This is a genomic window from Streptomyces sp. NPDC041814 (assembly GCF_055590565.1).
This window is the reverse complement of the sequence record NZ_JBVJAM010000006.1, coordinates 165798-220474: the sequence shown is the minus strand read 5'-3', so window position 1 is coordinate 220474 and position 54677 is coordinate 165798. Positions and strand designations below refer to the sequence as shown.

58 protein-coding genes (2 of these 58 cut by a window edge) are annotated in these 54677 nt (G+C 72.3%); 26 read left to right on the top strand and 32 right to left on the bottom strand.

The window, feature by feature from the left end; all coding sequences use genetic code 11:
* Together ACZ6C6_RS17760 and ACZ6C6_RS17755 are read left to right on the top strand one after the other, a co-directional pair.
* Positions 1-329 carry the final stretch of a nucleotide sugar dehydrogenase gene (locus tag ACZ6C6_RS17760; protein ID WP_469203693.1) on the top strand. The gene continues 934 nt to the left of window position 1, outside the view, so the window shows 329 of its 1263 coding nt (coding positions 935-1263); its start codon lies off the left edge, out of view; its stop codon occupies positions 327-329.
* A gap of 122 nt (positions 330-451) precedes the next feature.
* Positions 452-982, top strand: coding sequence for a hypothetical protein (locus tag ACZ6C6_RS17755; protein ID WP_469203691.1), 531 nt, complete (start codon positions 452-454; stop codon positions 980-982).
* Between the two features lie 64 nt (positions 983-1046).
* Here ACZ6C6_RS17755 and ACZ6C6_RS17750 read toward each other — a convergent pair whose 3' ends face one another.
* From ACZ6C6_RS17750 to ACZ6C6_RS17735, 4 genes are all read right to left on the bottom strand, one after another.
* Positions 1047-2171, bottom strand: coding sequence for a GuaB3 family IMP dehydrogenase-related protein (locus tag ACZ6C6_RS17750; RefSeq protein ID WP_328719853.1), 1125 nt, complete (start codon positions 2169-2171; stop codon positions 1047-1049).
* Between the two features lie 104 nt (positions 2172-2275).
* Complete coding sequence (gene guaB, locus ACZ6C6_RS17745; RefSeq protein WP_469203689.1) at positions 2276-3778, bottom strand: IMP dehydrogenase; 1503 nt, start codon at positions 3776-3778, stop codon at positions 2276-2278.
* 150 nt (positions 3779-3928) lie between these two features.
* On the bottom strand, positions 3929-4504 hold the full coding sequence (locus ACZ6C6_RS17740) for a sigma-70 family RNA polymerase sigma factor (RefSeq protein ID WP_018101160.1): 576 nt from the start codon (positions 4502-4504) through the stop codon (positions 3929-3931).
* Between the two features lie 265 nt (positions 4505-4769).
* Complete coding sequence (locus ACZ6C6_RS17735; RefSeq protein WP_003948568.1) at positions 4770-5381, bottom strand: response regulator transcription factor; 612 nt, start codon at positions 5379-5381, stop codon at positions 4770-4772.
* Positions 5382-5806: 425 nt separating this feature from the next.
* Between ACZ6C6_RS17735 and ACZ6C6_RS17730 the strand changes: the two genes are divergently transcribed.
* Positions 5807-6127, top strand: coding sequence for a WhiB family transcriptional regulator (locus tag ACZ6C6_RS17730; RefSeq protein WP_469203686.1), 321 nt, complete (start codon positions 5807-5809; stop codon positions 6125-6127).
* Between the two features lie 140 nt (positions 6128-6267).
* Here ACZ6C6_RS17730 and ACZ6C6_RS17725 read toward each other — a convergent pair whose 3' ends face one another.
* Positions 6268-7188, bottom strand: a complete 921-nt coding sequence (locus ACZ6C6_RS17725; RefSeq protein ID WP_469203684.1) for a LysR family transcriptional regulator — start codon at positions 7186-7188, stop codon at positions 6268-6270.
* Between the two features lie 89 nt (positions 7189-7277).
* On the opposite strand from ACZ6C6_RS17725, the gene ACZ6C6_RS17720 reads away from it, so the two are divergent.
* The gene (locus tag ACZ6C6_RS17720) at positions 7278-7949 is read left to right on the top strand and encodes an MOSC domain-containing protein (protein ID WP_469204020.1); all 672 of its coding nucleotides are present in this window, start codon (positions 7278-7280) and stop codon (positions 7947-7949) included.
* A 52-nt stretch (positions 7950-8001) separates the two neighbouring features.
* Entirely contained in the window at positions 8002-8775 is a 774-nt protein-coding gene (locus ACZ6C6_RS17715; protein WP_469203682.1) for an SDR family NAD(P)-dependent oxidoreductase, read from the top strand.
* Positions 8776-8836: 61 nt separating this feature from the next.
* On the opposite strand, the gene ACZ6C6_RS17710 is transcribed toward ACZ6C6_RS17715, so the two are convergent.
* On the bottom strand, positions 8837-10600 hold the full coding sequence (locus ACZ6C6_RS17710; RefSeq protein ID WP_469203680.1) for a DUF2264 domain-containing protein: 1764 nt from the start codon (positions 10598-10600) through the stop codon (positions 8837-8839).
* A 171-nt stretch (positions 10601-10771) separates the two neighbouring features.
* Here ACZ6C6_RS17710 and ACZ6C6_RS17705 point away from each other — a divergent pair, with 171 nt between their 5' ends.
* The 5 genes from ACZ6C6_RS17705 to ACZ6C6_RS17685 all read left to right on the top strand — a co-directional run bounded on the left by ACZ6C6_RS17705 (position 10772) and on the right by ACZ6C6_RS17685 (position 16103).
* Positions 10772-11869 (top strand): substrate-binding domain-containing protein, encoded by a 1098-nt coding sequence (locus ACZ6C6_RS17705; protein WP_469203678.1) that lies wholly within the window; start codon positions 10772-10774, stop codon positions 11867-11869.
* 107 nt (positions 11870-11976) lie between these two features.
* Entirely contained in the window at positions 11977-13305 is a 1329-nt protein-coding gene (locus ACZ6C6_RS17700) for an ABC transporter substrate-binding protein (protein ID WP_469203676.1), read from the top strand.
* A gap of 4 nt (positions 13306-13309) precedes the next feature.
* The gene (locus ACZ6C6_RS17695) at positions 13310-14197 is read left to right on the top strand and encodes a carbohydrate ABC transporter permease (protein WP_073964391.1); all 888 of its coding nucleotides are present in this window, start codon (positions 13310-13312) and stop codon (positions 14195-14197) included.
* On the top strand, positions 14194-15048 hold the full coding sequence (locus ACZ6C6_RS17690) for a carbohydrate ABC transporter permease (protein ID WP_469203674.1): 855 nt from the start codon (positions 14194-14196) through the stop codon (positions 15046-15048). Before ACZ6C6_RS17695 ends, ACZ6C6_RS17690 begins: the two co-directional genes overlap by 4 nt.
* Positions 15049-15074: 26 nt before the next feature.
* Entirely contained in the window at positions 15075-16103 is a 1029-nt protein-coding gene (locus tag ACZ6C6_RS17685; protein ID WP_469203672.1) for a hydroxyacid dehydrogenase, read from the top strand.
* 104 nt (positions 16104-16207) lie between these two features.
* Here the strand turns inward: ACZ6C6_RS17685 and groL are convergent, their stop codons facing one another.
* The gene (groL, locus tag ACZ6C6_RS17680) at positions 16208-17830 is read right to left on the bottom strand and encodes a chaperonin GroEL (RefSeq protein ID WP_469203670.1); all 1623 of its coding nucleotides are present in this window, start codon (positions 17828-17830) and stop codon (positions 16208-16210) included.
* 103 nt (positions 17831-17933) lie between these two features.
* The gene (gene groES, locus ACZ6C6_RS17675) at positions 17934-18242 is read right to left on the bottom strand and encodes a co-chaperone GroES (RefSeq protein ID WP_018101172.1); all 309 of its coding nucleotides are present in this window, start codon (positions 18240-18242) and stop codon (positions 17934-17936) included.
* Positions 18243-18536: 294 nt separating this feature from the next.
* Here groES and ACZ6C6_RS17670 point away from each other — a divergent pair, with 294 nt between their 5' ends.
* The gene (locus tag ACZ6C6_RS17670; protein ID WP_469203668.1) at positions 18537-18947 is read left to right on the top strand and encodes a DUF6234 family protein; all 411 of its coding nucleotides are present in this window, start codon (positions 18537-18539) and stop codon (positions 18945-18947) included.
* Here ACZ6C6_RS17670 and ACZ6C6_RS17665 read toward each other — a convergent pair.
* The 7 genes from ACZ6C6_RS17665 to tsaB all read right to left on the bottom strand — a co-directional run bounded on the left by ACZ6C6_RS17665 (position 18938) and on the right by tsaB (position 23828).
* Positions 18938-19921, bottom strand: a complete 984-nt coding sequence (locus tag ACZ6C6_RS17665) for a polysaccharide deacetylase family protein (protein ID WP_469203665.1) — start codon at positions 19919-19921, stop codon at positions 18938-18940. The two genes, ACZ6C6_RS17670 and ACZ6C6_RS17665, sit on opposite strands and share 10 nt — an antisense overlap.
* A 135-nt stretch (positions 19922-20056) precedes the next feature.
* Positions 20057-20722 carry a hypothetical protein gene (locus ACZ6C6_RS17660; protein WP_469203664.1) on the bottom strand — a complete coding sequence of 222 codons (666 nt, stop codon included), beginning with the start codon at positions 20720-20722 and terminating at the stop codon, positions 20057-20059.
* Positions 20723-20769: 47 nt separating this feature from the next.
* Positions 20770-21240: a VOC family protein gene (locus ACZ6C6_RS17655; protein WP_469203662.1), complete on the bottom strand. Its 471-nt coding sequence runs from the start codon at positions 21238-21240 to the stop codon at positions 20770-20772.
* An 80-nt stretch (positions 21241-21320) separates the two neighbouring features.
* On the bottom strand, positions 21321-21593 hold the full coding sequence (locus ACZ6C6_RS17650; RefSeq protein ID WP_469203660.1) for a hypothetical protein: 273 nt from the start codon (positions 21591-21593) through the stop codon (positions 21321-21323).
* Positions 21590-22690: a tRNA (adenosine(37)-N6)-threonylcarbamoyltransferase complex transferase subunit TsaD gene (gene tsaD / locus ACZ6C6_RS17645; protein ID WP_365678503.1), complete on the bottom strand. Its 1101-nt coding sequence runs from the start codon at positions 22688-22690 to the stop codon at positions 21590-21592. Before tsaD ends, ACZ6C6_RS17650 begins: the two co-directional genes overlap by 4 nt.
* Complete coding sequence (gene rimI / locus ACZ6C6_RS17640; protein ID WP_365678505.1) at positions 22690-23193, bottom strand: ribosomal protein S18-alanine N-acetyltransferase; 504 nt, start codon at positions 23191-23193, stop codon at positions 22690-22692. Before rimI ends, tsaD begins: the two co-directional genes overlap by 1 nt.
* The gene (gene tsaB, locus ACZ6C6_RS17635; RefSeq protein WP_469204018.1) at positions 23190-23828 is read right to left on the bottom strand and encodes a tRNA (adenosine(37)-N6)-threonylcarbamoyltransferase complex dimerization subunit type 1 TsaB; all 639 of its coding nucleotides are present in this window, start codon (positions 23826-23828) and stop codon (positions 23190-23192) included. The genes rimI and tsaB overlap by 4 nt, the downstream gene beginning before the upstream one ends.
* A 224-nt stretch (positions 23829-24052) precedes the next feature.
* Here tsaB and ACZ6C6_RS17630 point away from each other — a divergent pair, with 224 nt between their 5' ends.
* Positions 24053-24598 (top strand): hypothetical protein, encoded by a 546-nt coding sequence (locus tag ACZ6C6_RS17630; RefSeq protein WP_469204016.1) that lies wholly within the window; start codon positions 24053-24055, stop codon positions 24596-24598.
* Positions 24599-24644: 46 nt separating this feature from the next.
* Here ACZ6C6_RS17630 and ACZ6C6_RS17625 read toward each other — a convergent pair whose 3' ends face one another.
* The 9 genes from ACZ6C6_RS17625 to ACZ6C6_RS17585 all read right to left on the bottom strand — a co-directional run bounded on the left by ACZ6C6_RS17625 (position 24645) and on the right by ACZ6C6_RS17585 (position 33891).
* A complete protein-coding gene (locus ACZ6C6_RS17625; RefSeq protein WP_469203658.1) occupies positions 24645-24869 on the bottom strand; it encodes a hypothetical protein in 225 nt (74 codons plus the stop codon).
* Between the two features lie 136 nt (positions 24870-25005).
* A complete protein-coding gene (gene tsaE / locus ACZ6C6_RS17620) occupies positions 25006-25557 on the bottom strand; it encodes a tRNA (adenosine(37)-N6)-threonylcarbamoyltransferase complex ATPase subunit type 1 TsaE (protein WP_469203656.1) in 552 nt (183 codons plus the stop codon).
* Positions 25526-26737 (bottom strand): alpha/beta fold hydrolase, encoded by a 1212-nt coding sequence (locus tag ACZ6C6_RS17615; protein WP_469204014.1) that lies wholly within the window; start codon positions 26735-26737, stop codon positions 25526-25528. Before ACZ6C6_RS17615 ends, tsaE begins: the two co-directional genes overlap by 32 nt.
* A 53-nt stretch (positions 26738-26790) precedes the next feature.
* The gene (gene alr / locus ACZ6C6_RS17610; RefSeq protein ID WP_469203654.1) at positions 26791-27939 is read right to left on the bottom strand and encodes an alanine racemase; all 1149 of its coding nucleotides are present in this window, start codon (positions 27937-27939) and stop codon (positions 26791-26793) included.
* 50 nt (positions 27940-27989) lie between these two features.
* Positions 27990-28376, bottom strand: a complete 387-nt coding sequence (locus ACZ6C6_RS17605; RefSeq protein ID WP_469203652.1) for a DUF488 domain-containing protein — start codon at positions 28374-28376, stop codon at positions 27990-27992.
* A gap of 42 nt (positions 28377-28418) precedes the next feature.
* Entirely contained in the window at positions 28419-29885 is a 1467-nt protein-coding gene (locus ACZ6C6_RS17600) for an NAD(P)H-hydrate dehydratase (protein ID WP_469203650.1), read from the bottom strand.
* A 186-nt stretch (positions 29886-30071) separates the two neighbouring features.
* The gene (locus ACZ6C6_RS17595) at positions 30072-30440 is read right to left on the bottom strand and encodes a holo-ACP synthase (RefSeq protein WP_469203648.1); all 369 of its coding nucleotides are present in this window, start codon (positions 30438-30440) and stop codon (positions 30072-30074) included.
* A 22-nt stretch (positions 30441-30462) separates the two neighbouring features.
* Complete coding sequence (gene glmS / locus ACZ6C6_RS17590; RefSeq protein ID WP_469203646.1) at positions 30463-32310, bottom strand: glutamine--fructose-6-phosphate transaminase (isomerizing); 1848 nt, start codon at positions 32308-32310, stop codon at positions 30463-30465.
* 93 nt (positions 32311-32403) lie between these two features.
* Positions 32404-33891 (bottom strand): MFS transporter, encoded by a 1488-nt coding sequence (locus ACZ6C6_RS17585; protein ID WP_469204012.1) that lies wholly within the window; start codon positions 33889-33891, stop codon positions 32404-32406.
* Between the two features lie 129 nt (positions 33892-34020).
* Between ACZ6C6_RS17585 and ACZ6C6_RS17580 the strand changes: the two genes are divergently transcribed.
* The 8 genes from ACZ6C6_RS17580 (at position 34021) to ACZ6C6_RS17545 (ending at position 42128) form a co-directional block, all read left to right on the top strand.
* Positions 34021-35004, top strand: coding sequence for an Lrp/AsnC family transcriptional regulator (locus ACZ6C6_RS17580; RefSeq protein WP_469203644.1), 984 nt, complete (start codon positions 34021-34023; stop codon positions 35002-35004).
* Between the two features lie 306 nt (positions 35005-35310).
* Entirely contained in the window at positions 35311-36105 is a 795-nt protein-coding gene (locus tag ACZ6C6_RS17575) for a cupin domain-containing protein (RefSeq protein WP_469203642.1), read from the top strand.
* 53 nt (positions 36106-36158) lie between these two features.
* Positions 36159-36713 carry a DJ-1/PfpI family protein gene (locus ACZ6C6_RS17570; protein ID WP_469203640.1) on the top strand — a complete coding sequence of 185 codons (555 nt, stop codon included), beginning with the start codon at positions 36159-36161 and terminating at the stop codon, positions 36711-36713.
* The gene (locus tag ACZ6C6_RS17565) at positions 36713-37459 is read left to right on the top strand and encodes an HAD family hydrolase (RefSeq protein ID WP_469203638.1); all 747 of its coding nucleotides are present in this window, start codon (positions 36713-36715) and stop codon (positions 37457-37459) included. The genes ACZ6C6_RS17570 and ACZ6C6_RS17565 overlap by 1 nt, the downstream gene beginning before the upstream one ends.
* 144 nt (positions 37460-37603) lie before the next feature.
* Complete coding sequence (locus ACZ6C6_RS17560; RefSeq protein WP_469203636.1) at positions 37604-38821, top strand: MFS transporter; 1218 nt, start codon at positions 37604-37606, stop codon at positions 38819-38821.
* 40 nt (positions 38822-38861) lie between these two features.
* Positions 38862-39842, top strand: coding sequence for an SMP-30/gluconolactonase/LRE family protein (locus tag ACZ6C6_RS17555; RefSeq protein WP_469203634.1), 981 nt, complete (start codon positions 38862-38864; stop codon positions 39840-39842).
* Positions 39843-39846: 4 nt separating this feature from the next.
* Positions 39847-41367 carry a glucose-6-phosphate dehydrogenase gene (gene zwf, locus ACZ6C6_RS17550; protein WP_469203632.1) on the top strand — a complete coding sequence of 507 codons (1521 nt, stop codon included), beginning with the start codon at positions 39847-39849 and terminating at the stop codon, positions 41365-41367.
* Positions 41368-41441: 74 nt separating this feature from the next.
* The gene (locus tag ACZ6C6_RS17545) at positions 41442-42128 is read left to right on the top strand and encodes a type 1 glutamine amidotransferase domain-containing protein (RefSeq protein ID WP_469203630.1); all 687 of its coding nucleotides are present in this window, start codon (positions 41442-41444) and stop codon (positions 42126-42128) included.
* Between the two features lie 74 nt (positions 42129-42202).
* On the opposite strand, the gene ACZ6C6_RS17540 is transcribed toward ACZ6C6_RS17545, so the two are convergent.
* Both ACZ6C6_RS17540 and ACZ6C6_RS17535 read right to left on the bottom strand, forming a co-directional pair.
* A complete protein-coding gene (locus tag ACZ6C6_RS17540) occupies positions 42203-42499 on the bottom strand; it encodes a putative quinol monooxygenase (RefSeq protein ID WP_469203628.1) in 297 nt (98 codons plus the stop codon).
* Positions 42500-42702: 203 nt separating this feature from the next.
* Complete coding sequence (locus ACZ6C6_RS17535) at positions 42703-43407, bottom strand: type 1 glutamine amidotransferase domain-containing protein (RefSeq protein WP_469203626.1); 705 nt, start codon at positions 43405-43407, stop codon at positions 42703-42705.
* A 357-nt stretch (positions 43408-43764) separates the two neighbouring features.
* Between ACZ6C6_RS17535 and ACZ6C6_RS17530 the strand changes: the two genes are divergently transcribed.
* From ACZ6C6_RS17530 to ACZ6C6_RS17520, 3 genes are all read left to right on the top strand, one after another.
* Entirely contained in the window at positions 43765-44442 is a 678-nt protein-coding gene (locus tag ACZ6C6_RS17530) for a type 1 glutamine amidotransferase domain-containing protein (RefSeq protein ID WP_469203624.1), read from the top strand.
* 129 nt (positions 44443-44571) lie between these two features.
* Positions 44572-45474: a LysR family transcriptional regulator gene (locus ACZ6C6_RS17525; RefSeq protein WP_469203622.1), complete on the top strand. Its 903-nt coding sequence runs from the start codon at positions 44572-44574 to the stop codon at positions 45472-45474.
* Between the two features lie 129 nt (positions 45475-45603).
* On the top strand, positions 45604-46248 hold the full coding sequence (locus ACZ6C6_RS17520) for a dihydrofolate reductase family protein (protein ID WP_469203620.1): 645 nt from the start codon (positions 45604-45606) through the stop codon (positions 46246-46248).
* 12 nt (positions 46249-46260) lie between these two features.
* On the opposite strand, the gene ACZ6C6_RS17515 is transcribed toward ACZ6C6_RS17520, so the two are convergent.
* Positions 46261-46719, bottom strand: coding sequence for a DUF4396 domain-containing protein (locus ACZ6C6_RS17515; RefSeq protein WP_469203618.1), 459 nt, complete (start codon positions 46717-46719; stop codon positions 46261-46263).
* A 136-nt stretch (positions 46720-46855) separates the two neighbouring features.
* Here ACZ6C6_RS17515 and argG point away from each other — a divergent pair, with 136 nt between their 5' ends.
* Entirely contained in the window at positions 46856-48301 is a 1446-nt protein-coding gene (gene argG, locus ACZ6C6_RS17510; protein ID WP_073964420.1) for an argininosuccinate synthase, read from the top strand.
* A gap of 86 nt (positions 48302-48387) precedes the next feature.
* On the opposite strand, the gene ACZ6C6_RS17505 is transcribed toward argG, so the two are convergent.
* Positions 48388-49140, bottom strand: a complete 753-nt coding sequence (locus ACZ6C6_RS17505; RefSeq protein ID WP_469204010.1) for a DUF6008 family protein — start codon at positions 49138-49140, stop codon at positions 48388-48390.
* A gap of 175 nt (positions 49141-49315) precedes the next feature.
* Positions 49316-50164 carry a hypothetical protein gene (locus ACZ6C6_RS17500; RefSeq protein WP_469203616.1) on the bottom strand — a complete coding sequence of 283 codons (849 nt, stop codon included), beginning with the start codon at positions 50162-50164 and terminating at the stop codon, positions 49316-49318.
* A gap of 140 nt (positions 50165-50304) precedes the next feature.
* Between ACZ6C6_RS17500 and coaA the strand changes: the two genes are divergently transcribed.
* Both coaA and ACZ6C6_RS17490 read left to right on the top strand, forming a co-directional pair.
* Positions 50305-51297 carry a type I pantothenate kinase gene (gene coaA, locus ACZ6C6_RS17495; protein ID WP_469203614.1) on the top strand — a complete coding sequence of 331 codons (993 nt, stop codon included), beginning with the start codon at positions 50305-50307 and terminating at the stop codon, positions 51295-51297.
* Positions 51298-51316: 19 nt separating this feature from the next.
* Positions 51317-52291: a DUF389 domain-containing protein gene (locus ACZ6C6_RS17490; RefSeq protein ID WP_469203612.1), complete on the top strand. Its 975-nt coding sequence runs from the start codon at positions 51317-51319 to the stop codon at positions 52289-52291.
* A 35-nt stretch (positions 52292-52326) separates the two neighbouring features.
* Here the strand turns inward: ACZ6C6_RS17490 and glmM are convergent, their stop codons facing one another.
* The 3 genes from glmM to rplM form a co-directional block, all read right to left on the bottom strand.
* Positions 52327-53685: a phosphoglucosamine mutase gene (gene glmM / locus ACZ6C6_RS17485; RefSeq protein WP_469203610.1), complete on the bottom strand. Its 1359-nt coding sequence runs from the start codon at positions 53683-53685 to the stop codon at positions 52327-52329.
* 164 nt (positions 53686-53849) lie between these two features.
* Positions 53850-54374, bottom strand: coding sequence for a 30S ribosomal protein S9 (gene rpsI, locus ACZ6C6_RS17480; protein WP_018101205.1), 525 nt, complete (start codon positions 54372-54374; stop codon positions 53850-53852).
* A 45-nt stretch (positions 54375-54419) separates the two neighbouring features.
* Positions 54420-54677: the 3' portion of a 50S ribosomal protein L13 gene (gene rplM / locus ACZ6C6_RS17475; protein ID WP_469203608.1), read on the bottom strand. 186 nt of this gene lie beyond the right edge of the window; 258 of the gene's 444 nt are visible here — the last part of the coding sequence; the start codon falls outside the window, past its right edge — the gene reads right to left on this strand; the stop codon is at positions 54420-54422.

The following is a 54677-nucleotide window of genomic DNA, read 5'->3' as shown; positions in this document are numbered from 1 at the left end:
CGGTGCGCGGCGCCAGAATTCTTCTGCTGGGCGTCACCTACAAGCCCGACCTCGCCGACCAGGAGGCATCGCCCGCCCGCGAGATCGCCACCCGGCTGATGGACATGGGCGCCCAGATCGGCTTCCACGACCCGCACGTCCTGGACTGGCGCGTCCGCCAACTCCCCGTCCCCCGCGCCGATTCGCTCTACGAGGCGGCCGCCGGCGCGGACCTCACGGTGCTGCTCCAGCACCACCGCACGTACGACCTCCAGGGCCTCGCCGTGAAGGCGCAACTTCTCCTGGACACCCGTGGCGCGACCCCCGCCGGAGCCGCCCACCGGCTCTGATGACGGGCCCTCAGCCCAGTTCCCCCAAGGATTTCGGTGGGCCGATGTCGGAACCGGCTGCTAGCCTGCGGCGTCATTCCTCGCACAGCAGTGCGCAGACGTCCCCAGGGGGAGAACCCAGCATGAGCCAGTCCGTACCACCGCCGAACCAGCCCTACGGTGGTCAGCCCCAGGGCGGCAACCCGTTCGGCGGCCAGCAGCCCGGCGCCCCGTTCGGCGGCGGCCCCGCCCCGTTCACCCCGGCCCCGCCGGCCCGTAACAACATCGCGCTCGGCCTCGGCGCGGGCGTGGTCGCGGCGATCGTCGGCGCGCTCGTCTACGGCCTCATCCTCGGCAACTTCGAGCACGAGATCGGCTACCTCGCCGTCGGTGTCGGCTTCCTCGTCGGCTTCGCCGCGAGCAAGCTCGGCGGCGGCAACCCCGCCGTGACCGTCGTCAGCGTCCTGCTCTCGATCGGCGCCGTGTACATCGGCCAGCTCGCGGGCATCTCGATCGCGCTCTCGGACCTGGCGCACGAGTCCGCCACCAGCATCTTCTTCGACCACTTCGGCGCCCTCACGGACGCGTACAGCGAGGCGGCCGACTTCAAGACGTACCTCTTCCTGGCCCTCGGCGCCGTCGGCGCCGTCGCCGGTGCGAGGAAGGGCGCGTAACGAAACCCGGAGGGCCCGGACCGCGAATCGCGGTCCGGGCCCTCCGGCGTACGTACGGGGAGACTCAGCGGCGGTGCTGGGAGTCCGCGACCGTCACCTCGACGCGCTGGAACTCCTTGAGGTCGCTGTAGCCCGTGGTGGCCATCGCGCGGCGCAGCGCGCCGAAGATGTTCATCGAGCCGTCCGGGGTGTGCGAGGGGCCGGTCAGGACCTCCTCGGTCGTCCCGACCGAGCCCAGGTCCACCAGCTTCCCGCGCGGCACGTCCTCGTGGACGGCCTCCATGCCCCAGTGCCGGCCGCGGCCCGGCGCGTCCGTCGCGCGGGCCAGCGGGGAGCCCATCATCACGGCGTCCGCGCCGCAGGCGATGGCCTTCGGCAGGTCGCCGGACCAGCCGACGCCGCCATCCGCGATGACGTGCACGTAACGGCCGCCGGACTCGTCCATGTAGTCGCGGCGGGCCCCGGCCACGTCGGCGACGGCGGTCGCCATCGGGACCTGGATGCCGAACACGTTGCGCGTGGTGTGCGCGGCGCCGCCGCCGAAGCCGACGAGGACGCCGGCCGCGCCGGTCCGCATGAGGTGCAGGGCGGCGGTGTACGTGGCGCAGCCGCCGACGATCACCGGGACGTCCAGCTCGTAGATGAACTGCTTCAGGTTCAGCGGCTCGGCCGCGCCCGAGACGTGCTCGGCGGAGACCGTGGTGCCGCGGATGACGAAGATGTCCACGCCCGCGTCGACGACGGCCTTGGAGAACTGGGCGGTGCGCTGCGGGGAGAGCGCGGCGGCGGTGACGACGCCGGAGTCGCGCACCTCCTTGATGCGCTGCCCGATCAGCTCCTCCTGGATGGGGGCGGAGTAGATCTCCTGGAGCCGGCGGGTCGCGCTCTCGACGGGCATCTCGGCGATCTCGTCCAGCAGCGGCTGCGGGTCCTCGTGCCGGGTCCACAGCCCTTCCAGGTTGAGGACGCCGAGGCCGCCGAGCTCGCCGATGCGGATGGCGTGCTGCGGGGACACCACGGAGTCCATGGGGGCGGCCAGGAACGGCAGCTCGAAGCGGTAGGCGTCGATCTGCCAGGCGATCGAGACCTCCTTCGGGTCGCGGGTCCGGCGGCTCGGGACGACGGCGATGTCGTCGAATGCGTATGCCCGGCGGCCGCGCTTGCCGCGCCCGATCTCGATCTCAGTCACGATGTGTGGCCTTTCCCTCTGCGTCTGCGCTGTCCAGTATCCCCGACACATGGGTGAGGGGCGGTCCCGGGAACCCCGGTCCGCCCCTCACCTGCGCTGTCGCGTTACTTCTTGCTGTAGTTCGGTGCTTCGACCGTCATCTGGATGTCGTGCGGGTGGCTCTCCTTGAGGCCCGCCGAGGTGATCCGCACGAAGCGGCCCTTGCTCTCCATCTCGTCCACGGTCGCGGCGCCCACGTAGCCCATGGTCTGGCGGAGGCCGCCGACCAGCTGGTGCAGCACGTTGGCGAGGGGGCCGCGGTAGGGCACCTGGCCCTCGATGCCCTCGGGGACGAGCTTGTCGTCCGAGGCGACCTCGGCCTGGAAGTACCGGTCCTTGGAGTAGGAGCGGCCCTGGCCGCGGGACTGCATCGCGCCCAGCGAGCCCATGCCCCGGTACGACTTGAACTGCTTGCCGTTGATGAACATCAGCTCGCCCGGGGACTCCTCGCAGCCCGCGAGGAGCGAGCCCAGCATCACGCTGTCGGCGCCGGCGGCGAGCGCCTTGCCGATGTCGCCCGAGTACTGCAGGCCGCCGTCGCCGATGACCGGGACGCCCGCGGCGCGGGCGGCCAGCGCGGCCTCGTAGATCGCGGTGACCTGCGGGACGCCAATGCCGGCGACGACGCGGGTCGTACAGATGGAGCCGGGGCCGACACCGACCTTGACGCCGTCCACACCGGCGTCGATCAGGGCCTGGGCGCCGTCGCGGGTCGCCACGTTGCCGCCGATGACGTCGACGCTCACGGCCGACTTGATCTTGGCCATCCAGTTGAGCGCGTTGCTGTTGTGGCCGTGCGAGGTGTCCACGATGAGGAAGTCGGCGCCCGCCTCGGCCAGCGCCTGGGCGCGGTCCAGCGCCTCGGGGCTGGCGCCCACGGCGGCGCCGACGAGCAGCCGGCCGTCGGCGTCCTTGGCCGCGTTCGGGTACTGCTCGGCCTTCTTGAAGTCCTTGACCGTGATGAGGCCCTTGAGGAGCCCCGCCTCGTCCACCAGCGGCAGCTTCTCGATCTTGTGGCGGCGCAGCAGCTCCATGGCGTCCACGCCGGAGATGCCGACCTTGCCGGTGACGAGCGGCATCGGCGTCATGACCTCGCGCACCTGGCGGGAGCGGTCCGACTCGAAGGCCATGTCGCGGTTGGTGACGATGCCGAGCAGCTTGCCCGCCTGGTCGGTGACCGGGACGCCGCTGATGCGGAACTTGGCGCAGAGCGCGTCCGCCTCGCCGAGCGTGGCGTCCGGGCCGACCGTGATCGGGTCGGTGACCATGCCGGACTCGGACCGCTTGACCAGGTCGACCTGGTTGACCTGGTCCTCGACCGAGAGGTTGCGGTGCAGCACGCCGACGCCGCCCTGCCGGGCCATCGCGATGGCCATGCGGGCCTCGGTGACCTTGTCCATGGCGGCGGACAGCAGCGGGATGTTGACGCGGACGTTGCGCGAGATGAGCGTCGAGGTGTCGACCGCGTTGGGCAGCACTTCGGATGCGCCCGGCAGCAGCAGCACGTCGTCGTATGTCAGCCCGAGCGTCGCGAATTTCTCGGGCACTCCGTCGACGTTTGCAGTCATGACACCTTCCCCAAATGGCCTTGATCGGTGCGGATGTCCATGCTAACGGCCTCGGGAGGCGTCTCATTCCACGAGCAAGATCACCCGCAGGTTCTGTAGCTTTCTACGGCTGTGGCGTACGTCTCCGAGGGGCCTGGCCCACCGCTCGGCTCACTGTTCCGCGAGCGCTCGGAGGCGGCTCAACGCCCGGTGCTGGGCGACCCGGACGGCGCCCGGAGACATGCCGAGCATCTGGCCGGTCTCCTCGGCGGTCAGCCCGACGGCGACGCGCAGCACGAGCAGTTCGCGCTGGTTCTCCGGGAGGTTGGCCAGGAGCTTCTTGGCCCAGGCGGCGTCGCTACTGAGGAGCGCCCGCTCCTCGGGCCCGAGCGAGTCGTCGGGGCGCTCCGGCATCTCGTCGGAGGGCACGGCGGTCGAGCCGGGGTGCCGCATCGCGGCGCGCTGGAGGTCGGCCACCTTGTGACCGGCGATGGCGAAGACGAAGGCTTCGAAGGGTCTGCCCGTGTCCTTGTAGCGCGGCAGCGCCATCAGGACGGCGACGCAGACCTCCTGCGCCAGGTCCTCCACGAAGTGGCGGGCGTCACCGGGCAGCCGGTTCAGCCGGGACCGGCAGTAGCGCAGGGCGAGCGGGTGGACGTGGGCCAGCAGGTCGTGTGTGGCCTGCGCGTCGCCCTCGACGGCGCGGTGCACCAGGGCACCGATCACCGTCGTCCCGTCGTCGCGCATCGAACCATGGTGCCCCGGCCCCGCTTCATCCGCGGCACCGCGTCCGTAGTTGTGCACCGAAGCGTTATGAGCGGGTGCGCCGGAAGTCATGTCCTGCGCCCTCCCCTTCCGCTCGACCGAATCGTTCCCGAGGAACTCCACGTCTCAAGGATGCGGCATCGGCCGGGAAGCGTCACATACCGCCGGATCGGCGGGGTACGGCGGCGTGCGCCGCACCCCCTTGCCCGGGTCCTGGGCGACAGCGCCTAGGGGCCCGGGCCGACTGTCAGCGCACCAGGCCCCACCGGAAGCCCAGGGCCACCGCGTGGGCGCGGTCCGAGGCGCCGAGCTTCTTGAAGAGCCGCCGGGCGTGCGTCTTCACCGTGTCCTCGGAGAGGAACAGCTCGCGGCCGATCTCCGCGTTGGAGCGGCCGTGGCTCATCCCCTCCAGCACCTGGATCTCGCGCGCCGTGAGCGTGGGCGCCGCACCCATCTCGGCCGACCGCAGCCGACGCGGGGCGAGCCGCCACGTCGGGTCGGCCAGCGCCTGGGTGACGGTCGCCCGGAGCTCGGCCCGGGAGGCGTCCTTGTGCAGATAGCCGCGGGCACCGGCGGCGACCGCGAGCGCGACGCCGTCCAGGTCCTCGGCGACGGTCAGCATGATGATCCGGGCGCCGGGGTCGGCGGAGAGCAGCCGGCGGACCGTCTCCACCCCCCCGAGCCCGGGCATGCGTACGTCCATGAGAATCAGATCCGAACGGTCGGCACCCCAGCGGCGGAGGACTTCCTCGCCGTTGGCGGCCGTCGTCACCCGCTCGACGCCGGGCACGGTCGCGACCGCGCGACGGAGCGCTTCTCGGGCAAGCGGGGAGTCGTCGCAGACGAGGACGGAAGTCATGACCGCCCTCCGCAGCTGATGCGCGTCACCTTGAGCCTCCAGGCTGTTACAAGTCGTCACCTGTGCGGTTGACGCTCTCGGACATCTGCCCGATCGCTCTTTCTGCCAACCGCCTCCGCACTCTCAACGATGGTCACTCGAAAGAGTTACGGGTCGGAAGACCGAGTTCGGCACTCTACGTGAGTAAGCGCTCACGGAGCAGAGCGCCACGGGTCGTTCAGTCGTCAACCGAAACTTTTGGCGGCTCCGTGCCCCATTTAGCGGGATTTCTTCCCTTTTGGTGGTGTCTGTGGCTAGATTCGCAATCAGTCATATTTACATCTACTAACACCGTAGATGTACGGTCTTGTACACGGTCATCGACGAGCACCCACCCACGACGCACACGACGTTTCCGACTCAGCACGGTTTCGAGGGGACAAGCAATGGCCGATTTCTCCCGACTTCCCGGACCCAACGCCGATCTGTGGGACTGGCAGCTGCTGGCGGCCTGCCGCGGGGTCGACAGCTCGCTCTTCTTCCATCCGGAGGGGGAACGCGGGGCGGCTCGGAGCGCGCGTGAGACCTCCGCGAAGGAGGTCTGCATGCGGTGCCCCGTACGCGCGGAGTGCGCGGCGCACGCCTTGGCCGTCCGTGAGCCCTACGGGGTGTGGGGCGGGCTCACCGAGGACGAGCGCGAGGAGTTGATGGGGCGTGCGCGCAATCGGCTGATCACGGCGCCGGCGTCGCCGCCGGGGCAGGGGTGACGGGTGCTGCGCCTGTCGGGGGAGAAACGTTCCTTCACCCCGCCCCGCCCCTTCCCGAAACCTGGGGCTCCGCCCCCGGGCCCCCGCTCCTCAAGCGCCGGAGGGGCTGAGTTTCGGGGCGCCGCCCCGGACCCCGCGCCTCAAACGCCGGCGGGGCTGGATGATGCGACGGGGCTGGATGATGCCAGTGCCAGGTGGTCCAGGGTGGCTGCCACCGCCGGGACCCTTGCCAGGTCGGGCAGGGTCAGGGCGACGATCTCGCGTTCGATGGCCGGTGCCACCGCGACGGTCCTGGCTCCCCGGGGGCGCACCGACTCGATGGCCAGGGCCGGCAGTACGGCGACCCCCAGGCCCGCCCCGACCAGGCCGATCACCGCGGGATAGTCGTCGGTGGCGAAGTCGATGCGCGGGGTGAATCCGGACTCCTCGCACACCTCCACGAGCTGCCTGCGGCACCGGGGGCACCCCGCGATCCAGGACTCCCCGGCCAGCTCCGCGATGCCGACCTCGTCCCGGCCCGCCAGCGCGTGCCCCTCGGGGACCAGGCCCGTGAGCCGGTCGGTGAGCAGCGGGCGGACCACCAGGTCGTCCCATTCGGCGCCCGGCTCCCCGTAGCGGAAGGCGAGCGCGATGTCGCAGTCGCCGTCGCGCAGCATCTCCACCGACCGGGGCGGCTCGGCCTCCACGAGGGACACCCGGGTCCCGGGGTGGGCCGCGCGCAGGGCGGCGAGGGCGCCCGGGACCAGCGACGAGCTGCCGCTCGGGAACGAGACGAGCCGGACCCGCCCGGCCCGCAGTCCGGCGATCGCGGCGACCTCCTCCTCGGCCGCGGTGAGCCCGGCGAGGATGCCCGACGCGTGCCGCACCAGCGCCTCGCCCGCCTGGGTCAACCGCATCTCGCGGCCGGTCCGGATGAGCAGCGTGGTCCCGGCGGAGGACTCCAGGGCCTTCATCTGCTGGCTGACGGCGGGCTGGGTGCAGCCCAGCTCCCGGGCGGCGGCGGAGAAGGAGCCGGTGGAGGCGACGGCGCGCAGGACGCGGAGGTGGCGGGCTTCGATCACCTCTCCAGCATAAGCAACCCTTGGGTCGGGTGCGAGATATTCGCCTACGACTTTGGTTCGGTCTTCGATACCGTTCCGGTATGACCGCGATGACAGTGCTGACCGTGAACGCGGGGCGGCCCACGGCGTCGTCCTTCACCGACGCCCCGGGCGGCAGGACCGGGATCGACAAGCGGCCCGTGGACGGACCGGTGCGGGTCTCGGACCCCGGGCCCAGGGGCGAGGGCGGCAGCGGGGTGGCCGGGGACGCGGTGTGCGACCTGCGCCACCACGGCGGCTCCGACCAGGCGGTGTACGCGTTCGCCCGCGAGGACCTGGACGCCTGGGAGCGGGAGCTGGGCCGCGCGCTGCCCAACGGCTCGTTCGGCGAGAACCTGACCACGGCGGGGCTGCGGGTCGGCGAGGCGCTGATCGGCGAGCGCTGGCGGATCGGCGGGGAGCTGGTGCTGGAGGTCGCCTCGGGCCGCATCCCGTGCCGGACCTTCCAGGGCCACCTCGGCGAAGCCCGCTGGGTGAAGCGGTTCACGCATGCGGCGGCCCCGGGGGCGTATCTGCGGGTGATCACGCCGGGGTCCGTCCGGGCGGGCGACCCGGTCGAGATCGTGCACCGGCCGGACCACGAGGTGACGGTGGAGCTGCAGTTCCGGGCCGTCACGACCCGGCGCGACCTGCTGCCGCGGCTCCTCCCGGCCGGGGAGGCGCTGTGCCCTTCGACGCTGCGCAAGGCGCGGGCGTACGCGGCGGAGCTCACCGCCTCCTGAGCCCGCGGGAGCGCCGGGAGGCGCCGTTTCCGGATGCTCTACCGTGCCGCCTATGACGACTGCACTGATCACGGGCGCGACGGCGGGTATCGGTGCCGCCTTCGCCCGGCGGCTCGCCGCCGACGGGTACGACCTGGTCCTGGTGGCCCGGGACGCGGAGCGGCTGCGCGAGCAGGCGACCGAGCTGCACGACCGGCACGGCATCGAGGCGGAGGTGCTGCGGGCCGACCTGTCCGACGACAAGGGCATCCGCGCGGTCGAGGAGCGCCTCGGGGACGCCCGGCGCCCGGTCGACCTGCTGGTGAACAACGCGGGCTTCGGCAACAAGGGACGCTATCTGGAGGTCCCGATGGCCGACGAGCTGTCGATGCTGAAGGTGCACTGCGAGGCGGTGCTGCGGCTGACCTCGGCCGCGGCGGCCGCGATGCGGGAGCGCGGCCGGGGCGGCATCGTCAACGTGGCCTCGGTCGCGGCGTTCGTGCCGCGCGGCACGTACGGCGCTTCGAAGGCGTGGGTCGTTCAGTTCAGCCAGGGCGCGGCGAAGGACCTGGCCGGGTCCGGGGTGCGGCTGATGGCGCTGTGCCCGGGCTTCGTGCGTACGGAGTTCCACCAGCGGGCCGGGATGGGCACGGGCAACATCCCGGGCTGGATGTGGCTCGACGCGGACAAGCTGGTGACGGCGGCGCTCGCGGACCTGGCGCGTGGGAAGTCGGTGTCGATCCCGGACCCGCGCTACAAGGTGCTGATGGGCGCGGTGAAGCTGGCGCCGCGCGGCCTGCTCGGCGGGCTGACCTCGCGTACGGGCCGCAAGTACGGGCCGCAGTAGGCGCGGCGGGCACGGGTGCCGCCGTACGGCTCCCCCACCGCTCCGCCGTCGCTCCCTCCGGTCATTCCTCCGGGAGACGGAGGACCGCCGTACCGCCGTCGTGCCAGGTCACCCGGATCTCGTGGGGGCCCTGTACGCGGATCTCGGCGAGGGTGTGGACGGGGGCCGGGTCCGGCTCACCGGTGAGCGAGGCGAGCGCGACGAACAGGGAGCGGTCCCCGGCGGTGACGCCGTCCACGGCGAGGAGCCCGGAGGTCTCGGCGAACATGGTGGACCCGCCCGGGAGCCGGTGCGCGCCGCCGGTGTAGCCGTGGACCGGGTGGAGCTGGGCGGTGAGCTCTCCGTCGTCCCCGGTCGCCCACCCCGTCTGGCGGACGGGTGTGCCCTCGGGCGCGCCCGTGACCAGATGCGCGCGGACCTCGGCGCGGCCGTGGGCGAGGGTGGCGGAGACGACGCGGACGCCGGGGAGCGGGGTGTGCGCGGAGGCGGCGGGGCCGGCCGGGTCGGCGGTGGGGCGGACGGTCGGCTTCCCGTCGGGGAGCAGCGCGAAGTGGTTGTCGCGTGCGGCGTCCCCGTGTGTGGGGCCGGTCCGGGTGGAGTACGCGAAGCGGGCGTAGCCGGGGTCCTCGCCGTCGCCCACGTGGTTCGAGCCGTGGTTGTGGAGCCGGACGAGGCCGTCCGCCGCGGTGGACTGGAGGAGCATCCCGGTCGGGCCGAGAACGGTCACGGCGTCCGCGGTCTCGGCGGGCAGCGGCTCCTCGGTGGCCGTCCAGACGGGGTGGGCCGGGGGCAGCAGGAGGCCGAGGAAGCCCTTGGACGCCCAGTACGGGGACGCGGGGCCCGAGTAGGACTGGAGCATGGGTGCGTACGGGCGGTGCCAGCCGAGGGTGAGGAGGCCGTCCCGGTCGACGGCGCCGTGGTCCAGGAAGTGGCGGAGGGTGCCGGAGGCGAGGCGTCGGGTCGCGCCCGGGGTGAGCGGGGTGTGGCCGGTCATCGCGCCGAGCCAGGGGGCGGCCGCGGCGGCGAAGCGGTAGATGAGGGAGCGGCCGAACGGCATGGGTGCGCCGTCCGCGCCGAACATGCGGCTGTAGTCGTCCAGGTGGCGGTGCAGGCGGGGGCCGTAGCGGTCCAGCAGGTCCCGGTCGCCCGCCAGGTGGGCGTGCAGGACGGGGTAGAAATGCATGGCCCAGGCGTTGTAGTGGTCGAAGGAGCGGTTCGGGCCGTCGCTGTACCAGCCGTCGCCCAGGTACCAGTCCTCGACGTGTTCCAGCGCGCGGTCGATGGTCCGACGGGCACGGTCGGTCTCGATGCCGGCGTCCTGGAGGAAGCCGGCGACGGTGAGTCCGAAGAACCACCAGTTGTTGTTCACCGGGGGCGCGCCGAGGGCGGGGAGGAGCCAGTCGACGGCACGCTGCCGGGTGGCGTCGTCCAGGGTGTCCCAGAGCCAGGGGCGGGTGAGGCGCAGGCCCAGGGCGATGGACGCGGATTCCACGATGGCCTGCGGGACCTCCGCGATGCGGGGCCAGGCGTCGGGGCTGCCCGCCGGGTCCGACGTGCCGGCGGCGAGCCCTTCGGCGTACCGGCCGAGGAAGCCGTGCGGGTCCTCGCCGCCCGCTCCGGCGGTCCGCAGCGCGGCGAGCAGCCAGGTGCGGGCGTAGCCTTCGAGGCCGTCGGAGACGGGCCCCGACCAGCTCGGCCGGGGGCCGGGGAGGTCGATGCGGCCGTGGCAGGGCGAGGCGTAGGGGCGTACGGCGAGCAGGAGTTGGTCGGCCGCGCGCTCCCAATCGGCACGGGTGCGTCCCGTGTACGGACTCGTCGTGGGCATGATGCTCCCAGGGGAGGCGGGCTTCGGCGTCGCCGGGAATCCTGAACCGCGGATTGATCGAACGTCAAGAGTCGGCGTAGCGAATGATCGAAATTTCCATCGATCGATCACAGTGGATTAGGGTCTGGCGAGCCGAGCCACCACATCGCGATTTACAAGGGGACTGCCGCCGTGCGCGAGAGTGCAGCTGAACGTCACGACCGACTTCTGGCCCTGGTACGGGAGCGCGGCTCGGCCCGTGTCTCCGATCTGGCCGGCCTGCTGGGGGTCTCCCCCGTCACGGCGCGCCGTGACGCCGAGGCGCTGGCCGAACGCGGGCTGCTGGACCGGGTCCACGGCTCGGTCTCCTGGCCCCGGGACGCCGCGTCCCCCGCCGGGCCCGGGCCCGGCGACGGCCCGGTGCTCGGGCTGATCGCGCCCTCGGCGACGTACTACTTCGCGGAGGTCATCCGGGGCGCGCACGAGGCGGCCGCGCGTGCCGGGGGCCGTCTGGTGCTGCGGATCTCCGACTACCGGCCGGAGGGGGACCGGGCGCGCGCCGAGGGGCTGCTCGCCGCCGGGGCGGAGGGGCTGCTCATCGCCCCGGCCTGGCGGGGCGCCGAGGACCAGGCGGCGTACGGCGACTGGATGGCCGGACTGCCGGTGCCCGCCGTGCTCCTGGAGCGCACCCCGGCGCCCGGGTCGCCGCTGGACGGCATGGACCGGGTCTGCTCCGACCACCGGCATGGGGTGCTGCTCGCGGTGCGCCATCTGATCGGCCTCGGCCACGGCACCCCGCTCCTGGTCGCCCGCGCCGACAGCCCGACCGCGCTCGCGGTGCGCTCCGGCTACGAGGACGCGCTCGCGGTGCTGGGGCTCGCCGAGGGCGCGCCCGCGATGATCGGGACGTCCGGGCCCGAGGTGGACCCGGCCCGCTTCGAGGAGGCGGTGCGCGAGGTGCGCGACGCGGTGGGTTCCGGCCGGGCCACGGCGGTGCTCGTGCACAACGACGTGGACGCGATCCACCTGGTGCAGCGCCTGTCGGAGCTGGGCGTGCGGGTGCCGGAGGACCTGGCGGTGATCGCGTACGACGACGAGGTGGCGGCGCTGGGCGACATCCCGCTGACCGCGGTCAGCCCGCCCAAGCGGCACGTCGGGCGGTACGCGACGGAGCTGCTGGCCGGGCGGCTCGGGGCCGGGCGGGACGGTGCGGGGCCGGACGGCGACGAGCCGGGACGGCATCTGGCGCTGCTGCCTCGGCTGCGGGTGCGGGCGTCGACCACTCGATAACTTTCTGATCTTTTCTCGATCAATCAATCTTTCGCTCTTGACTTCGGTCATCGGTGGACCAAGGATCACGCCCAACGTCCCTGTCACCGTCGACTCAGGAGCCCGCCGTGAACCGCAGTTGGAGCAGAACGACTCTTTCCATAGCCGGAGCCGTCACCGCCCTCGCCGTCGTCACGGCCTGCGGAGGGAGCGGGGACGACTCCGGGGACGGCGGCACCGGCACCGCCGCCAAGCCCGTGACCATCACCTTCTGGGGCTGGGCCAAGGGCACCAAGGAGGTCGTGGACGCGTTCAACGCCTCGCACAAGAACATCCACGTGAAGTTCGAGGAGACCCCCTCCGGGAACGCCGGCGGCTACGCGAAGATCTCCAACGCCATCAAGGCGGGCAACGCCCCCGACCTGGTCTCCGTCGAGTACCCGCAGCTCCCCGAGTACGTCAGCCAGGGCGGGTTCCAGGACATCGGCGAGTACCTCACCGACGATGTGAAGAAGAAGTTCCTCCCGCAGGCGGTCGAGCAGACCACCCTCGGCGGCAAGAGCTGGGCGGTGCCCTTCGACGCCGCGCCGCAGGCGTTCTTCTACCGCAAGGACCTCTGCACCAAGTACGGCATCGACGTCCCCAAGACCTGGGACGAGTTCAGGTCGGCGGCCGAGAAGGTGAAGAAGGCCGACTCCAAGGCCCGCATCGGCACCTTCTTCCCGGACGACCCGACCACCTTCGAGGCGATGGTCTGGCAGGCCGGTGCCCAGTGGTTCAAGGCCGAGGGCGACACCTGGAAGGTCGACACCACCGACGCCGCCACCACCAAGGTCGCCGACTACTGGCAGGGCCTGGTGAAGGACGGCCTGGTCCGCACCGACGCCTCCTTCTCGCCCGCCTGGACCAACTCCCTGAAGACCGGCGGCACCATCGGCTACCTCGGCGCCTCCTGGGGCGGCGGCGTCCTCGGCGGCACGCTGCCCGAGCAGAGCGGCAAGTGGGCCGTCGCCCCGATCCCGACCTGGGACGGCGAGCCCGCGGGCGGCATGCTCGGCGGGACCACCTTCGCCGTGCCGAAGAACAGCGGGAAGGCCGCGGCCGCCGTCGAGTTCGCGACCTGGATGACCACCACGGAGGAGGGCATCGAGGCCCGTATCTCCTCCGGCACCTCCAGCGCCTTCCCGGCCGCCCTCGCCCTGCGCCCGGCGGCCAAGAAGGCGTTCGACACCAAGTTCTACGGCGGCCAGGACATCTACCAGGTCTTCGAGGACGGCGGCGCCGCGATCAAGCAGGGCTGGACCTGGGGCCCCGCGATGGGCACCACCAACACCACGCTCAAGGACCGCTTCGGCAAGCTCGCCGGGGGCGGCACCACCATCCCCGACGCCGTGAAGGCCGCACACGACGCGACCGTCACGGAGCTGTCCAAGCGCGGCCTGAAGGTCGAGGGCTGACCGGATGAAAGCCCGCACCCGCGCCGCCGCGATCCTGCTGACCCCGTTCTTCGTCCTGTTCACCGCCGTGATGCTGATCCCGATCGGTTACGCGGTCTGGCTCAGCCTCTTCACCGAACAGCAGTCGGGGCTCGGCTTCGGCGGCTCCGAGACGGTCTTCACCGGGCTCGGCAACTACACGGCGGCGCTGGGTGACCGGGTCTTCCGCGACGGCTTCCTCGTCCTCCTCGGCTACTGCGCCGTCTACATCCCGCTGATGGTCGGCGGCGCCCTCGGGCTCGCCCTGCTGCTCGACTCGGCGCTCGCCCGCGCCCGGCGCTTCTTCCAGCTCGCGCTGTTCCTGCCGCACGCCGTGCCCGGCATCATCGCCGCGATGATCTGGCTGTACCTCTACACGCCGGGCCTCAGCCCCGTCGTCTCCGCGATGCACTCCGGCGGCATCGGCTTCGACTTCTTCTCGCCGGGCGGCGCGCTGCCCTCCGTCGTGAACATCGCGCTGTGGGAATGGCTCGGCTACAACATGGTGATCTTCTACGCCGCCCTCCAGGCCATCGACCGCTCGGTGCTCGAAGCGGCCACGGTGGACGGGGCGAGCGGCGGGCGCATCGCGTTCAGCATCAAGCTCCCGCTGATCCGGTCCTCGGTCGTGATGGTCGTGCTCTTCACGATCATCGGCTCGCTCCAGCTCTTCACCGAGCCGCTGATCCTCAACACCGGCTCCGGGTCCGCCGTCTCCTCCTCCTGGACACCGAACATGTACGCCTACACCGCGGCCTTCGCCCGTAACGACTTCGGACTCGCGGCCGCCGCCTCCGTACTCCTGGCGCTCACCGCCGCGCTGCTGTCCTTCGTCGTCACCCGCCTCACCGGCCGGAAGGGCGCGCACGCATGAGCACCACGACCCGCAAGAACCCCTGGCTGTCCAAGGCGGCCGTCAACGGAGCGCTGCTCCTGGCCGTCCTCTACATGCTCTTCCCGCTCGTCTGGCTGGTCACCGCCGCCACCAAGGACACCGGCTCGCTGCTCGCCGGGGACACCTTCTCCTTCAAGGGCTTCGACCTCTCGAAGAACCTCTCCGACATCGCCTCGTACGGGGACGGCGTCTACTTCCGGTGGTACGGAAACAGCCTGCTGTACGCGGGAGTGGGCGCCGCGGTCTGCTCGCTGATCTGCGTCGCGGCCGGGTACGCCTTCGACAAGTACGAGTTCCGGGGCAAGGAGAAGCTGTTCGGGCTCGTCCTGCTCGGGGTGCTCGTGCCCACGACCGCCCTGGCCCTGCCGATGTACCTGCTGGCCAGCAAGCTCGGCCTCGTCAACACGTACTGGTCGGTGCTCATCCCCGTCCTGGTGAACCCGTTCGGCGTCTATCTCGCCCGGGTGTTCTCCGCCGGGTACATCCCGGGCGAGGCGCTGGAGGCCGCGCGCATCGACGGGGCGGGCGAGCTGCGCACCTTCTTCTCCATCGGGCTGCCGATGATGATGCCGGGGTTCGTCACCGTCTTCCTCTTCCAGTTCACCGCGATCTGGAACAACTTCTTCCTTCCGCTGGTGATGCTCTCCGACCGCGAGCTCTTCCCGCTGAGCCTCGGCCTGTACTCCTGGAACACCAACACCCACAGCGAGCCGGGCTTCTACCCGCTCGTCGTCACCGGGTCCCTGCTCGCCGTCATCCCGCTGATCGTCGCCTTCGTCGCGCTGCAACGGCACTGGAAGGCCGGACTCACCGCCGGCAGCGTCAAGTAGCCCCCACCACGAGGGAGTCGTCCACCATGCAGTCCACCACCGATCCCCGGCCGTCCGTCCTGCTCGCGATGGGCCCGGGCATCCACGAGCGCCTCTTCGAGCCGCGCCACCGCGACCGGCTCGCCGCCCTCGCCCGTACGGACCCTGCTCTCGTCGCCCACGACCTGGCCGCCCCGGACCCCCGCGTCGCCGCCGCCCTCGCCGAGGCCGAGGTCCTGTTCACCTGCTGGGGCGCCACCCCGCTCACCGCCCCGGTCCTCGCCGCCGCGCCCCGGCTCAAGGCGGTCGTCCACGCGGCCGGCTCCGTCAAGCACCACATCACCGACGCCTGCTGGGAGCGCGGCCTCGCCGTCTCATCGGCGGCCGGGGCCAACGCCCTGCCCGTGGCCGAATACACCCTGGCCACGATCCTGCTGGCCAACAAGCGCGTCCCGCACTCCGCCCACGTCTACCGCGAGGTCCGCGCCGACCACGACTGGCGCGCCGAGCTGGACGGGGCCGGCAACTACCGCCGCACGGTGGGCATCGTCGGGGCCTCCCGCATCGGCCGCCGCGTCATCGAGCTGCTCCGCCCCTTCGACCTGGCGGTCCTGCTGTACGACCCCTTCGTCACCGCGGCCGAGGCGGCGCGCCTGGGCGTCGAGCCGGTCCCCCTGGACGAGCTGTGCGCCCGCGCCGACGTCGTATCCGTGCACGCCCCCCAGCTCCCCGAGACCCACCGCATGATCGGCGCCCGCCAGCTGGCGCTGATGCGGACCGGCTCGACGCTGATCAACACGGCCCGGGGCTCCCTGATCGACGAGGCGGCCCTGCTGCGGGAGCTGGTCCCGGGCCGCCTGCACGCCGTACTCGACGTGACGGACCCCGAACTGCCGCCCGCCGGCTCCCCGTTGTACGACCTGCCGAACGTCCTCCTGACCCCGCACGTGGCGGGCTCCCTCGGCAACGAGCTGCACCGCATGACGGACCACGCGCTGGACGAGTTGGAGCGGTACGCGCAGGGGCGTCCGTTCGCGGACCCGGTGCACCCGTCGGCACTGGACCGGTCGGCGTGAAATCCAGCCCCTCCGGCGCTTGAGGAGCGGAGGTCCGGGGGCAGTGCCCCCGAACAGCGCAAAGGCCCGGCCCCCGCAGGGGACCGGGCCTTCCTGGCTACACGCTAGTGCGAGTGGCCGTGGCCGTGCCCGGCCTCCGGCTCTTCCTCGGCCGGCTTCTCGACGACCAGGGTCTCGGTCGTGAGCAGCAGCGACGCGATGGACGCGGCGTTCTCCAGGGCGGAGCGGGTGACCTTGACCGGGTCGATGACGCCGGCCTTCACCAGGTCGCCGTACTCGCCGGTCGCGGCGTTGAAGCCCTGGCCCTTGTCGAGCTCGGCGACCTTCGAGGTGATGACGTAGCCCTCGAGGCCGGCGTTCTCGGCGATCCAGCGCAGCGGCTCGACGGCGGCGCGGCGGACGACCGCGACACCCGTGGCCTCGTCGCCGGTCTTGCCGAGGTTGCCCTCAAGGACCTTGACGGCGTGGACGATGGCGGAGCCACCACCGGAGACGATGCCCTCCTCGACCGCGGCGCGGGTCGCGGAGATGGCGTCCTCCAGACGGTGCTTCTTCTCCTTGAGCTCGACCTCGGTGGCGGCACCGACGCGGATCACGCAGACCCCGCCGGCCAGCTTCGCCAGGCGCTCCTGGAGCTTCTCGCGGTCCCAGTCGGAGTCCGTGGCCTCGATCTCGGCCTTGATCTGGTTGACGCGGCCGGCGACCTCGTCGGACTTGCCGCCACCGTCGACGATGGTGGTGTCGTCCTTGGTGACGGTCACGCGGCGGGCGGTGCCCAGCACGTCCAGACCGGCCTGGTCGAGCTTGAGGCCGACCTCCTCGGCGATGACGGTCGCACCGGTGAGGGTGGCGATGTCGCCGAGCATGGCCTTGCGGCGGTCACCGAAGCCGGGCGCCTTGACGGCGACGGCGTTGAACGTGCCGCGGATCTTGTTGACGACCAGGGTCGACAGGGCCTCGCCCTCGACGTCCTCGGCGATGATCAGGAGCGGCTTGGAGCCACCGGCCTGGATGACCTTCTCCAGGAGCGGCAGCAGCTCCTGGATCGAGCCGATCTTGCCCTGGTGGATCAGGATGTACGGGTCGTCGAGGACGGCCTCCATACGCTCCTGGTCGGTCACCATGTACGGGGACAGGTAGCCCTTGTCGAAGGCCATGCCCTCGGTGAAGTCGAGGTCCAGGCCGAAGGTGTTGGACTCCTCGACGGTGATGACACCGTCCTTGCCGACCTTGTCCATCGCGTCCGCGATGAGCTCGCCGACCTGCGGGTCCTGCGCGGAGAGCGCGGCGACGGCGGCGATGTCGGACTTGTCGTCGATCGGGCGGGCGGTCGCGAGGAGCTCCTCGGACACGGCCTTGACCGCGGCGTCGATGCCCTTCTTCAGGGCGGCCGGGGAGGCGCCGGCGGCGACGTTGCGCAGACCCTCGCGAACGAGCGCCTGGGCGAGGACGGTGGCGGTGGTGGTGCCGTCACCCGCGACGTCGTTCGTCTTGGTGGCGACCTCCTTCACCAGCTGGGCACCGAGGTTCTCGTACGGGTCGTCCAGCTCGACCTCGCGCGCGATGGTGACACCGTCGTTGGTGATGGTGGGGGCACCGAACTTCTTGTCGATGACGACGTTGCGGCCCTTGGGGCCGATCGTCACCTTGACCGTGTCGGCAAGCTTGTTGACGCCGCGCTCAAGGGCGCGACGGGCGTCCTCGTCGAACTTCAGGATCTTCGCCATGGAGCTGAACTGTTCCTCTCAAAACAAAGAACTGCGCCCCTGCCGCCCGGCTGGTTAGGTCGCAGGGGGCCAGGGGCGCAGAACAGAAGCAAACGTGGGTGAATTACTTCTCGATGATCGCGAGGACGTCGCGCGCCGAGAGGACGAGGTACTCCTCGCCGTTGTACTTCACCTCGGTGCCGCCGTACTTGCTGTACAGCACGACATCGCCGGTCTTGACGTCGAGCGGCAGGCGCTCGCCGTTCTCGAAGCGGCCCGGGCCCACGGCCAGGACGACGCCCTCCTGGGGCTTCTCCTTGGCGGTGTCCGGGATAACCAGGCCGGAGGCCGTGGTCTGCTCGGCGTCGAGCGGCTGGACCACGATGCGGTCCTCGAGCGGCTTGATCGCAACCTTGGAGCTGGCGGTCGACACGATCCGGTCTCCCCCTTCGGAGATCTCACGGGGTTTAACAGTCTTTGGGGTGGCGACCAGGTGGGCCCGTCGTCGCGGGTGCCGGACCTGCCGGTCGCACAGTACTGCTGGCACTCTCCAGTGGGGAGTGCCAGCACTGAGACTATGGCCGCGATTAGCACTCGGTCAAGCGGAGTGCCAATTCACGCCCCTCGTGGCGTACCCGGGGACCGTACGGCTGCGGCCGGGCAACGTTCCGGACACCGTAGGGACAACGCCCGGGCCGTCCGGACCGTTCCGGTGGACGGTGGCGGCATGCGCATACGAACCTCCGGCCGCCCGGCCCCCTCGCGCCCCGGTCCGGTGCTGACCGGCTGCCTCGACGCGGTGCTCGGCCTGCTGCTCATCGCACTGGAGACGTTGCTCAGCGGGATCGTCCTCTGGGTGTACACGGGCTCCGACCCCCGGCCGCCGAACCCGGACACGGCGGAGGCCGGACCGCCCGGGATGGACTGGTCCGGCACTCTCGTCCTGGCCGCCGTCACGGCGGCGGCCTGCCTGATCGGCGTGGTGCTGCTGCGCCACGGGCTGCCCATCGCGGGGGTCGTCCAGCTGATCGGCGCGGGCCTGCTGCTGGTCCTCACGCTGACGGCCTGGCACAGCGCCCACGAGGACGCGCACCGGGAGCCCGCGGCCGCCCGCGCGTACGCCGCTTCCTATACGTAGTCCTCCAGGCGGGCCACGGAGTAGCCCTGGTCCGTGATGACCTTCATGACGGACCGGACCAGGTCGGGCATGCTCCCCTTCCAGTCCTCCTTGCCGCGGAAGTGCGTGAGGATGATGTCGCCGGGGTGCAGCTTCCGGTCCTCCCCGCGCCACTCCATGTGGTCGGGGAACGCCTCCGCCTCCCACAGCGGCACGGCGGTGATGCCGCAGGACTTGGCGACCTTCAGCGTGTCGGCGTTGTAGTTGCCGTACGGCGGCCGGAAGAGCCGGGGCCGCTTGCCGAACTGCTCCTGCAGGATGTCCTGCTGGTCGCAGATCTCGCGCTTCTGCTCGTCGTGGGAGAGGCCCGGCAGGTAGCGGTGGTTGAGGGTGTGGTTGCCGAGCACGGTCCCGCGCGACTGGGCGTCCTTGAAGTACGTGTAGTCGTCGCGCACCAGGTAGTCGGTGAGGAAGGCGCTGTACGGGATGTTCAGCTCCGACATCATCTTCAGCAGCTCGGGGTCCTTGTCGTCCCCGTCGTCCATGGTCAGGAAGACGACCTTGTCCGTGGTGGGGACCCGGGTGAAGACCGGCGGCAGCGAGTCGTCCTGGCCCGAGACCTCGAAGCCCTTGCGGGTCGTGAGGTGCGGCTTCTTCGCGGGCGGCACGGGCGCCGCGAGCGGCGTGCTCGCCAGGCCCCACTTCTTGGCGGCGACCGCGCGGGCGGCCTGGGCCAGCCTGGCCCGCTCCGCCTGCGCCGCGCGGGTGCCGAGCGCCCCGGCCGCCGGTTCCGCCTGGGGGCCCGCCTGGCCGGCCTGGCCGGCCTGGAGCTTCGCGCTCCGGGCGGCGGTGCCCGAGTCCTCCCCGGCCGCACAGCCGGACGCGGCGGCCGCGACCAGGAGCGCGGCGAGTACCGCGTAACCCGGTCCGCGCCGCAGGCGGTCCCGCCCTCGCTGCCGTACGCCCCTCACCGCACCCGTTTCACGCCCATTCATGGCCAATTTGTCCTTTTGTCGTACTGGCTGCATGGCGCCGGATCCTGCCAGTACGTGACGGGGCATCGGCTCCGACACCGCCGCCGGGCGCGTGCGGTCCCCCGGGTGGCTCATACCGGGGCAGCCGAAAGGACTTCAGCGGTGGGCGCCGCCGCTCCGCGCGACCGGCGGGGGCGGTGCGCTCATCCCGGCCAGCGTCCGCACGATCCAGCGCCGGTGCCAGAACGCCTTGAAGACGCCGACGAGCCCGACGAGCCAGGCCAGCAACCCGAGTCCCATGATCAGCGCCATCAGCCCGTACGTGTCCTCGCCCCGGACCGCCCCCGCGGGCACGACGACGCAGAGGTAGAGCCCCAGCGCGCCGAGCACGAAGGAGGGCAGCAGCCACCCCAGGGTGGTGCCGGGGAGCCGGAGTCCGGCGTCGCGGGCGGGGTCGCGGTCCAGCTCGCCCCACTGCGTGAGCAGGCGGCGCAGCGCCACGTCCCGGCGCAGTCCGGAAACGAGCAGGATCACCGCCGGAATCAGTGCGGCGGCGCCCACCGCGAGCATCACCACGCCCGTGATCGCGCTGATGGCGTCGTACGTCTCCTCGAAGGTGATGATCGCCGTCCCGATGAACGACCAGCCGATCGCGCCGACCGCCCCCCACAACCACAGCAGCCCGAGCCGGCCCGGTCCGGTGTGCGCCTTGACCAGCACACCGAGCAGGAAGGACCGGTCGGCGAGCAGCGCGTCCCGGTCGGGCCAGGAACGTATCTCCACGGGGGGCGGGGGCGGCGGCAGCACGAAGCGAGGGGACATGGGGCCGACCCTATCGAGCGCCCCTGGCCCCAATTACCGGGCGGGGATCAGGCGTTGCGGATGGCCTCGATGTCCAGGCGCTTCATGCCCAGCATGGCCTTCATCGCGCGGGCGGCCTTCTCCGGGTCCGGGTCGGTCAGGGCGTCGACGAGGCCCGGCGGGACGATCTGCCAGGAGAGGCCGTACTTGTCCTTGAGCCAGCCGCACTGGCTCTCCTGCCCGCCGCCGGAGGTGAGCTCGTTCCAGAGCCGGTCCGCCTCCTCCTGCGAGTCGCACTCGACGGAGAGCGACGCGGCCTCGGTGAAGGGGAACTCGGGCCCGCCGTCGAACGCGACGTACTCCGCGCCGTCCAGCTGGAACCGCACGGTCATCGCCGTGCCCTCCGCGCCGGGGCCCGCGGCGGTCCAGCGGGTGGTCTCCAGGACGCGCGAGTCGCCGCCGACGACGGAGACGTAGTAGGCGGCCGCCTCCTCGATGACGCCTTTCTCGAACCACAGGAACGTGGTGACCTTCTGCATGGTCCTCTCCTCACGTACAGGGGCAAAGTGCCGTGAAGGGTAGACCGCGGAAGCGCCCGGAACTCATCGACGTGCCGTGGCTAAACGGCGCCCAGCGATTCGAAGCGCCAGCGGTGGACCGGCCGGGTGACGAAGCCAGGATCGGGCTCGGGCAGCTCCGGCAGCTCGTCGGCATACGCGCCCTGCCACCAGGTGATGACGAGGACCCGGTCCTGCGGGGCGCGCAGCAGCTCACTGCGGAGCGGGGGCCGGGGCAGCCCGGCGGCGCGGGCGCGGGCCCACTCCGCCAGCTCGCCGCCCCGGCCCTCGGCGGCGCGGGCCTCCCACATCAGGGCGGTGACCGGGGCGCTCATGAGTAGAGGTTGTCCTTGCTGATCTCGTGCACGTGGTCGTGGTCGTGCGTGTGGGCGCCCGGGACGTGGGTCTCGGTGACGGGCAGCGAGGAGTCGGCGGACAGCTCCAGGTCGGAGGCGGGCCGGTTGCGGGCGACCATCTCGGCGCCGAGCGCGGCGACCATGGCCCCGTTGTCGGTGCAGAGCTTGGGGCGGGGCACGCGCAGCCGGATGCCGGCCCGCTCGCACCGCTCCTCGGCGAGCGCGCGCAGCCGGGAGTTGGCCGCGACGCCGCCGCCGATCATCAGGTGGTCGACGCCCTCGTCCTTGCAGGCGCGGACGGCCTTGCGGGTGAGCACGTCGACCACGGCCTCCTGGAAGGAGGCGGCCACGTCCCGGACCGGCACGTCCTCGCCGGCCGCCCGCTTGGCCTCGATCCAGCGGGCGACGGAGGTCTTCAGGCCGGAGAACGAGAAGTCGTACGCGGGATCGCGCGAGCCGGTGAGCCCGCGCGGGAAGGCGATGGCGGCCGGGTCGCCCTCGCGGGCGAGGCGGTCGATGACCGGGCCGCCGGGGAAGCCGAGGTCGAGGACCCGGGCGATCTTGTCGAACGCCTCGCCGGCCGCGTCGTCGATGGTCGCGCCGAGCGGCCGCACGTCGTTGGTGATGTCCGGCGCGAGCAGCAGCGAGGAGTGCCCGCCGCTGACCAGGAGCGCCATGGTGGGCTCGGGCAGCGGGCCGTGTTCCAGCTGGTCGACGCAGATGTGGGAGGCCAGGTGGTTGACCCCGTACAGCGGCTTGTTGAGCGCGTACGCGTACGCCTTGGCGGCGGAGACGCCGACGAGCAGTGCGCCCGCGAGGCCCGGCCCGGCGGTGACCGCGATGCCGTCGAGGTCGCGGCCGCTGACCCCGGCCTCCTTCAGGGCGCGCTCGATGGTGGGGACCATCGCCTCCAGGTGGGCGCGGGAGGCGATCTCGGGGACGACGCCGCCGAAGCGGGCGTGCGTGTCGACGCTGGACGCGACGGCGTCCGCGAGGAGCGTGGTCCCCCGGACGATGCCGACCCCGGTTTCGTCGCAGGAGGTCTCGATGCCGAGTACGAGGGGTTCGTCAGCCATCAGTGGGTCCCGTTTTCTTCTGCTTCTTCGTGTACGTGGAGGCGCATGACGAGCGCGTCGATGTTGCCCGGCTGGTAGTAGCCGCGGCGGAAGCCGATCGGCTCGAAGCCGAAGCGCTCGTAGAGCTTCTGGGCGCGGGTGTTGTCGACGCGGACCTCCAGCAGCACCTCGGCGCACTCGAAGGCCGTGGCGTGCCGGAGCAGGTCGGTCAGCAGCTCGGAGCCGAGCCCGCCGCCCCAGTGGTCGCGGGCGACCGCGATCGTCTGTACGTCGGCGAGGTCACCGGCGGCCGCGAGGCCCGCGTATCCGACGATCCGGCCGGTGCCCGGCTCCTCGGCGACGACGTAGCGGCGGGTGGCCGCCGGGCCGCGCGCGTGGGCCAGCTCGGACCAGAACATGCCCGCCGACCAGGCGTCCTCCGGGAACAGCTCGTGTTCGAGGGCGAGCACGGGGTCGATGTCCCACCAGCGCATCTCGCGCAGCACCGCGGTCGTGACGGTCACTTCGGGGTGACCACCTTGTAGTTCTTCGGGACCTGCGCGTCGGGCCTGCGGAGGTAGAGCGGCTGCGGCGGCAGCAGTTCCGCACCGGCCGCGAGGCGTTCGGCGGCGAGGCCCGCGAGGGCGCCCGCCGCAAGGTGCTCGGGGCCGCGCGCGTCCGGGAACGCCTCCGGGTAGAGCACCGCGCCCGCGCCGACGACCGGCAGGCCCGCGAGCTGGTCCGCGATGTCGGCGGGCCGGTCGACGGAGGGCCCTGCGGTCCGGGTGCGGGCGTCCTCGTACCGCGCCCAGTAGACCTCCTTGCGGCGGGCGTCCGTGGCGACGGCGAAGGGGCCATCGAGCCCGGCGGCGTACGCGAGGCCGTCCAGGGTGCACAGGCCGTGCACGGGAACGGAGAGCGCCGAGCCGAAGGTGGCGGCCGTCACCAGGCCGACGCGCAGTCCGGTGTACGGGCCGGGGCCGACGCCCACGACGACGTCCGTCACGGCGTCGAGTTTCACCCCGGCGTCCGCGAGGACCCGGTCGACGGCGGGCAGCAGCAGCTCCCCGTGCCTGCGGGCGTCGACCTGGACGGACTCGGCGACGACGCGGGTCCCGTCGTGCAGGGCGACGGTGACGGCGGGGGTGGCGGTATCCATTGCGAGCAAGAGCACGCAAACAGCCTACGGCTCCGGCGCGGCCCGCCCCGCGCCCCGTACGGCATCCCGGCCCGGGCGGCCCCGGCTGCTACCGTCACCGGGTATACGCGGAGTACGTGTAAACGCTTGTACGACTTACGGTTCGCGTACGACTTACGGTTCGCGCCTTACGGCACACGACAGCGAAAGAGGCACGCACGGTGGCAAGGGGCAGCTCGGGAATCGTGGCCGCGCTCACCGCGGCGGCCGTCGCGGCGGTCGGCTTCCTGGCGTACCAGGCTTCCGCGAACGTGCCGGACGATCTGGCGGCGAAGCCGAAGGCGTCGAGCAGCGCCTCGGCGTCGGCCCCGGCCGGGGACCACGGCAAGGCCAGGCCGAAGAAGGACCCGCTGGCCGTTCCCGCCCGGTCGGGCAGCGGTATGCGGGTCGTGTACGCGTTGAAGGACCGCCGGGTGTGGCTGGTGGACGCGAAGGGCAAGGCGTCCCGGACGTTCAAGGTGATGCCGAGCTCGGTGAGCGCCGTTCCGGGCACCTACGCGGTGACCTCGCGGTCGGGCAGCGTGAAGGGGTCGGACGGGGTGCCGATCGAGCACGTCGTGCGGTTCGCCACCGTGAACGACGTGACGATCGGCTTCAGCGCCGCGCAGGACGGGTCGATGGAGGAGCCGGATCCCACGGTGAAGGCGGGGGGCGTACGGATGTCCCGGGCCGACGGGGACGCGGTGTGGCGGTTCGCCACGGTGGGGGCCAAGGTGGTCGTGGTCCCGTAACCAGGGGCCCGGGCCCCGTCGCGGTGTCCTCGGTCGCCGGACGGGCTCAGTCGTGCGAGCCGTCCTCGGACCCGTCGCAGATGTCCTCGACCGCCGGACGGGCTTGGTTTGGCGCCCGTCCGGATTTCGCCGTGCGGGCGGAGTTCGCCGGGCGCGCCCCGTTGCGCGGAGACGGAGGGGTCGACACCGCGGTCGCCGCCGCCGTCGCGGCCAGCAGGGTGCTCATCGGTACCGCCGCTCGCGGGCCGGTCTTTCGGTCGGATGTCGGCATGGCGCCTCCTGGGGCTCCGGCTCCGGTGGAAGGCGTAGTTAGGTAGACCTAACTCGCTCTCGTCCTCCATGTCACCATGCCCGCCCCGTCCCGCGCAACATTTTGCCGACACCGCGTCGGAAACTGTCGGGGCCCCTCAGCCCCACGGCGCCCAGGACTCGTTGCGCAGCCCCGCCCAGCGCGCCCCCACGCCCACCAGGGTCACCGTCCGGCGCTCGTCGTCGGTGTCCCCCACCGCGCGGTCGATGAACACCTGGAGCCGGTCGTCCGAAAGCTCCTCGACCTTGCCGTCGCCCCACTCCACGACCACCACGGACTCCGGCAGCGAGACGTCGAGGTCCAGGTCCTCCATCTCGTCCAGACCGCCGCCCAGCCGGTACGCGTCGACGTGGACCAGCGCGGGCCCCCCGGAGAGCGAGGGGTGGACGCGGGCGATCACGAACGTGGGGGACGTCACCGCACCCCGCACCCCCAGGCCCTCACCGAGCCCCCGGGTCAGGGTCGTCTTGCCCGCGCCCAGCTCACCGGTGAGCATCACGAGGTCGCCGGGGCGCAGCGCGGCCGCGAGCCGGCGGCCCAGGGCCCGCATCTGTTCGGGGGAGTCGAGGGCGAGGCGCACACGGACGGCGCCGGGGACGTTCTCGTACGCGGTGGCCTCAGCGGCCGCCGGGCTGTTCTGCGGTTCCATGCCCGCCAACGTTAGAGGACTCCGGCACGGCCCCGGCCCGCACCAGGAGGTCCGCGAGCCGGTCGGTCACGGTCTCGGGGTGCTCCAGCATCACCAGGTGCCCGGCGTCCGGCACGATGACGAGTTCCGCGTCGGGCAGCAGGTCCGCGATGGCCTCGCTGTGCGAGCTGGGCGTCACGAGGTCCTTGTCACCGGCCAGGACGAGGACCGGGAAGTCGCGGAAGAGGGGCAGGGTCGCGCTCTTGTCGTGCTCCGCGAAGGCCGGGTAGAACTCGGCGACCACGTCGATCGGGGTGGACTCGATGAGCCGTTCCGCGAACCGCGCGACGGCCGGGTCGACGTCCCGGGAGCCGAAGGAGTACCGCTTGATCAGCCCGGCGAACAGGTCGGCGGTCGCCCGGCGCCCCCGCTCCACCAGCTCGGCCTGCGAGCCGAGCGCCCGCAGCACCCCGGGGAGGACGCGCCGCACGGCGTTGACGCCCATCACGGGCAGGCCGAAGCTGACCTCGTCGAGCTTCCCGCTCGACGTACCGACGAAGGCGACGGCGGCGACCCGGTCGCGCAGCAGCTCCGGGTACTGGTCGGCGAGGGCCATGATCGTCATGCCGCCCATCGAGTGGCCGACGAGGACGAGCGGGCCCTCGGGCGCGGCGGCGTCGATGACGGCCTTGAGGTCGCGGCCGAGCTGGTCGATGCCGACGGGCACCCCGCCCCCGGCGCGGGCCTGGGCCCGGCCGCGCTCGGAGCGGCCGTGGCTGCGCTGGTCCCAGTGGACGGTGCGCACGAGGCCGCGCAGGGCGGCGCGCTGGAAGTGCCAGGAGTCCTGGCCGAGGCAGTAGCCGTGGCTGAAGACGACGGTGACGGGGGCGGGCGCCTTGCGCCCGAAGAGGCGGCGCCTGCGGGAACCCGAGGGTCCGGGGTCCTCGGCCGGACCCGCCTCGTCCACCTCGTAGTACAGCTCGGTGCCGTCGTCGGCGGTGGCCCGGCCGGGCGCCCCGCGCAGCGAACCGTACGGGCCGGTGGCGTCCAGGGCGAGGCGGGCGCGCTTCCGCATGCCCCGGCCGACGGTCAGCCGCTCCACGGCGACCCCGGCCGCGGCCCCGGCGGCGAGCACGCCTATGGCGGCACCGGCGATGCCCGCCCGGCGCCAGCCGGCCCCCGAGGCGGCCGCCGTCGCCATCACGTCACCCGTGCTGATGTCGCTCACCCGTGCCCCGCTCCTCGTGGGTCGTGTCAGTCCGTCCTGGCGCCCAGATGGACGCGCGGTACCCGGCCGCCGATCCGGGTGACGATCTCGTACGCGATGGTGCCGGCGGCCTCCGCCCAGTCCTCGGCGCTCGGCTCGCCCCGGTCGCCGGGCCCGAACAGCACCGCCTCGCTGCCCGCCGCCACCTCGTCGCCGTCCAGGTCCACGACGAACTGGTCCATGGCGACCCGGCCCGCGACGGTCCGCCGCACCCCGCCGACCAGGACCGGGCCCCGGCCCGACGCGTGGCGCGGGATGCCGTCGGCGTAACCGAGGGGCACCAGGCCGAGGGTGGTCTCGCGGGGGGTCGTGTAGTGGTGGCCGTAGCTGATGCCGTGGCCGGCCGGGACCTGCTTGACCAGGGCGACGGACGCGGCGAGCGTCATCACGGGGCGCAGCCCGAAGTCGGCGGAGGTGCCCAGCTCCGGGCTGGGCGAGATGCCGTACATGGCGATCCCGGTCCGCACCAGGTCGAAGTGGGACTCGGGGACGGTCAGGGTCGCCGGGGAGTTGGCGATGTGCCGCACCTCGGGCTCGACACCGGCCTTCTCGGCGTACGCCACCATGTCGCGGAAGGTGTCCAGCTGGGCGGTGATCGAGGGGTGGCCCGGCTCGTCGGCGCAGGCGAAGTGGGACCAGAGGCCGGTGACGCGGACGGTGCCCGCGCGCTCGGCGGTGCGGGCGGCGGCGACCAGCCCGGGCCAGTCGGCGGGCTGGCAACCGGCCCGGCCGAGTCCGGTGTCGGCCTTGAGGTGGATCCGGGCGGTCCTGCCCGCCGCCGCGGCGGCCTCGGTGACCTCGTCCAGCGCCCACATGCCGCTGACCGACACGTCCACGTCGGCCTCGATCGCCTCGCGCCAGGGCCCGCCCGGCGTCCAGAGCCAGCACAGCATCGGGCCGTCGAGCCCGGCCGCGCGCAGGGCCAGCGCCTCCTGCGGGGTCGCGGTGCCCAGCCAGGCGGCGCCCGCCTCGCGCGCGGCGCGTGCGCAGGGGACCGCGCCGTGGCCGTAGGCGTCGGCCTTGACCACGGCCATGAGTTGCGCCCCGGCCGCCCGGGCGCGCAGGACGCGCACGTTGGCGCGGAGTGCGGCGAGGTCGATCTCGGCACGGGCTCGCAAGGACGCTGTCTCGTTCATATCGCGCCCAGTTTCTCATTCCCGCCCGCGCGGGCCGGTCCGGCGGCGCGTCAGCGGTGGCGCAGCTCGTGTTCCAGGTGGTCGGCGAGGACCGGTACGTGGCTGTGCTCGACGTCCTTGACGGCCGTCACGAGCGTCACCGGGCCGCCCTCGCGGACCAGTCCGGCCAGCTCGTCCACGGCCGCCGACTCGGCCGGACCGGCGAGTTCCGCGCGGTAGCGCTCGACGAAGGTGTCGTAGCGGGTGGCGGAGCGGTCCTCGTGGTACCAGGAGCGCAGCTCGTCGGACGGGGTGAGGTCCTTGAGCCAGCGGTCGATCGCCGCCTTCTCCTTGGACACCCCGCGCGGCCACAGCCGGTCCACCAGGACGCGGGTGCCGTCGCCCTTCTCCACCCCGTCGTACACCCGGCGTACGCGCACGTCACCGCTGCTGCTCACGGCCGGTCACCTCTCCTCGGCGGTCGTTCTCCTCAGCTTCGCTCAGGCCCGGACGTCCCGCCACGCCCCGGGGATCGCGTCGGCGACGTCCATCGCGGCGAGCGGGGAGCCGTCGGCGGCGCGGCGGGCGGCGAGTCCGTGCAGATAGGCCCCGGCGGACGCGGCGTCGAGCGGGGCGAGTCCGGCGGCGAGCAGGGAGCCGGTGAGGCCGGAGAGCACGTCACCGCTTCCGGCGGTGGCCAGCCACGGGGTGCCGGTCGGGTTGACCCGGACCGGGGCGTGCGGGGCGTCGGTGGCGATCAGGGTGGTCGAGCCCTTGAGCAGCACCGTGGCGCCGAACCGTCCGGCCAGCTCCCGTACGGCGGCGAGCCGCCCCGCCTCGACCTCCTCGCGCGCCACGCCGAGCAGCGCGGCGGCCTCCCCGGCGTGCGGGGTGAGGACGGTGGGCACGCCGCGGCCCCGCACCACGTCCGGGTCGAGCAGCCGCAGCCCGTCCGCGTCGACCAGCACCGGCACCTCGGTGGCCAGCACGTCGGAGACGGCCTCCACCGCCTCGGTGCCGTCGCCGAGCCCGGGGCCGACGACCCACGCCTGCACCCGCCCTGCCTCGGAGGGGCGGCCCGCGTGGACCAGGGTCTCCGGGTGCCGGGCGATGACCGCGTCGCCGCCGGGGCCCGCGTAGCGCACGGCGCCCGCCCCGGCGCGCAGCGCCCCGGAGACGGCGAGCACGGCGGCGCCCGGGTAGCGCGCCGATCCGGCGGCGATGCCGACGACCCCGCGCCGGTACTTGTCGCTCTCGGCGGCCGGTACGGGGAGCAGCGCGGCCACGTCCGCGTACTGGAGCGCTTCCAGGTCGGGCCGGGCGGGGAGTTCGGGCCCGAGGCCGATGTCCACGAGGCGCAGTGCCCCGGCCCGTTCGGCGGCCGGGTCCACGAGCAGCGCCGGCTTGTAGGTGCCGAAGGTGACGGTGGCGTCCGCGCGCACCGCGTCACCGGTCACCTCGCCGGTGTCCGCCTCGACCCCGCTGGGGAGGTCGACGGCGACGACGGGCGCGCCGTGCGCGGTGTACCTCCGGACCAGTTCGGCGGCCCCGGGGCGCAGTCCGCCGCGTCCGCCGATGCCGGTGATGGCGTCCACGACGAGGTCGATGCGCCCGGCCCAGTCCTCGTGGGCGGTGCTCCCGTCCCCGTCGACCACGTGCCCCCCGGCCGCGATCAGGGCCGCGCTGCCGCCCTCGTGGGCCCGGCCCGGGGTGACCCGCACGGCGACCACGCCCGCGCCGCGCCGGGCGAGCCGGGCCCCGGCGTACAGGGCGTCGCCGCCGTTGGCGCCGGTGCCGACGAGGAGGACGACGCGGGACCCGTAGACCCGTCCGGCCCGTCGCAGCAGATCGGCACAGGCGGCGGCGAGCCCGGCAGCGGCGCGCTGCATCAGCGCCCCTTCGGGGAGCCGCGCCATGAGAGCCCGTTCGGCGGCCCGTACGGTGTCAACGCTGTAGGCGGTACGCATGCCCTCCAACGTACGCAGGTTGGGAACCCCACGCAGGCGATGGGCGGCACCGCCGAGCGGCGACCGGCCACATCAAGCCCGTCCGGCGAGCACTCACGACGGCGACCGGCCACATCAAGCCCGTCCGGCGATTGAGGACGGAACCGGCCCGCCGGAGCACCCGAGGCCACAGGGGCGGAGCCCCCGTCACCCCTCCGCGATCACCACCGCGGACGCCACCCCCGCGTCGTGGCTGAGCGACACGTGCCACTGCCGCACCCCCAACTCGGCGGCGCGAGCCGCCACCGTGCCGCGCACCCGCAGCCGCGGCTGACCGCTCTCCTCCACGTACACCTCGGCATCGGTCCACAGCAGCCCGCCGGGCGCCCCGAGCGCCTTCGCCAGGGCCTCCTTCGCGGCGAACCGGGCGGCCAGCGAGGCGATCCCGCGCCGCTCCCCGCTCGGCAGCAGCAGCTCCGCCTCCACGAACAGCCGCGAAGCGAGCTGCGGCGTACGCTCCAGCGCCGCGTCGAACCGCTCGATCTCCGCCACATCGATCCCGACCCCGATGATCACGTTCCCGCCCTCACTGCTCGGCTCACTCCACGGTGACGGACTTCGCCAGGTTGCGCGGCTGGTCCACCTCGTTCCCGCGGGCCGTCGCGAGTTCGCAGGCGAAGACCTGCAACGGCACGGTGGCGACCAGCGGCTGAAGCAGCGTAGGCGTTGCGGGGATGCGGATGAGGTGGTCGGCGTACGGAACGACCTCGTCGTCGCCCTCCTCGGCGATGACGACGGTGCGGGCGCCCCGGGCCCGGATCTCCTGGATGTTCGAGACGATCTTGCCGTGCAGCACGGACCGCCCGGCCGGGGACGGGACCACGACGACGACGGGCAGCCCGTCCTCGATGAGCGCGATCGGCCCGTGCTTCAGCTCACCGGCGGCGAACCCCTCGGCGTGCATGTACGCGAGTTCCTTGAGCTTCAGCGCGCCTTCCAGGGCGACCGGGAAGCCGACGTGCCGGCCGAGGAAGAGCACGGTGTCGTGGGAGGCCAGGGAGCGGGCCAGCTCGCGGACCGGCTCCATGGTCTCCAGGACGCGTTCGACCGAGCCGCTGATCTCGGAGAGCTGCCGGATCACGGTGCGGATCTCGTCGCCCCACTTGGTGCCGCGCACCTGGCCCAGGTAGAGGGCGACGAGGTAGCAGGCGACGAGCTGGGTGAGGAACGCCTTGGTGGAGGCGACGGCGACCTCGGGCCCGGCGTGGGTGTAGAGGACGGCGTCGGACTCGCGCGGGATGGTGGAACCGTTGGTGTTGCAGATGGCGAGGACCTTCGCGCCCTGCTCCCGGGCGTGCCGCAGGGCCATCAGGGTGTCCATGGTCTCGCCGGACTGCGAGATGGCGACGACCAGGGTGTGCGGGTCCAGGATCGGGTCGCGGTAGCGGAACTCGCTCGCGAGCTCGGTCTCGCAGGGGATGCGGGTCCAGTGCTCGATGGCGTACTTGGCGATCATCCCGGCGTGGTACGCAGTGCCGCAGGCGACGATCACCACCTTGTCGACCTCGCGCAGCTCGCCGCGCGTGATGCGGACCTCGTCGAGATGGAGGGTGCCCTCGGGGTCGATGCGGCCGAGGAGGGTGTCGGTGACGGCCTTCGGCTGCTCGGCGATCTCCTTGAGCATGAAGGACGCGTACCCGCCCTTCTCGGCGGCCGAGGCGTCCCAGTCCACGTGGTACTCGCGCACCTCGGCGGGCCGGCCGTCGAAGCCGGTGACGAGGACGCCGTCCCGGCGCAGCTCCACGACCTGGTCCTGGCCGAGCTCGATCGCGGACCGGGTGTGCTCGATGAACGCGGCGACGTCGGAGGCCAGGAAGGACTCGTCGTCGCCGAGCCCCACGACGAGCGGGGAGTTGCGCCGGGCGCCGACGACCACGTCGGGCGCGTCCGCGAAGACCGCGACCAGGGTGAACGCCCCTTCCAGGCGGCGGCACACCTGGCGCATGGCCTCGGCCGGTTCCCCGCTCTGGCTGTACGCCTCGGCGAGGAGGTGGGCGACGGTCTCGGTGTCGGTCTCGGAGAGCAGGTCGTGGCCGCGCTCGCCGAGCTCGGTGCGCAGGGCGGCGAAGTTCTCGATGATCCCGTTGTGGACGACGGCGACGCGGCCGGCGTTGTCGAGGTGCGGGTGGGCGTTGGCGTCGGTGGGCCCGCCGTGGGTGGCCCAGCGGGTGTGTCCGATCCCGGCGGTGCCGGCCGGGATCGGGTGTTCGCCGAGCTCCTTCTCCAGGTTGACCAGCTTCCCGGCCTTCTTGGCGGCGGCGAGCCCGCCGTCGGCGAGGACGGCGATGCCGGCGGAGTCGTAGCCCCGGTACTCCAGCCGCTTGAGGCCCGCGACGACGACGTCCTGCGCCGACTGCCCGCCGACGTAACCCACAATTCCGCACATAGTGGTCCCTTCCTGATCACAAGCCCCTGTTCTTCGCATAATCGCAGAAAACCGGGCCCGCCAGCCGATTGAGCACCACGCGCCGCCGCCCCCTCACCCCGCCCGTACGGCCTCCGGCGCGGGTTCCTTGACCTCCTTCGCGGCCACCGGCCGCTCCCCCTTCACCAGCAGCAGCACCGCGACACCCGCGACGAGGCCCACCGCACCGGCCACCACCGCCGCCGTGTTCAGCCCCGAGGCGAAGGCCGTCCGCAGCGCCTGCTCCGGCGTCCCGGCGGCCCGGAGCCCCGCCGCGCCGCCGCCCGCCAGGGCGTGGGACCTCCCGTCGCCCAGGCTCTCCGCCATCCGGGAGGTCAGCACCGTCCCGAGCACGGCGACCCCGAAGGCGTAACCGAGCTGGCGGAAGGTGTTGACCGCGCCGCCCGCCATCCCGGCCCGCTCCGGCGGGACCGCCGCGAGCGCGGCGCCCGCGATGGCCGGCGAGACCAGACCCGTACCGATGCCCGCGAGCGCCAGGCCCGGGATCAGGGCGGGCCAGGAGGAGCCCGCGCCCAGGACCGCCTGGGCGAGGGTGCCGGCGCCGATGAGGGCGAGTCCGATGCCGATGGTGAAGCGCGGCTGCACCCCGTGCAGCAGCCGGCCGCCGGCGGCGGCGACCACGAAGGAGGTCGCGGCGAGCGGCAGGACCGCCAGGCCGCCCTGGACCGGGCTGAGTCCGAGGACCGTCTGCAGCCAGATCGAGGTGTACGGCAGCACGCCGAAGGCCGCCATGTTGAAGGCGAGCGACCCGGCCATCACCCCGGTGAACGCGGAGGTGCGGAACAGCGACAGGTCGAGCAGCGGGTGCGGGACGCGCAGCTCCACGACGACGAAGCAGGCCAGGGCGAGCGCGGCGGTCCCGAACGTGACCAGCGTCTGCCCGGACGCCCAGCCGACGCTCCCCGCCCGCACGACGGCGTACGTCGCGGCCCCGGCGAACACCGCGAAGGCGGCGGTCCCCGCCCAGTCGGTGCGCCGGTCCCGCGCCCCGTGCGACTCGGGCACGGTCCGCAGGGTCAGCCAGATCGCGACGACGCTCACGGGCAGGTTGACGAAGAAGATCCACCGCCAGCCGGGCCCCTCGGCGAGCAGCCCGCCGACCACGGGTCCGATCGCGGCGGCGCCCCCGGCCACCGCGCCCCAGAGCCCGAGCGCGACGGACCGGTCCTTGCCCCCGTACACCGAGGCGAGCAGCGGCAGCGTCGTCGCGAACATCGCGGCGGCCCCCACGCCCTGGACGGCGCGCGCCGCCACCAGCAGGCCCGGCGAGGCGGCGAGCCCGCAGGCCAGCGAGGCGGCGGCGAAGAGCACGACGCCGACGACGTGGACCCGGCGCCGCCCGAGCCGGTCGGCCGCCGCGCCTGTGCCGAGGAGCAGGGCGGCCAGCGCCAGGGCGTAGCCGTCGATGACCCATTGCAGGTCGGAGAGCGAGGCGCCGAGCGCCCCCGCCATGTCGGGCAGTGCCACGATGACGATCGTGACGTCCAGCAGCAGCATGAACGTCCCCAGACAGACCGCGGTGAGCGGCCCCCACTTACGCATGTCCTTGTCCTTCTCCCGTACGGATTCCGCGTGACCGGCGGCCACCCCCGTACGATCGGACCGGGCGGCCGGAATCCCCAGCCAGTAAGGCTTCAGCGCCGGAATCCGACATGGAAGGGGTCCGTGGAAGTGGAATCACCCACCCGGGGCGATGTCCTGGACCTGCGCATCCTGCACGCGCTGGAGCTGGACGCCCGCGCGCCGTTCAGCCGGATCGCGGCCGTCCTCGGCGTCTCCGACCAGACGGTCGCGCGCCGCTTCCGCGGGCTGCGGGCGGAGGCGGGGCTGCGGGTGGTGGGGGTGCGGTGCGCGGCCTCCGAGGAGTCGTTCGAGCACTGGCTGCTGCGGGTGCGGTGCGCGCCGGAGGGTGCGATGCCGATCGCGGAGGCCCTGGCCAAGCGCCCCGACACGTCGTGGATCGGGCTGACGTCGGGCGGTACGGAGGTGACGTGCACGGTCAACGTCCGCAGCCGGGACGACGCGGACGACCTGCTCATCGGCAAGCTGCCGCGCACCCCGCACATCGTGGACATCCGCGCGCACCAGTTGCTGCACCGCTTCTACGGCGGCCCGGCCGGCTGGCTGCACAAGAGCGGGGCGCTGACCCCGGAGGAGACCGCCGCCCTGACCCCGGCACCCTCCCCGGCCCCGCTCGGCCCGGCCGTCATCACCGCCGAGGACGAACCCCTGGTCACCGCGCTGGAACGGGACGGCCGGGCCACGTACCCCGAACTCCAGCGCGCGACCGGGCTCTCCGAATCCGCGGTCCGCCGCCGCCTGGCCCGTCTGGTGGCCTCGGGCGCGCTGTACGTGGACGTCGAATTCGACTCCGAACACATCGGCTACCGCAACGCGAGCATGCTGTACGTCACCGCCGCCCCCCGCGCCCTGCACGCGGTCGGCACGGCCCTGGCCGCGGACCGCGAGGTCGCCTACGCGGCGGCCACCACGGGCCCGTCCAACCTGGTCGCGGTCGTGATCACCCGTGACTCGGCCCACCTCTACCACTACCTCAGCGACCGCCTGGGCGGCCTGGACGGCGTCGAACACGTGGAGTCCATGCCGCTGCTGCGCCGGGTGAAGCAGCTGACGTACCGGCCGTTCCGCGGGTAGCGGACCACCGCACGAACACGCCAGAAGCGGCCGGCGGGGCCCACGCCCGCCGCACGTTCGGGAATTCCCCCATGCGCAGGAAAAGACCATGCCGGGTAACGCGAGGGAACAGGACCTTCCGAATCCGCACGGCCCTTGTGCCGCACCGCGAAGGCGCCCCTGACCAGGCGCCAAAAATGCGGTTATGGGACTTCAAGATCCTTCTATTTGAGCATCCCCGCTCCTCGCTGATTGAGTCTGCGACGACGCCGGGCGGTAAAGCGCCCCGGAAGTCGAGAAGACGAATTCAAGCCAATGGGGGATGACATGACGGTGACCGAGGGCATCGCGACTCTGCCCGGAATACAGACCGCGCGAGCGGATTACCTGCCGGTACGGGTGGACGCCGGCCGGGCCGATATCGCGAAGCTGACGCGGCTGATCCGCGACGGGGCGCGCCCGGCCAACGAGCAGTTCGACCAGGACGAGCATCTGGACGAGGTCATCCCCAAGCCCTGGGGCTACGAGTACCGCGCCTACGTGGACGACTTCTTCGACTTCTGGTCCCTCCACATCGACGGCGGTCACAGCACCTCGGTGCACGTGCACCCGCGCAAGCTCACCTACCTGCTCTGCCTGGGCGGCGAGGGGGTGACCACCGGTCTCGACCGGGAGGAGATCCCGGTGCGCGAGGGGAGCATCCTGCGCATCGCGCCCGGCGCGTTCCACGGGACGCGCAGCACCGGCACCGAACCGCTGGAGCTCATCGAGGTGGAGGTGCCGCGCAACAAGTTCGACCTGATCCGGCTGCACGACGACTACAACCGGGCCGGCACCGCTTACGAGAGCGCGTCCATCGAGGAACCCCGGCACCGAATGCGGAAGGTGCACTCGCTCCCGCACGCGAAAATGCGCGCCCAGACCCCGGACCGGCGATTCCGATTCGACCTGCGCACCGGAATGGACATCTTCTACCGGCCGCAGGAGAGGGACCTTTTCTACATCCCCCTGCACATTTCCGGGGTGATACGGAACGACTGCGAAATCCTCACCGGCCACCCCGGGGACCGGCGCAGGCCGCAGACCGACAAGCAGTACCTCTGCATCAGCAAGAACGTCTGACCGGCCCCCTCCCGGCCGAAAAAACTTTCCACAACGAGCCAAGGAGTTCTCTCATGTCCCGCAACGCCGTCATCATCACCGGCCCCGGCTTCCAGGACCACGACGTCGTCTTCACGTACTACCGCCTCATGGAGGAGGGCTGGAACGTGGACGTCGCCACCAAGAACGCCGACCCGGTCAACGGCAAGTACGGCATCCCGCTGCCGATGGACAAGACGGCCCGCCCGCTCATCGCCTTCGAGGACCTCGCGGTCGACCAGTACGACGTCGTCATCCTCACCGGCGGCCACGAGGCTCCGGACCGGGTCCGCCAGGACCGCAACGTCCTCGGCTTCGTCGCCGGCATGGACCGCGCCGGCAAGGTCGTCGCGGGCCTGTGCCACGGCCCCTGGATCATGGTCAGCGCCGGGGTGCTCAAGGGCCGCAAGGCGTGCGCCTACATCGGCCTGCGCGACGACGTGATCAACGCCGGGGCCGACGTGGTCGACAGCGACGTGATCGTCGACGGCAACATCATCACCTGTTCGTACTACGGCTACATGGGCGCGTTCATGCGGTCCGTGTTCGAGACCGCCGAGAAGCTCGCCGCCGAGAAGCAGGCCGCGTGATGACCGGCCGCCCCTTCCTCGCCCTCGACTTCGACGGGGTCATCTGCGACGCCTTGGAGGAGTGCGCGCTCGTCACCTGGCTCGGCATACACCCGCACGACCGCACGATCCCGGGCCCGGAGCAACTGCGGCTGATACCGCGTGAGTTCGTGGACCGCTTCCGTACCGTGCGGGACTACGCGCGGACGCTGGACCACTTCGTGGTCGCCCACCTCCCCGAGGCGGCGACGCTCGCGAGCCAGGCGGACTTCGACCGGCTGTACGAGGCCCTCTCCCCCTCGTACGTACAGCGGTTCACCGACGCGGCCAACGGCGCGCGGGAGTGGTTCCGCACCCAGGAGGCCGACTTCTGGCTGGACCTGCACACGCTGTACCCGGGCGTCCCGGCCCTGCTGCGCAGGCACAGCGGGTCCGTGGTCATCGTCACCGCCAAGGACGAGGGCTCGGTCCACGCCATCCTCGGCCGGCACGGGCTCGACGACACCGTCGCGGCGGTCTACGGCGAGTGCTCCCGCAAGGCCGAGGCGGTCCGGGAGATCGGCGCCCGGTGGGGCGTCGAGCTGAAGGACGTCACCTTCGTGGACGACAACCTCACCAACGCGGTGCGGGTCGCCCGCACGGGCGCGGTCTCCCGGTGGGCCCAGTGGGGCTACCAGACACCGGAGCACCGCGCGCAGGCCGCGGAGTGGGGCGTGTCCCCGCTGCACCTGGACGGTCTCGCGAACCTCGTCCCGGCCGGGGTCTGAGCCGCCCGGACCCACCCGAGGCACCGACGAGGACGGGGTCCGCCCGCACCGCCCGGCGGACCCCGTCCTCGCCATGCCCGCACCCCGCTCCCTTCCGCCTTTCCGCCCTTCCGCCTTTCCGCCCTTCCGACTGGAGAGACCGCCATGTCCGCGCCCACCTCGCCGCGCGCCGTCCGGACCGGTCGCGGACCGGCCCCGGCCGCGCCCGGTGCGCCGTTCGCCGCGCAGCTCGGTCTGCTGACCGTGCTCGCGGTGGCCGTGCCGGCTCAGCTCTACCTCGCCATCCCGATGGCCGCCCCCTTCCAGGACGCGTTCGGTGTCGACGCCGGGGCCGCCGCCTGGGCCGGAAGCTGCTTCTCGCTCTTCTACGCCCTCGGCTTCCTGGTGTTCGGCCCGCTGGCCGACCGGGTCGGCCACCGCCCCGTCCTCGCGTACGGGGCCGCGGCGACGGCCCTGACCACGGCGGCCCTCTGCCTCTCCCCCGGCTACGGCTGGTTCCTGGTCCTGCGCGCCGCCCAGGGCCTGGCCGCCGCCTCCTTCGCCCCGGTCGCGCTCGCCTACACCGCCCGGCACACGACGGACGTCCGCCGCCCGCTGGCCCTGTCGGTGCTCACGACCGGGCTGCTCGGCTCCGGGATCGCCGGCCAGGTGCTCGGCCAGGGCATCGGCGGCCACACGCACTGGCAGGCCGCTTTCTGGCCGGCCGCGATCCTGTACGGCTGCGCGGCGGTCGGGCTCCGCGCCCTGCTGCGCCCGCCGGTGGCCGACGCGTCCGTCTCCGTCGGCTCCACGCTGACCGTCCTGCGCGCCCTGCTCCGCGACCGCCGGGCCGGTGCGGTCTTCGCCTCCGCGCTCACCGTGTTCGGCAGCTTCGTGGCGCTGTACGCGGTGCTCGGCCGGCACCTCGCCGAAGCCCACAGCCTGGGCGACGGTCAGCTCCTGGCCGTGCAGGCCCTCGGCAGCGCCGGGCTGCTCGCCGCACCGGCGGCCCACCGCTTCGCGGGCGGCCGGGGGCCCGGGTTCCTGGCGGTCACCGGGTTCCTGACGGCGGCGGCCGGGCTCCTCCTGGCGCAGGCGACCGCCGCCGGGGCGCTGCCGGTGCTGGGCAGCGTCGTGTTCGTGGCCGGGATCGGGCTCACCGTCCCCAGCCTGGTGGGCCTGCTGCACCGGATCGCCCCGGGCGCGGCCGGCACCGCCGTCGCCTTCAACACCTTCCTGCTGTTCGTCGGGGCGTCGGCGGGCCAGCTCGTCGCCGCGTACTGCGGCTACCGGACGACGCTGGCGGTCTGCTGCGCCGCGCTCCTCCTGGCCGCCCGTGCGGTGGCCGGGGCCGGTCGCGCGCCCGCCGCCCCCGCCTCGTAACACCCCTTTCACCCACCCACAGTTCCAGGAGTGCACTCGCATGCGTACCCGTCGTCTCCTCGTCCCGCTCCTCGCCCTGCCGCTCGCCGCCACCGCCGTGACGGGCGCCCCCGCCGAAGCCGTCGCGTGGGGCGGCCCGCACGGCCACCACCGCTCCGGCCCTCCCGTCCTCACCCACCTCGACCTGGCCGGCGGTCAGCAGCCGGAGAACCTGGTCGCGCTGGAGTCGGGCGGCTCCGCCGTCACCTTCGCGCTGACCGGCCAGGTGGCCGAGGTATCGCGCACCGGCCGGGTCCGGGTGCTCGCCCAGCTCCCCGTACCGGAGGAGGGGGACACGCCCGTCCTGCACAGCAAGACCTTCGCCGCGGGGATCGCCCGCGCCCACGACGGCACCCTGTACGTGGCGCTGAGCACCGGCACCGCCGCGCAGACCGGGATCTGGCGCGTCCCCGGACACGGGAGCCCGGCCCGGATCGCGGCGCTCCCCGCGACCAGCCTCCTCAACGGAATCGCCCTGGACGAGCGCCGCCACCGGCTGTACGTGGCCGACTCGACCGGCTCCGCGGTGTGGACCGTGGACCTGCGGGGCGGCGCGCCGAAGCGCTGGGTGTCCGGTCCGGCGTTCGCGCCCGCCGGGTTCCTGGGGGCCAACGGGCTGCGACTGCACGACGGCGCGGTCTGGGTCTCCAACCTGGACGCCGGCACGCTGCTGCGCGTCCCGGTGCGCCAGGACGGGCGGCCGGGAGAGGTGCGCCAGGTCCTCGGTGGGCTCGGCGCGGTGGACGACTTCGCCTTCACGGGCCGGGGCGACGAGGTCTACGTCACCGACATCAAGGCCGACACACTGACGCGCGTCACGCCCGGCCGGTGGCGCACCACGCGCACGACCGTGCTGAACGGCTCCGACGGGCTGTCCAGCCCGACCGCCGTGACCGTGCGCGGCAGGCGGGTCACCGTCACCAGCGCCGCGTACTTCACGGCGCACGACCCCAACGTCCTCAACACCACGATCGCGCGCTGAGACCATGACGGGGGAACTGGGAAGCGCACGCCACCGGCCCGTTCCGGGCCGCGCCGCACGGATGGCGGGGCCCTCGGGCCTGGTCGTCCTCGGGGTCACGGGGGACCTGTCCCGCAAGAAGCTGCTGCCCGCGGTGTACGACCTGGCCCACCGCGGGCTGCTGCCGCCGGGGTTCGCGCTCGTCGGGGTCGCCCTGCCGACCGGGGAGGGCGAGGACGTCGCGGGGCTGCTGCGCGATTCGGTCGCCCGGCACGCCCGCACTCCGTTCCGCGAGGAGGTCTGGGACCGGCTCGTCCGGTCGGCGGCCTTCGTCCAGGGGGACCTGGCGGACGACGACGTCTTCGAGCTCCTGGCCAAGGAGGTGGGCGAACTGCGCGGCGCGGAGGGGAACTTCGCCTTCTATCTCTCCGTACCGCCGAAGCTGTTCCCGACGGTCGTGCGGCAGCTGAAGAAGCACGGCCTGGCCAGGCCCCCCGAGGGTGCCTGGCGCCGGGCGGTCATCGAGAAGCCGTTCGGCCACGATCTGGAGTCCGCGCGCGAGCTGGACGCGGTCGTGCACGACGCCTTCGCCCCGGAGCAGGTCTTCCGGATCGACCACTACCTGGGCAAGGAGACCGTGCAGAACATCCTGGCGCTCAGGTTCGCCAACACGATGTTCGAGCCGCTCTGGAACAGCTCCTACGTGGACCACGTCCAGATCACGATGGCCGAGGACATCGGCATCGGGGCCCGGGCCGGCTACTACGACGGCGTCGGCGCCGCCCGTGACGTCATCCAGAACCACCTGCTTCAGCTGCTCGCCCTGACCGCCATGGAGGAGCCCGCCGCCTTCGAGCCCGGGGCGCTGACCGCGGAGAAACTGAAGGTGCTCAGGGCGGTACGGCTGCCCGCCGACCTGGCCGCCGGCTCGGTGCGCGGCCAGTACGCGGCGGGCGTGCGGGGCGGTGAGCCGGTGACCGGCTACCTGGAGGAGACGGGGGTCGCCCCGGGTTCGCGGACCGACACCTATGCCGCGCTCAGGCTGGAAGTGGCGACGCGCCGCTGGGCGGGGGTGCCGTTCTATCTGCGCGCGGGCAAGCGGCTCGGCCGGCGCGTCACGGAGGTCGCGGTCGTCTTCCGGCATGCCCCGCACTCCCCGTTCGCACCCCCCGCGACCGCCGGCCCGGTGCGGAACGCGATCGTCGTCCACGTACAGCCCGAGGAGGGCGTCACCGTCCGCTTCGGCTCCAAGGCGCCGGGCCCCGCGATGGACATCCGCGAGGTGTCGATGGACTTCGCTTACGAGGACTGCTTCGCCGAGCCCTGCCCGGAGGCGTACGAACGGCTCATCCTCGACGTGCTGCTCGGCGACACCGGGCTCTTCCCCTGCGCGGCGGAGATCGAACGCTGCTGGGAGATCCTCGATCCCGTCGAGCGCCACTGGGCGGAGGGGGGCGCGCCCGCCCCGTACGCACCGGGCAGCTGGGGACCGGCGGAGGCGGACGAACTGCTCGCGCGGGACGGGAGAAGCTGGCGCCGGCCATGAGATCCGGCGGCGCCGCGCCGCATTCCTTACCCGCTCTTTCCGAATTCAACAATGACGTACGCCTGGAGGCGACCATGAAGCCCACCGCGGGCAGGACCGCGCTGTTCGTTCTCACCAGTCACGGCGAACTCGGTACGACCGGGCGGCCGACCGGTTTTCATTTGGGCGAGACGTTCGAACCGTGGGAGATCCTGCGGGAAGCGGGCCACCGCGTGGAGTTCGTCTCGGTCGAAGGCGGCATGCCGCCCATGATCGGTCACGATTCAACCAATGCGGACCATGCGGCGTTCCTGTCCCATCCCGAGGGCGGCGGGCTCATCAAGGCGGCGCCGCGCCCCGGGGAGGTGGATCCGGGCCGGTTCGACGCCGTGTACTTCGTCGGCGGCCACGGGACCATGTGGGACTTCCGGGGCCACCCGGCGCTGGAGGAGATCGGCCGCACGGTCCACGAGGGCGGCGGCGTGGTGGCCGCCCTCTGCCACGGCCCCGCCGCGCTGGTGGACCTGCGCCTCGGCGACGGGCGGCACCTGGTCGACGGTCACCGGATCACCTCGTTCTCCAACGAGGGCGAGGCGGCCCGGGGGCTGGACACCGTGGTGCCCTTCGCGCTGCAGAGCGCCCTGGAGGAGCGGGGCGCCGTCTACAGCTGCGCACCGGACCGCGAGCCGCACGTGGTGGTCAGCGGCCGCCTGGTCACCGGCCAGAATCCGGCGTCGGCGCGCGGCCTCGGGGAGGCGGTCGCCGCACTGCTCGCGGCCTGACCTGTCCGTACCGCCGAGGGGCCCGGGCCCGGGGGATGCGTCTCCCGGGCCCTTCGGCGTGCGCGCGGCGGGGTTCAGGCGGCCCGCAGCGCGGTGTAGCGGCCGACGTGGCGCTCGGCGAGCAGCGGCACCACCTCGCCCAGGACCAGTTCGCGGTAGTGCGCCGACTCCCGGTGCCGGTCCAGCGCGCCGGCGTCCGCGTACTCCTCGACGAGCACGAACTCGTGCTCGCTGCCGGCCGCCCGATAGCCGCGGTAGGCCAGGCAGCCGGGTTCCGCGAGGCTCTTCTCGGCGATTTCGGCGAGCAGTTCCTCGATTCTGTCCCCCTGCCCTTCTCCGGCGATCCAGCGGGCCACAACCGTAATACTCATGCCGTTTCTCCTTACGTCGGACACACGCCCCGCACGTTTTTCGTGCAGGCGCCACACATCCTCAGAAGATCACGCGCGCCGAGTTTTCGGCAAATAGCGGTACCCGCTGCCGAAATAAATTCTTCTATAGCGATTCGAACACCGCCCGAAAAACACCGGCACGTCATTTCCGGGTGCTTTTCGGGCAGTTCTCGAACGGGGGTCTAGCGGGCCACCGCGGCCGAACGGCGGAGCCAGTGCCGGGGCAGCGGCCGCCCCGAGGCCAGCTCCACGCCGGTGCGCGCCAGGTCCGCCGCGGAGGCGGGATTCTGGCCGGTGATCAGCGCGCCGTCGGCGACCACGTGGCTGCGGAACGGCTCGCCCGCCTCGTACAGCGCCCCGCGCTCGGTCAGCGCGTCGCCCAGGAAGTACGGCACGACCCGGTCCAGGCCGACCGCCCGCTCCTCCTCCTGCGTGAAGCCCGTCATCCGGCGCCCGGCCACCAACGGGGTGCCGTCGGGCCCGGGGACGTCCAGGAGGGCCGCGACGCCGTGGCACACGGCCGCGATCACGGCCGTGTCGCGCCCGGCCCAGTAGGCGGCGAGGAAGCGGACCAGCCGCTCGTCGCCCGGCAGGTCGATGATCGCGCCGTGGCCGCCGGCCACGAAGACGATGCCGTAGTCGTCCGGCGAGAGCAGGTCGGGGGTCCTGGTGTGCTCCAGGCGGTCCTGGACGACCGGGTCCTCCAGGAACATCCGCTGCGGCGGGTCCGACCGGTCGATCCCGCCCGCCGGCGGACGGCCGGGCCGGGTGCTGGCGAACTCGAAGTCCCATCCGGCGGCCAGCAGCGCCCGCCACGGGTAGGCCGCCTCCGGCAGCCAGAACCCGGCGGACCGGCCGCCCGGCAGGCGCTCGGTGCTGCTGAGCACGATCAGCCCTTTCAAGGAATGTGCGGGCACCTTTGCCTCACTTTCGCCGGGGGCGGCTGTTTCTCCGCGGCCGACGCCGCCTGGGGGGTTACGGAAAGGAGCACCATAGCCCATACCCCCGTTCTCCCCGCAAGAACAAGGACGTGATTTCAATGAGGCTATAGCCCTGCTTATACGGGTCATGACTTCGTCTATTTGCCGGGGGTGCCGCGGGTGCCTAAATTTCTGGGTGTCCGGAACACGGCAATGCGGCCGTCCGCCGGGACGCCCGTCCCGGCGCATCCGCCGCCCCGCCCGGCCGCCTGCCGGCGCCGGCGCCCCTGACCCTCGTCCATGACCCGTTCGGGAGATTCCGCCATGCCCAAGAAGGTTCTTTTCGCCCTCACCAGCCACGACGAACTCGGCTCGACCGGCCGCAGGACCGGCTTCTACGTTCCCGAGGTCGCCCACCCGGCGGCGGTCTTCCGCGAGGCCGGTTACGAGATCGCGTACGTCTCCGTGCGCGGCGGCGCCGCCCCGCAGGACGGCATCAGCCCCGACGACACCGTCGTCACCGAGTTCCTGGCGGACCCGGCGACCGCGAAGGCGCTGGCCGCGACGCCCGCCCCGGGCGAGGTCGAGGCCGACGACTACGACGCGATCTACTTCGCCGGCGGCCACGGCACGATGTGGGACTTCCCCGACTCCGAGGAGCTGGCCTCGCTGGCCGCCTCCATCTACGAGCGGGGCGGCGCGGTCGCGGCCGTGTGCCACGGTCCGGCCGGGCTGGTCAACATCAAGCTCTCGGACGGCAGCCACCTGGTGGAGGGCAAGCAGGTCTCGGCCTTCACCAACGAGGAGGAGGAGGCGGTCGGCCTGACCGGCGTCGTCCCCTTCCTGCTGGAGAGCACCCTCGCCGAGCGCGGCGCGAAGATCACCAAGACCGGCAACTTCGCCCCGCACGCGGTCGCCGACCAGCGCCTGGTGACCGGACAGAACCCGGCGTCCGCCGCCCGGGTCGCGGAGCTGGTCGTCGAGGAGCTCGCCGCCCGCTGACCGCGCGGCGCGCGGGTGGGTGCCCCCCGGGGCACCCACCCGGCCCTGCGGCGGACCCCGCTGACGTAGGGTCGTACGCACCGCCGGTCCGGCCGCACCGGACCGGGACAACGCTTCCGGGGGGACGGCTTGTCGGTACAACTCGGCTGGGTGCGCACGTTCGTCGCCGTCTACCGGCTCGGTTCGTTCACCAAGGCGGCTCATCAACTGGGGCTCTCCCAGCCCGCGGTCACGCATCAGATCCGCAACCTGGAGCAGGCGATGGGCCGCCCGCTCTTCGAACGCCTCCCCCACGGCGCGCAGCCCACGCAGGCCGCCGACGGCCTGATCCGCGAGGTCCAGGGCCCCATCGACCTGCTGACCCACGCCGTGGACCGCGCCTTCGGCGACGACCCGGCCGCCCGCCCGCTGACCGTGGCCGGCCCCGTCGAGCTGACGACGACGCGTGTCATCCCGGCCGTCAGCGACCTCGCGGCGGAGGGCATGCGGCTCACCTTCACCTTCGGGCTGTCCGACGACCTCCTCGACCGCCTGGAGGACGACGAGTTCGACCTCGTCATCTCGACGGTCCGCCCGCGCGGCCGCCGGGTGACGGCGACCCCGCTGGTCGACGAGGAGTTCGTGCTGGTCGCCTCGGCGGAACTGGGCGCCCGCCTCCCCCTGGACCGCCTCGCGGCCGAGGGCCCGGACGTCCTGGGCGACGTCCCGATGATCAGCTACGCGGAGTCCCTGCCGATCATCCGCCGCTACTGGCACACGGTCTTCGACCGTTCCCTCACCACTCCGCCCGCCCTGGTCATCCCCGACCTGCGTGGCGCCCTGGCAGCGGTCAAGTCCTCGGCCGGCATCTCCGTCCTGCCCACGTACCTGTGCGCGGAGGAACTGGCCGACGGCACCGTCACCCCGCTCATCGAACCCGAGATCCCCCCGCTGAACACGTTCTACCTGGCCACCCGCCGCGGCAGCCCCCCGCACCCGGACCTCACCCTGCTCCACGGCCATCTGCTGATGAAGGCGCAGCTGTGGATCTGAGCCTGCCGGGCACGCCGGCCGCAGCCCCTTACGGTGGGACGGGGCATCGGAACGGCGTACGGCGATGAGTCCGGGCCGTCCGAGGAGTCACCCCTTGCGTTGCCACCCATCACCGGGAGAAGAGCACCCATGACGCAACTGCTGAAGGTCCAGAACTTCACCGTCTCCGCCGACGGCGTCGCCTGCGGGGAGAACCAGACCCTGGAGCGGCCCTTCGGCCATGTCGACCCGGGGCAGATGTTCTCCTGGGCCGGGGCGACGGCGAGCTGGCCGAACCGGACCGACCCGGGCGGGAGCCGGGGCCTGGACGACTACATGACGCGGGACTTCTCGCACAACATCGGCGCCGAGATCATGGGCCGCAACAAGTTCGGGCCGCAGCGCGGGCCGTGGGAGGACCACGAGTGGCAGGGCTGGTGGGGTGACGAGCCGCCGTTCCACACGCCGGTGTTCGTCCTGACGCACCACACGCGGCCCTCCTTCACGCTGTCCGACACCACGTTCCACTTCGTGGCCGGCGAGCCCGCCGACGTCCTCGCCCGGGCCCGGGAGGCGGCCGGGGGCAAGGACGTCCGGCTCGGCGGCGGGGTCTCGACCATCAGGGAGTTCCTGGACGCCGGTCTGGTCGACACCCTGCACGTGGCGGTGTCTCCGGTGAAGTTCGGGACGGGGATGCGGCTGTGGGACTCGCCGGACGACCTGCGCGACCGCTTCCACCTGGACGTGGTGCCGAGCCCGAGCGGGGTGACGCACCACCTGTTCTGGCGGAAGTGAGCCCGTGAGCCCTCAGTGGTAGGCGTGCACCACGGCGTGGCCCTTGCCGCGTCCGATCATCCAGCGGTTGACCGGTGTGGTGATGACGAAGGCGAGGGCCAGTGAGCCGGCGAGCGCGCCCCAGAAGAGAAGGTCCGCGAGGCCCGCGTCCATGGCCCCGGGGATGGTGACCATGACGGTGTTGTCGATGAGCTCCATGACCGCGATCGAGAGCGTGTCGGCGGCGAGTGCCACCTTCAGCGCCTGCCGCAGGGGGACGTCCGCCTTCAGGACCCCGCGCATGGTCAGCGCGTAACCGAAGACGAAGGCCAGGGCGATGGAGAGGGCCACGGTCGCACCGTTGTGCAGCCCGGCCGCCGTGCCGATCACCATGCCGAGGACCTCGCCGATCGCGCAGCCGGTGAGGCAGTGCAGGGTGGCCTGCGCCGCCATCCGCCAGGTGGCGTGACCGTGGTGGTGGACGTGGTCCATGGCGCTTCCCTCCGTCGGGCGGTACGGGACGGGTTTCCCGTACCCACCACCTCAACCGTATACCCCCTAGGGGTATTCCAGGAAGGGTCTGCGCACGCACGTTGCATGATCATGCGAGATGATGCATAATCTTCCTATGTCCAAGGTCCTCACCTCCCTGCCCACCGGCGAACGCGTCGGCATCGCCTTCTCGGGCGGCCTCGACACCTCGGTCGCGGTCGCGTGGATGCGCGACAAGGGTGCCGTCCCGTGCACCTACACCGCCGACATCGGCCAGTACGACGAGCCCGACATCGCCTCGGTCCCGGGCCGCGCCAAGACGTACGGCGCCGAGCTCGCCCGCCTGGTCGACTGCCGCGCCGCTCTTGTCGAGGAGGGCCTGGCCGCGCTGACGTGCGGGGCGTTCCACATCCGCTCGGGCGGCCGGGCGTACTTCAACACGACGCCGCTGGGCCGCGCGGTCACCGGCACGCTCCTGGTGCGGGCGATGCTGGAGGACGACGTCCAGATCTGGGGCGACGGCTCCACGTTCAAGGGCAACGACATCGAGCGGTTCTACCGCTACGGCCTGCTGGCCAACCCGCACCTGCGCATCTACAAGCCCTGGCTGGACGCGGAGTTCGTGACGGAGCTCGGCGGCCGCAAGGAGATGTCGGAGTGGCTGGTCGCCCACGGCCTGCCCTACCGGGACAGCACCGAGAAGGCGTACTCCACGGACGCCAACATCTGGGGCGCCACCCACGAGGCCAAGACGCTGGAGCACCTGAACACCGGCGTGGAGACCGTCGAGCCGATCATGGGCGTGCGGTTCTGGGACCCGTCGGTCGAGATCGAGACCGAGGACGTCACGATCGGCTTCGACCAGGGCCGCCCGGTCACGATCAACGGCGAGAAGTTCGAGACCGCCGTCGACCTGGTCCTGAAGGCGAACGCCATCGGCGGCCGCCACGGCCTGGGCATGTCCGACCAGATCGAGAACCGGATCATCGAGGCCAAGAGCCGGGGCATCTACGAGGCCCCCGGCATGGCCCTGCTGCACGCCGCGTACGAGCGCCTGGTCAACGCCATCCACAACGAGGACACCCTCGCCCAGTACCACAACGAGGGCCGCCGCCTCGGCCGGCTGATGTACGAGGGCCGCTGGCTGGACCCGCAGGCGCTGATGGTCCGCGAGTCGATCCAGCGCTGGGTCGGTACGGCCGTCACCGGCGAGGTCACCCTGCGGCTGCGGCGCGGCGAGGACTACTCGGTCCTCGACACCACGGGCCCGGCCTTCAGCTACCACCCGGACAAGCTGTCCATGGAGCGCACCGAGGACTCCGCCTTCGGCCCGGTCGACCGCATCGGCCAGCTCACCATGCGGAACCTGGACATCGCGGACTCCCGCGCCAAGCTGGAGCAGTACGCGGGCCTCGGCATGATCGGCACCGCGAACCCGGCCATCGGCGCGGCCCAGGCCGCCGCCACCGGCCTGATCGGCCAGCTCCCCGAGGGCGGCGCCGAGGCCATCGCCTCGCGCGGCGAGGTCTCGGACCAGGACGAGATGCTGGACCGCGCGGCGATGGAGGCCGGGACGGACTGACCCGCCCCGCACGGACGACCGGCCGGACACCTCTCGGGGTGCCCGGCCGGCTCTGTTCCGTACGGTCGGCGTGCGCGGAGCCACGGTCAGGGGCGCCCCGCCGGTTCGAGGGTGCGCGCGGGGCCCTCCTCGGCGGGGGCCGCCACGGCCGGGGCGTCCTCCGTGAGGCCGTAGCTCGCCCTGACCGCCCGCTTCTCCTTCCACAGGTGGTACACGGCGATCCCGAGGATGGCCGTGCCGACGGCGTTGGCCACGAAGTGCCACCAGATCCGGTACGTCGCCAGCGCCGGGCCGGGCTCGATGGCGCCGAACCAGGTCGACAGGCCGATGGCCCGGCTCGCGCCGAGCGCGACGGAGGCGGTCAGCACGACGTGCTCCAGGCCGTGGATGCCCTGCATCCAGACGCCCATCCGGGCCCACTTGCGGGACTTCAGCTGCCCGGCGACCCGGTGCGTGATCTGCACGATGCCGACCAGCCCGGCGAGGAAGATGAAGTTCCCGATCAGATGCAGGATCTCCATCCCGAGCGAGGGCTTGCTCGCGTCGATCTGCCCGAACCCGCGCGAGAAGCTGTTGCCCCACGGCGTCATCCACGCCGGGTCGTAGGGGTGCCCGATCCAGTACGCGGCCTGGGCGACGTGCTCCTGGAAATGGCCGATCTGGCCGACGACGCCGATCCCGATGAGCGCGACGGCGACCTTGTACACCCACGGCCGCACCGGCCGCCTGTTGCCGACCGCGAGCACGGCGACGGCGGCCCACATCGCGACGGCCCAGCCGATGAACAGGACGGCCCCCAGGGTGTCCACCGTCGACGCGGTGGACTCCATCCCGGGCATCCCCGTCATTCCTGGCATTCCTGAGTGATCCATACGAGGTCCCTTCGAGAAACACATACGTGTACGAAGAGACTGCTGACGAACCGCCCGCTTTGCTTCTTCCGGATTGCCCAACCCGGCGCCGACGAGAAGTGGGCCGGGCGCCCCGAAGCGCACCCGGCCACATCGTCGCAGGTCACCAGGGCCGTGCGCGCATCTCCCTGACGTTGCCGCCCGCGCCGCTCACATCGACGTAGTCACCGGAGGACACCGCGCTGCCCGTGGTGGACCAGCCGCCGAAGCTCCACCGCCAGTCCCCGTCGAGGGTCGCGGTGACGGTCGCCTTCAGCGCGCCCGTGGAGCTCGACCGCACGGTCTTCACGGTGTTGTACGACGTAGTGCCCTTGGGCCGGAACTGGAGCTGGACGGACGCGTCCGCCACACCGGTGTACGTGTCTTTCACCCAGTCCGCCCGCTTGAGGGTGCCGGTCACGGTGATCGGCTTCCCCTTCGCCACCGGCTCGGGCGCGGCGTTGACGGTGGCCTTGGCATAGCGGCGGATCTGGACGCGGCCGGACGTGCCCACGTGCTTCTCGGACCTGATGTCGTCGTCGTTGCCGAAGAGCACGACTCCGTAGCCGACCGTCCACGCGGTCGCGTCGCTGTTCGCGGCCAGGTCGTAGCGGGGGTCGACGGACAGGGTGCCCGCGCACTGCGCGACCCTCTCGGTCACCTCGTAACAGCCGTACTCGCTCATCCCGATGCCGCCCGCCGCCCCCTTGGCGGCCGTGGTCCCGTGATACAGGTACGGCCCGGCGTTCCAGGTGTAGGGGTCGGCGGCGCTGTAACCGGCGGGAAGGCTGACCCGGTACGAGACCGGCACGCTCTTCACATCGATGGTCCCCACCACGATCGGCTTGCCCCCGTTGACGACGATCCCCGACACCGTGCCGGTGTCGGCGGCCCGCGCCGTCGGAGCCGTGAGCGCCGAGAGGGCGAGAGCCCCCGCGAGCGCGGCCACGGCACCGGTTCTGCCTGATGTCATGCGCACCTCTTCACTCCGTACGGAAAAGACGAGCGGGCAGGCTACCAGCACCCCGGAACCGGCCCCGCACCGGTGGGCCCGCTCCCCCACGTGACCGAGCCCACCCCCCGCTCCCGTGGAACTCCCGCGACAATGAGTACGTGATCACTTCACCCGCACGGAGCCCCCGACGCGCCGAGCACGCGGCGACGCCGTACGTCGACCTCTCCCGCGCGGAGTGGAGCGCGCTGCGCGACAAGACGCCGCTGCCGCTGACCGCAGCAGAGGTGGAGCGGCTGCGCGGGCTCGGCGACGTCATCGACCTCGACGAGGTGCGGGACGTCTACCTCCCCCTCTCACGGTTGCTGAACCTGTACGTCCAGGCCACCTCCAGGCTGCGCGGCGCGCTCAACACCTTCCTCGGCGACGCGGGCAACGGGCAGGGCGCGCAGCGCGGCACCCCGTTCGTCATAGGCGTCGCGGGCAGCGTCGCCGTGGGCAAGTCCACCACCGCGCGCATCCTCCAGGCGCTGCTGGCCCGCTGGCCCGAGCACCCCCGGGTCGAGCTGGTCACCACCGACGGGTTCCTGCTGCCGATGAAGGAGCTCCACGCACGCGGCCTGATGTCCCGCAAGGGGTTCCCGGAGTCGTACGACCGGCGCGCCCTCACCCGTTTCGTCGCCGACATCAAGGCGGGCAAGGACGAGGTCACCGCCCCCGTCTACTCCCACCTGATCTACGACATCGTCCCCGGCGAACGCCTCACCGTGCGCCGCCCGGACATCCTGATCGTGGAGGGGCTGAACGTCCTCCAGCCCGCCCTGCCCGGCAAGGACGGCCGCACCAGGGTCGGGCTCGCCGACTACTTCGACTTCAGCGTGTACGTGGACGCCAAACCGGAGGACATCGAGACCTGGTACCTCAGCCGCTTCCGGAAGCTGCGTGAGACGGCGTTCCAGGACCCGTCCTCGTACTTCCGCAAGTACACCCAGGTCTCCGAGGCCGAGGCGATGGAGTACGCGGCCACCATGTGGCGCACCATCAACCGGCCCAATCTCGTGGAGAACGTGGCGCCCACCCGCGGACGTGCCACGCTGGTGCTCCGCAAGGGGCCGGACCACAAGGTCCAGCGGCTGTCCCTGCGCAAGCTCTGACCTCCGGAAGGGTTGCTCCGTGCTGCATCTGCGCCTGCTCGTCCCCGCCGACCGCACGGACGAGGTGACGGGCCTGCTGGAGCGGACCGTCGGCACGGCACACCTCGCGGTGCTGCCGGGCGTCTCGCGCGACCCGGTGGGCGACGTGGTGCTGTGCGACGTGGCGCGCGAGGCGGGCGACGAGCTGATCGCGGCGCTGCGCCGGCTCGGTCTCGACGAGTTCGGGGCGATCACCGTCGAGAACATGGACCTGACGCTCTCCACGCGCGCCGACCGGGCGGAAGAGGCCGCGCCGGGCGAGGGTTCGGACGCGGTGCTCTGGGAGGAGCTGGTCGAGGCCACGCACGACGACTCGACGTTCAGCGCCACCTATGTCGCGTTCCTCGCCGTCGCGACGATGCTCGCCGCCTGCGGGGTGATGCTCGACAACGCGATCCTGATCGTGGGCGCGATGGCGGTGGGCCCCGAGTTCGGGCCGCTCGCCGGGATCTCGACGGCGCTGGTGCAGCGCGCCCCGCGCCTGGTGGGCCGTTCGCTGACCGCGCTGATCGGCGGGTTCGCCGCGGCGATGCTGCTGACCGTGGGCTTCGCCTGGCTGATGGACGTCTTCGGGCTGTTCGACGCCGCGATGATCGAGGCCAAACGGCCCAACACCGCGTTCGTCTGGCAGCCGGACTGGATGTCGTTCGTCGTGGCGTTCCTCGCCGGCATCGCCGGGACGCTCTCGCTGACCTCGGCGAAGTCCGGCGCGCTCATCGGGGTCGCCATCTCCGTGACCACCGTGCCCGCGGCCGCCAACGCGGCGGTGGCCTTCAGCTACCGGGACTACGGCCAGATGACCGGGTCCGTCCAGCAGCTGCTGGCGAACCTCGGCGGGATCGTGCTCGCGGGCACGCTGACGCTGCTGGCGCAGAAGGCGCTGTGGCGGACGACCCGCCGCCACCAGCGGGCCCGTCAGCGGGCCCACACGAAGCCCACCGCGCCGGCGGGCTGAGGGGCGGGCGCACCGCGCACCCGCCCCCGGGAGCGTCAGCCCAGCGCCGACTTCACGACGTCCGCGAGCTGCCCCGCCACCGTGCGGGCCTGCTCGATGTCCGCCGCCTCGACCATGACCCGCACCAGCGGCTCCGTGCCCGAGGGGCGCAGCAGCACGCGGCCGGTGGCGCCGAGCTCGCGCTCGGCCTCCGCGACGGCGGCGGCCACCTCCTGCGAGGTGTGCACGCGGGACTTGTCGACGTCCGGGACGTTGACCAGGACCTGCGGCAGGCGCTCCATGACCCCGGCCAGCTCGGCGAGCGAGCGGCCCGTCGCGGCGACCCGGGCCGCGAGCATCAGGCCGGTCAGGGTGCCGTCGCCGGTCGTGGCGTGGTCCAGGACGATCACGTGGCCGGACTGCTCGCCGCCCAGCGCGAAGCCCTCGGCCTTCATGGACTCCAGGACGTAGCGGTCGCCGACGGCCGTCTGGACGAGCTGGATGCCCTCGCGCTCCATGGCCAGCTTGAAGCCGAGGTTCGACATCACGGTGCCGACCACGGTGTCCCGGCGCAGCTGCCCGGCCTCGCGCATGGCGAGGGCCAGCACGGCGAGGATCTGGTCGCCGTCGACCTCCTCGCCCGCCGCGTCCACGGCCAGGCAGCGGTCGGCGTCGCCGTCGTGCGCGATGCCCAGGTCCGCGCCGTGCTCCACTACGGCGGCGCGCAGGAGCTCCAGGTGCGTGGAGCCGCAGCCGTCGTTGATGTTCAGCCCGTCCGGCTGGGCACCGATCGTGACGACCTCGGCCCCGGCGCGGGCGAACGCCTCGGGCGAGACGCGGGCGGCGGCGCCGTGCGCCTCGTCCAGGACGACCTTCAGGCCGTCGAGCCGGTTCGGGAGGACGCCGATGAGGTGGGCGACGTACCGGTCGAAGCCCTCCACGTAGTCCGTGACGCGGCCGACGCCGGCCCCGGTCGGGCGGGTCCACGGTTCTCCGGTGCGGTGCTGCTCGTACACCGTCTCGATGCGGTCCTCCAGCTCGTCGGCGAGCTTGTGGCCGCCCCGGGCGAAGAACTTGACACCGTTGTCCGGCATGGCGTTGTGGCTGGCGGAGAGCATGACCCCGATGTCGGCGCCGAGCGCGCCGGTCAGGTGGGCCACGGCCGGGGTCGGCAGCACGCCGACGCGCAGGACGTCGACGCCCGCGCTGGCCAGGCCGGCCACCACGGCGGCCTCCAGGAACTCTCCGGAGGCGCGCGGGTCGCGGCCCACCACGGCCGTCGGCCGATGGCCCTCGAAGGTGCCCGCCTCGGCCAGTACGTGTGCCGCGGCCACCGAGAGGCCGAGCGCGAGCTCGGCCGTCAGGTCCGCATTGGCGACACCGCGCACGCCGTCCGTGCCGAAGAGTCGTCCCACTGGTGTCCTCCGAAAGTGCTCCGAAACGCAAAAGATCAGATCATGCAACCAACAAGCCTATGAACGCCTTATGCCGTTATATGCCCGAGGATGTCGATAAACGAACGCCCCGGCAGCACGAGAGGTGCCGCCGGGGCGAACGGTAACGCGGGTGAGCAGGCGGTTTAGCGCTTGCTGTACTGCGGGGCCTTGCGGGCCTTCTTGAGACCGGCCTTCTTGCGCTCGACCGCACGGTCGTCGCGGGAGAGGAAGCCGGCCTTCTTCAGGGTCGCGCGGTTGTTGTCCACGTCCGCCTCGTTCAGCGCGCGGGCCACGCCCAGGCGCAGGGCGCCGGCCTGACCCGAGACGCCGCCACCCGCGATGCGGGCGATGACGTCGTAACGGCCGTCGAGCTCGAGCACCTTGAAGGGCTCGTTGACTTCCTGCTGGTGCACCTTGTTCGGGAAGTAGCTCTCAAGGGTGCGCCCGTTGATCTTCCACTTGCCGGTGCCCGGAACGATCCGGACGCGGGCGATGGCGTTCTTGCGACGGCCCAGGCCGGCGGCGGGCTGCGGGTCGCCGAAGCGGCCGGCGAGCGACTCGGAGGTGTACTCACCCTCGACGGGGACCTCGGACTCGAAGGTGGTCACCTCGGCGAAGGTCTCCTCGCCCTCGGTGCCCTCGACGGTCTCAACAGTGGTCTCGGCCACGATTCTCCTCAGATCTTTCTTTATGTCTTTGGGGGGAGGCCGGGACTACTGCGCGACCTGGGTGATCTCGTACGGAACCGGCTGCTGCGCAGCGTGCGGGTGCTGGTCACCCGCGTAGACCTTCAGCTTCGAGATCATCTGGCGGCCCAGGGAGTTCTTGGGGATCATGCCCTTGATGGCCTTCTCGACGGCCTTCTCGGGGTTGTTCGCGAGGAGGTCGTCGTAGCGCACGGAACGCAGACCACCCGGGAACCCGGAGTGGCGGTACGCCATCTTCTGGGTCTTCTTGTTGCCGGACAGGTG

Bases quoted from the DNA above. Each gene is read 5' to 3' on its own strand.
- ACZ6C6_RS17655 (WP_469203662.1), bottom strand. From the start codon at position 21,240: ATGCAGAAGGTCACCACGTTCCTGTGGTTCGAGAAAGGCGTCATCGAG.
- argG (WP_073964420.1), top strand. From the start codon at position 46,856: ATGTCCAAGGTCCTCACCTCCCTGCCCACCGGCGAACGCGTCGGCATC.
- ACZ6C6_RS17665 (WP_469203665.1), bottom strand. From the start codon at position 19,921: ATGAATGGGCGTGAAACGGGTGCGGTGAGGGGCGTACGGCAGCGAGGG.
- ACZ6C6_RS17530 (WP_469203624.1), top strand. From the start codon at position 43,765: ATGCCCAAGAAGGTTCTTTTCGCCCTCACCAGCCACGACGAACTCGGC.
- ACZ6C6_RS17720 (WP_469204020.1), top strand. From the start codon at position 7,278: ATGACAGTGCTGACCGTGAACGCGGGGCGGCCCACGGCGTCGTCCTTC.
- ACZ6C6_RS17730 (WP_469203686.1), top strand. From the start codon at position 5,807: ATGGCCGATTTCTCCCGACTTCCCGGACCCAACGCCGATCTGTGGGAC.
- ACZ6C6_RS17505 (WP_469204010.1), bottom strand. From the start codon at position 49,140: ATGCCCGGGATGGAGTCCACCGCGTCGACGGTGGACACCCTGGGGGCC.
- ACZ6C6_RS17690 (WP_469203674.1), top strand. From the start codon at position 14,194: ATGAGCACCACGACCCGCAAGAACCCCTGGCTGTCCAAGGCGGCCGTC.
- ACZ6C6_RS17545 (WP_469203630.1), top strand. From the start codon at position 41,442: ATGAAGCCCACCGCGGGCAGGACCGCGCTGTTCGTTCTCACCAGTCAC.
- ACZ6C6_RS17600 (WP_469203650.1), bottom strand. From the start codon at position 29,885: ATGCGTACCGCCTACAGCGTTGACACCGTACGGGCCGCCGAACGGGCT.
- ACZ6C6_RS17575 (WP_469203642.1), top strand. From the start codon at position 35,311: ATGACGGTGACCGAGGGCATCGCGACTCTGCCCGGAATACAGACCGCG.
- ACZ6C6_RS17715 (WP_469203682.1), top strand. From the start codon at position 8,002: ATGACGACTGCACTGATCACGGGCGCGACGGCGGGTATCGGTGCCGCC.
- ACZ6C6_RS17555 (WP_469203634.1), top strand. From the start codon at position 38,862: ATGCGTACCCGTCGTCTCCTCGTCCCGCTCCTCGCCCTGCCGCTCGCC.
- ACZ6C6_RS17735 (WP_003948568.1), bottom strand. From the start codon at position 5,381: ATGACTTCCGTCCTCGTCTGCGACGACTCCCCGCTTGCCCGAGAAGCG.
- guaB (WP_469203689.1), bottom strand. From the start codon at position 3,778: ATGACTGCAAACGTCGACGGAGTGCCCGAGAAATTCGCGACGCTCGGG.
- tsaE (WP_469203656.1), bottom strand. From the start codon at position 25,557: ATGGAACCGCAGAACAGCCCGGCGGCCGCTGAGGCCACCGCGTACGAG.
- ACZ6C6_RS17685 (WP_469203672.1), top strand. From the start codon at position 15,075: ATGCAGTCCACCACCGATCCCCGGCCGTCCGTCCTGCTCGCGATGGGC.
- tsaB (WP_469204018.1), bottom strand. From the start codon at position 23,828: ATGGATACCGCCACCCCCGCCGTCACCGTCGCCCTGCACGACGGGACC.
- ACZ6C6_RS17670 (WP_469203668.1), top strand. From the start codon at position 18,537: ATGCGCATACGAACCTCCGGCCGCCCGGCCCCCTCGCGCCCCGGTCCG.
- ACZ6C6_RS17540 (WP_469203628.1), bottom strand. From the start codon at position 42,499: ATGAGTATTACGGTTGTGGCCCGCTGGATCGCCGGAGAAGGGCAGGGG.
- ACZ6C6_RS17570 (WP_469203640.1), top strand. From the start codon at position 36,159: ATGTCCCGCAACGCCGTCATCATCACCGGCCCCGGCTTCCAGGACCAC.
- ACZ6C6_RS17585 (WP_469204012.1), bottom strand. From the start codon at position 33,891: ATGCGTAAGTGGGGGCCGCTCACCGCGGTCTGTCTGGGGACGTTCATG.
- zwf (WP_469203632.1), top strand. From the start codon at position 39,847: ATGACGGGGGAACTGGGAAGCGCACGCCACCGGCCCGTTCCGGGCCGC.
- ACZ6C6_RS17650 (WP_469203660.1), bottom strand. From the start codon at position 21,593: ATGAGCGCCCCGGTCACCGCCCTGATGTGGGAGGCCCGCGCCGCCGAG.
- ACZ6C6_RS17660 (WP_469203664.1), bottom strand. From the start codon at position 20,722: ATGTCCCCTCGCTTCGTGCTGCCGCCGCCCCCGCCCCCCGTGGAGATA.
- ACZ6C6_RS17615 (WP_469204014.1), bottom strand. From the start codon at position 26,737: ATGGCGACGGCGGCCGCCTCGGGGGCCGGCTGGCGCCGGGCGGGCATC.
- ACZ6C6_RS17695 (WP_073964391.1), top strand. From the start codon at position 13,310: ATGAAAGCCCGCACCCGCGCCGCCGCGATCCTGCTGACCCCGTTCTTC.
- alr (WP_469203654.1), bottom strand. From the start codon at position 27,939: ATGAACGAGACAGCGTCCTTGCGAGCCCGTGCCGAGATCGACCTCGCC.
- ACZ6C6_RS17740 (WP_018101160.1), bottom strand. From the start codon at position 4,504: ATGCGCGACGACGGGACGACGGTGATCGGTGCCCTGGTGCACCGCGCC.
- ACZ6C6_RS17710 (WP_469203680.1), bottom strand. From the start codon at position 10,600: ATGCCCACGACGAGTCCGTACACGGGACGCACCCGTGCCGATTGGGAG.
- ACZ6C6_RS17565 (WP_469203638.1), top strand. From the start codon at position 36,713: ATGACCGGCCGCCCCTTCCTCGCCCTCGACTTCGACGGGGTCATCTGC.
- ACZ6C6_RS17625 (WP_469203658.1), bottom strand. From the start codon at position 24,869: ATGCCGACATCCGACCGAAAGACCGGCCCGCGAGCGGCGGTACCGATG.
- ACZ6C6_RS17755 (WP_469203691.1), top strand. From the start codon at position 452: ATGAGCCAGTCCGTACCACCGCCGAACCAGCCCTACGGTGGTCAGCCC.
- ACZ6C6_RS17520 (WP_469203620.1), top strand. From the start codon at position 45,604: ATGACGCAACTGCTGAAGGTCCAGAACTTCACCGTCTCCGCCGACGGC.
- ACZ6C6_RS17515 (WP_469203618.1), bottom strand. From the start codon at position 46,719: ATGGACCACGTCCACCACCACGGTCACGCCACCTGGCGGATGGCGGCG.
- glmS (WP_469203646.1), bottom strand. From the start codon at position 32,310: ATGTGCGGAATTGTGGGTTACGTCGGCGGGCAGTCGGCGCAGGACGTC.
- tsaD (WP_365678503.1), bottom strand. From the start codon at position 22,690: ATGGCTGACGAACCCCTCGTACTCGGCATCGAGACCTCCTGCGACGAA.
- ACZ6C6_RS17500 (WP_469203616.1), bottom strand. From the start codon at position 50,164: ATGACATCAGGCAGAACCGGTGCCGTGGCCGCGCTCGCGGGGGCTCTC.
- groL (WP_469203670.1), bottom strand. From the start codon at position 17,830: ATGGCGAAGATCCTGAAGTTCGACGAGGACGCCCGTCGCGCCCTTGAG.
- ACZ6C6_RS17560 (WP_469203636.1), top strand. From the start codon at position 37,604: ATGTCCGCGCCCACCTCGCCGCGCGCCGTCCGGACCGGTCGCGGACCG.